Source organism: Cryobacterium breve, assembly GCF_027594785.1.
In the GTDB taxonomy this organism is placed as follows: domain Bacteria; phylum Actinomycetota; class Actinomycetes; order Actinomycetales; family Microbacteriaceae; genus Cryobacterium; species Cryobacterium breve_A.
In genome coordinates this window covers 2,012,635-2,068,230 of the sequence record NZ_CP075584.1, presented here as the reverse complement: position 1 = coordinate 2,068,230, position 55,596 = coordinate 2,012,635, and the positions used below count along the sequence as shown (strand labels likewise).

The window sequence follows — 55,596 nt, the reverse complement described above, 5'->3', positions numbered from 1 at the left end:
GCTCAGCCGCAGGCTTCTTCCGAATCTCAACAGGCCCGGCCGCAGGACGTGCGGCAATCCGGCAAACGCGGTCGTCGTAGTATCCCTTCGCGGGAATGACTAGCCTAAAGGTATGGCAGACATCTTCGGCGTGGTGGCGGACTCGACTCGACGCGAAATATTACGCATTCTCCTCGAGCGATACAACCAGTCCGGGGCGGCCGGCGGCGAGCTCAGCGTGTCTGACATCGTCGTGCAACTCGGCCTCAGCCAGCCGACCGTCTCCAAGCACCTCAAGGTGTTGCGCGAGGCAGGACTCGTCGGCGTGCGCGAGGCGGGGCAGCACCGTTATTACCATCTCGACTATGCCCCCTGGAGGAGATCGAGGACTGGCTGATCCCATTCCTGAGCGTCGATTTCGACGCCGCAACGGAGGAGGAAGCCGAAGAGGCCGAGGGTCTCAAGGAAGAACAGCGGGCATTCGCGACAGCGATCGGCAAGGTCTTCGCCGACACCTCATTCCAGGTCGCGCATGCCGTCAAAGACGTTAAACCGCGCAAATGGCGGAAGAACGAATAGAACAATCAGCAGTACTCGACCGGCAACCGCCGACCGAGCGTCGAGCGTCGCGCTTATCCGCTAGACTGGCACTTTCGTGTCTGTCGCGAATCTCGCGGCGAAATCAAATCTTGTGAGGTCCGTGTGGGTTCTGTAATTAAGAAGCGACGCAAGCGTATGGCGAAGAAGAAGCACCGCAAGCTGCTTCGTAAGACCCGCCATCAGCGTCGCAACAAGAAGTAGGACGGCTTAGTCCGTCCCCAAGCGTGAGCGTTAGGTCCTTCCGGGCCTAGCGCTTTTTGCTTGCCCGGACCCGGTTCGCGCGCGCCGCCCGGCGGATGCTCGCCCGCTTCATCCGCATCACGGGCCAGTCGCGTGCCGCCGCATACCGCGCGAGCGCGGCGTCAGGGTTGACCACGACCGGGTGGCCGACCAGGTCGAGCAGCGGAATGTCGTTGTGGGAGTCGGAGTACGCCCAGCAGTCTGCGAGGTCGACCCCGCTCGCCGTCGCCCGCGCCCGAGCAGCCTCGGACTTCAGCGCGCCGTGACAGACCCCGGCGGCCAGACGACCCGTGAAGATGCCGTCATCGGCCTCGAGCACGGTCCCGACCGCGCCCGTGAAGCCGAGGCGCACGGCGATCACGTCGGCGACCTCCTGCACGCTCGCGGTGAGCAGCCAGACCTCGTGGCTGTTCTCGAGGTGCCGCCTGGCCACCGCGACCGTCTCCGGCCAGAGCCGGCGGGTGAGCTTCGTGTCGAAGATCTCCTCGCTCAACCGGATGAGCTCGGCCTGTTCGAACCCGACGGCGACTTCGAGGGCACGCAGCAGCACCGTGGAGAGGTGATCGCGGTTCTCGCCGACGGCGAGGAACCGGGCCTGCTTCCAGCCGAAGGAGGTGATATCGCGCCGGGTGATCAGCCCGCACCGCCAGGCGGCGACGCCCAGATGATAGAGGCTCGCCCCTCGCATCAGGGTGTTGTCGACATCGAAGAACGCGATGGCGCGCGGGGGAGTGGCTTGGAACATCTCCCTTGGAGTCTAGTTGGGTCACCATGCCGTGCCCGGCTTAGGCTGAGTGCATGCCCACTGCACTCCTCACCCTGATCGGCAAGCCCGGCTGTCACCTCTGCGACGATGCTCGTGAACTCGTGACGGATGTCGTCCGCACCCTCGACGGAACGCCCGGAGCACCGGAGATGGCCATCGAGGAGCGTTCGATCCTGGACGACGCGGCCCTGAGCGAGCTGTATCTGGAGGACATTCCCGTGCTGATGATCAACGGCAAGGTGCACAACTACTGGCGGATCGATCCCGACCGGCTCCGCGCGGCCCTTCTGGCCGTCAAATGATCCGGCACGTGGTGTCGTGGCGGCTCGCCGCGGCAGATCCCGCCGCACGTGCGGCCGATGCCGCCGAAATCGTCGAGCGCCTCGAGGCCCTCGTCGGCGTCGTCCCCGAGATCCGCACCCTGCAGGTCGGCACGGATGTCGTCGGGAACCCCAACTGGGACGTCGTGCTGATCGCCGACTACGAGGACCTCGACGCGCTCGCGCGCTACCAGGCGCACCCTGCCCACGAGGCCGCGGGTGCCTTCATCCGCTCCGTCGTCGCCGAGAAGGCCACGGTCGACGTCCAGTTCTGAACCCGGCGGTCTTCAGAGGGCGATTCCGCGCCACGCAACGCCGAAACGCAGGACGTCCGGGCTGCTGAGGCTGTGTGAGCCTCAAGTCGCCGGAAATCCTGCGTTTCGTGGTGCCGTCGGGGCCTTGGCCCCCGCGATTTACGGCTCGAGGCGGGTCGGGCCGCGGAACAGGTAGGTGACCTCGCGGATGCTGGCCTGGTGCAGCATCAGCATGAGCACCCGGGCGAGGCCCATGCCGAAGCCGCCGTGCGCGGGGACGCCGTAGCGGAAGAAGTCGAGGTAGCCGCCGAGCTCTTCCGGGTCGAGGCCCTTCTCGATCGCCTGGGCGGTGAGCACGTCGATGCGATGCTCACGCTGCGCGCCGGTGGAGATCTCGGTGCCGTTGAAGATCAGGTCGTAGCTGTTGGTGATGGTCTGGTCGTTCTCCGGACGCATGTGGTAGAACGGGCGGATGCTCGCGGCGTAGTCGGTGAGGAACACGAACTCGTGGCCGTAGGTCTCGAGCACGTACGCGGCGATCTGGCGCTCGCCCTCCGGGTCCATGTCGTCGTCGTCGCGCGGAACCTCGTAGCCGCGGCTCTTGACGATCTCCTTGGCCTCGGCGAGGGGGATGCGCGGGAACGGCTGCGTCGGAACGGTCACCTCGACGCCGAACAGCGCCAGGACCTCCTCGCCGTGCTTGGCCTTGACGGCCGTGAAGCCGGCGACGAGGAGTTCCTCGTGCAACTGCATGACGTCTTCGTGACTGTCGATCCAGCTGATCTCGGCGTCGACGCTCGTGAACTCGGTCGCGTGGCGGCTCGTGAAGGACGGGTCGGCGCGGAATGCCGGTCCGACTTCGAAGACCTTGCCGAAGCCGGCGGACTGGGCCATCTGCTTGAAGAACTGCGGGCTCTGCGCGAGGTAGGCCTTGGTGTCGAAGTAGTCGACCTCGAAGAGCTCTGCACGGGACTCGCTCGCGCTCGCCATCAGCTTCGGGGTGTGCAGCTCGATGAAGTCGTGTTCGATCCAGTAGGTGCGCAGAGCGTGCTCGAAGGTGGTCTGGATGCGGAAGATCAGGTTCTGCTTCGGCTGGCGTAGGTCGAGGAAGCGCCAGTCGAGGCGCTTGTCGAGGCTCGAGTCCGCGGCGATCGGCGTCTCGGGGATGGCGGCGGTGACGACCGTAAGCGTCGCGAGCTTGATCTCGATCCCGCCGAGCTTGACGCGTTCGTCGTGCTTGAGCTCACCGGTCACGGTGATGAAGCTGCCCTGGGCGAGCGCGGAGATCGTGGAAGCCGGCTCGTCGGCGACGACGGCACCGTCGGCATCCGTCGTGCGGGGGTTCACGAGCCTGCACCGCACCCGACTCGTCGCGCAGCACGACGAACTGCACCTTCTTCTGGTCGCGCACCGTGTCGACCCACCCCGAGACCGTCACGGTTCCGTTGGAGAGGGCGGCCAGGTTCTTGATCAATACGCGCGAAGTCACCAGATAAGTTTAGCGGCACCGGCTCTCGGCTAATTCATGGGCACCTCCTCCGTAGAATGAGCGGGTGGTAGCCAGCCAGATCCATCTCGTCCGTCACGGTGAAGTGTTCAATCCCGAGCGCGTGCTGTACGGCAGGCTGCCCGAATTCCGGCTCTCCGATCTCGGCGCCGCCATGGCGACCACCGCCGCCGTCGATCTCGCCGAACGGGGCCGGCCGGTGCGCCGCGTCATCGCCTCCCCCTGCAGCGCACGCGCGAGTCCGCGGCGCCGATCGCCGCGGCGTTCGGCCTGCCCGTCGAGATCGACGAGCGCATCATCGAACCGACCAACAAATTCGAGGGCAAACGGATGTCTGGCGAGCACAGCGCCCTGCGCGACCCGCGCAACTGGCCGGCCATGCTCAACCCGCTGCGACCGAGCTGGGGCGAACCGTACCGGGCGATCTCCGCGCGGATGCTCGCCGCGATCGACGAGGCCTTCAACTCCGTGACCGACGGCGACGTCGTACTCGTCAGCCACCAGCTGCCGATCTGGATGGTGCACCGCTCCCTCGCCGGCGAGCGGCTCGCGCACGACCCCCGCGGCCGCCGCTGCGCCCTGTCGAGCATCACCACGCTGTCCTGGCGCGGCGAGGGACTCGTGGAGATCAGCTACGCGAACCCGGCAGCCGCGCTGCAGGCCGGGGCCACGGACGTAGGAGCGGTGTGAAGGCCGCTCCCGGGAACGGAATGCCCCCGCGTCGGCGCCGCGCCGCCGGCCTGGGCGGCCTGACGGGGCTGCTCGCCCTTGCCCTCGTGCTCACCGGCTGCTCGACCGACCCGCTCGCCGACCAGTACCGCGCCGGCAGTAACAAGGGCTTCATCGCCGGCGACGGCAGCGTCACGGAGATCGCCGCCGCCGACCGCGGAGCCGCCGTGACCTGGAGCGGTCTCGACGAGACCGGCGCCGCCGTGTCGAACACCGACTACGCCGGAAAAGTGCTCGTGGTCAACTTCTGGTACGCGAGCCTGCGCCCCGTGCCGCGCCGAGGCCCCGGCCCTGCAGAAGCTCAACGCCGAGTTCTCCGGCAAGGGCGCCGAGTGGCTCGGCGTGAACGTGCGCGACCAGGCCGCGAACGCGATCGCCTTCAACCAGAGCTACGGCATCACCTACCCCTCGATCATGGATGTCGACGGTGGGGCCATGCAGCTCGCCTTCAGCGGCAGCATCCCGCCCAACGCGGTGCCGACCACCCTCGTGCTCGACAAAAGCGGCCGGGTCGCCGCGCGCATCCTCGGCGCCCTGTCGACGCCGTCGATCCTGGAGACCATTGTGCGCGACGCCATCGCCGAGGTCCCCGCGGCGTGAACAATCCCTTCGGCGAAATCGTCTTCAGCGGCCAGGCTCCTGTTTGCGATTCCCATCGCTGTCCTGGCCGGGCTCGTCTCGTTCGCGTCCCCGTGCATCCTGCCGCTCGTGCCCGGCTACCTCGCATACATCGGCGGGTTCACCGACGGCCGGTCGACGGCCGGCCGCGGCGACCGGCGCGGCCGGAACCGGCTCCTGGCCGGCGTTGGCCTCTTCGTGCTCGGCTTCACCCTCGTCTTCGTGCTGACCGGGGTCGTCTTCGGCGCCGCCGGGTTCTGGCTCAACCAGTACCGCGACCTCGTCACCCGGATCGCCGGCGTCGTCGTGATCCTGCTCGGGCTCGTCTTCGTCGGCCAGTTCGCCGTCCTGCAGCGCACGGTCAAGACGACCTGGCGCCCGCGCGCAGGGCTCGCCGGCGCCCCGCTACTCGGCGCGGTCTTCGCGGTCGGCTGGACCCCGTGCACCGGTCCGACGCTCACCGCGATCAACTCGCTCAGCCTCACCACGGGCTCCCCGTGGCAGGGCGGCCTGCTCGCGCTGTTCTACGCGCTCGGCCTCGGCATCCCTTTCCTTCTCATCGCGCTCGGCCTCAACTGGGCGACCGGGGCGGTGTCGTTCCTGAAACGGCACGTCCGCGCGATCAATCTGTTCGGGGGCGTGCTCCTCGTCGTCATCGGCGTCCTCATGGTGACCGGCGTCTGGAATGCCTGGCTCCTCGACCTGCAAGGAGTGATCGGCAGTTATGTCCCGGCCATCTGACCACTACGATTCCCCAGCGCCGGCCCCGGCGTCCGACGACGTCACCCAGCCCAGGCTGGGCCTTATCGGCTGGCTGCGCTGGTTCTGGCGCCAGCTCACCAACATGCGCACCGCCCTGTTCCTGCTCCTCCTGCTGGCGATCGCCGCCGTGCCCGGCTCCCTCGTCCCGCAGCGCAGCTCGGACCCGAACGGTGTCACCCAGTACTTCGCGGACAACCCCGACCTGGCTCCCGTGCTCGACAAGATCCAGGCGTTCGACGTGTACTCGTCGGCGTGGTTCTCGGCGATCTACCTCCTCCTGTTCATCTCGCTGATCGGCTGCGTGATCCCGCGCACGAAGCACCACTTCCAGGCGCTCAGGGCTCAGCCGCCCCGCACGCCGGCACGGCTCATGCGGCTCGCCGGATTCACCGAGCGAACGGCCCCCGCGGGCACGGATGCCGCGGCCGCTGTCGACTCCGCCCGCTTGCTCCTGAAGAAGAGCGGCTACCGCGTCGCCCTCTTCGACAGCGCGCCGCGCGGAGGCGCCCGGGAATTCTCGGCGTCGGCCGAGCGCGGCTACCTGCGCGAGACCGGCAACCTCGTGTTCCACTTCGCGCTCGTCGGCATCCTGATCACGGTCGGCTTCGGCAGCGGCTTCGGGTTCAGTGGCCAACGGGTGCTCGTCGAGGGCCAGACCTTCGTGAACACCCTGCTCGCCTACGACTCGTTCAGCCCCGGCCGGTTCTTCAGCGACGCGAGCCTCGAACCGTACAAGCTCACCCTCGACGACTTCAGCGTCACCTACGAGACCCAGAACCTCAAGGCCTACGGCCAGGCGATCGACTACTCCGCCGCCGTGAGCGTCACCCGCCGCGGCGAAGCCCTCCAGAACGGCGTCGTCAAGGTCAACGCCCCGATGCGCACCGGCGGCACCGACGTCTACCTGCTCGGCAACGGCTACGCGCCCTCGATCACCGTCAAGGACCCCAACGGGGTCGTCGTCTTCACCGACGCGGTGCCGTTCCTGCCGCAGGACGCGAACCTCACCTCGCTCGGTGTGATCAAGGTGCCGGACGGCCTCAGCGAACAGCTCGGCATGATCGGCTTCTTCTACCCGACCCAGGCGGCGAGCTCCACGGGCGCCTTCTACTCGTCGTACCCGGACCTCGAGTACCCGATGCTCACCCTGAACATCTACTCGGGCGACCTCGGGCTGAACGCCGGAGTGCCGACATCCGTCTACTCCCTCAACACCGACAAGATGACGCGGCTCACCGGCGGCAAGACCGGCGTGAAGTCGCTCGAGCTCAAGCCAGGCGAGACCCAGCAGCTGCCGAACGGACTCGGCTCTGTCACCTTCAACGACGCGCACCCCGGCGCCGCCGCCGGCGACTTCTCCGGCTCGGTGCTGCGCTTCGCGTCCTTCGACATCCACCACGACCCGACCCAGGTCTGGGTGCTGTCCTTCGCTGTTCTCGCGCTGCTCGGACTGCTGACGAGCCTGTTCGTGCCGCGGCGCCGCGTCTGGGTCAAGGCGATCGAGCAGGACGACGGAACGCTGACCCTCGAGTACGCGGGGCTCGCCCGCGGCGAGGACCCGGCCCTCGAAGCGGCCGTGACCGACATCGCAGACCGTCATGGGCGACTGCTGATATCCTCCACATCAGCCGTCCCGGCGACCGAACAGAATTAGGCTGACCACGTGAATCTCAACGAGCTCTCGATCCTGAGCCTCTACTCGGCGATGGCCGTCTATGCGCTCGCCTTCATTTCCTTCGCCTTCGACCTCGCGAAGCGCCCGCGGCCGTGAAGACCGCGGACGAAGCGGCGGGCCTCGCGGCCCTGGCCGCCGTCCCGGTCGGCGTCGGCGCGGCGAACGGGACGCAACCGGTGGGCTCGACCGCGACCCTCGATGGGGCGGCCCCTGCGGGCACGGTCGGTGCCGCGGCATCCGCCGGCACGATCGTCAACCGGATCAGCGCCCGGATCGCGAACGACGCTGCCACCCCGTACGGTCGCTCGAAGAGCCTGCGGATCGGCGTCTCGCTGACCGTGCTGGCCTGGGCGATCCACCTGGTGGCCGACGTGCTGCGCGGCTTCGCGGCCGGCCGGGTGCCGTGGGCGAACATGTACGAATTCGCCATGACGGGCACCCTGCTCATCGTGACCGTGTTCCTGATCGTGCTCACCCGTGCCGACCTGCGCTTCCTCGGCACCTTCGTGACCGGCATGGTGCTCGTCCTGCTCGGCATCGCTGCGCTGCGCTTCTACGTCGAGGTCGCCCCGCTGCCTCCGGCACTCCAGTCGGCGTGGCTCGTCATCCACGTCTTCGTCGCCTCGCTCGGCACCGGGTTCTTCGCCCTCGGCTTCGCCCTCTCCGTGGTGCAACTGCTGCAGTTCCGGCGGGAGGCGCTCGTCGCGAGCGCCGGCCGCGTGCGACTGCGCTTCCTCGCGACGCTGCCCTCGGCCGCGACCCTGGAGAACCTGGCATACCGGGTGCACATCATCGGCTTCATCCTCTGGACGTTCACCCTGATGGCCGGCTCGATCTGGGCCGAGAAGGCCTGGGGCCGGTATTGGGGCTGGGACACCAAGGAGGTCTGGACCTTCATCATCTGGACCATCTACGCCGGCTACATCCACGCGCGCGCGACCCGCGGCTGGCGCGGCTCACGCTCCGCGTGGCTCGCGATCGTCGGTTTCAGCGCGGTGATGTTCAACTTCGGCGTCGTCAACGTCTTCTTCAAGGGACTGCACGCCTACTCGGGCCTGTAGGCCTCACCAATTCGACGGAGATTTTGCGTTTCTGACACGCAGGAGGCCGGGTAAACCGGTTCAGTCCTGAAAATCTCCGTCGAATTCGTTCGGGGCGGGTCAGCCTGCGAGCGGTGCCTCGGGAGTCGCGGCGGGTTCGGCGGCGAGCAGGGCGTAGCAGCGGGTGAGGCGGGCGAGCCACCAGTCGCTCCGCTCGGCGGATGCCGCGTAGCGGTCGAGCAGGTCGGCGTCCGGCACGACGCGGCGCACGGGGATGCGTCCGTCGACGGGGAGCAACGGCTCGCGGGTGACGTCGGCGGCGAGCAGCGAGGCCGTGCCGAGTCCGCAGTCGAATTCGAGGCCGGGGATTGCCGCGGCGAGGTACGCGCCCATCGCGATGCCGACCGAGGTGTCGAGGGCGCTCGAGACGACGACCGGCAGGCCGGCCTGCTCGACGAGGTCGAGCGCGACGTGGATGCCGCCGAGCGGCGCCGCCTTGATCACGAGGATGTCGGCAGAACCGGTCGTCGCGACGAGCAGCGGGTCGTCGGCGCGGCGCACGCTCTCGTCGGCGGCGACGGGGATGCCGAGGTAGTCGGCGGAGCGACGGCGGATCTCGGCGAGTTCCTCGATGCTGGCGCAGGGCTGTTCGACGTACTCGAGGTCGAACTCGCCGAGGGCGTTCAGCGCGTGTTCGGCTTCGTCGAGGTTCCAGAGGCCGTTCGCGTCCACCCGGATGCGTCCCTCCGGTCCGAGCACCCGGCGCACGGCGCGCACGCGTGCGACGTCCTCTGCGAGGGTCTGCCCGGGGGCGGCGACCTTCACCTTGGCCGTGCGGCACCCGGGAAAGCGCTCGAGGACATCCGCCACGAGCTCTGCGTCGATCGCCGGGACCGTACTCGCGTTGACCGGGATGCTCTCGCGCAGGAGGGCGGGCGTCGGGGTCCAGCCGAAGTCGATCGCGGCGCGCAGCCAGGCGACGGACTCTGCGTCGTCGTACTCGGCGAACGGTGCGAACTCCGTCCAGCCCTCGGGACCCTCGAGGAGGAGTGCCTCGCGGGTGTCGATTCCGCGGAATCGGGTGATGAGCGGCAACGCGACAATGCGGGCCGTTCCGAGCAACTCTGCGAGTGGGGGAAGCATGGTTCCAGTCTGCCAGCCGGGCGCGGGTGCTTCCGACCGGTCGCCACGCGGGTGTGAGGCCGCGGGTGTGGGGCCTCGCGTGTGAGGCCGCGCGCCAGAACCGCCGCTTCGCGCCGGGCATGCCGGGCGCGGACGGGCGTACGTGGCGCGCGCGGGAGTGAAGGAGGCGCGAAGCGGCGCACGTGGCGCGCGGCCGGTACGCCGAGTCCGTCGCGCGGGAGGCTAGAGGGAGTCGTGGTTGAAGACGCCGTCGACCTCGAGGTCAAGGTCGTCCCCGTTGGTGGGCTTGACGTCGATGACCGCGAACGCGATGCCGGGCACGATCAGCAGGTAGGCATCCTCGAAGCGACCGCCGCCGCTGTTGACCGGCAGCCAGTATGGCTGCCCGGAGGTGACGGCGGCGGTGATCTCGTTGCGGATCGACTCCGCAGACCGACCGCCGAGGGAGTATTGCTGACCGCCATAGACGATGTCGACACGAATCATGGTTCGTCCTTCGTCGCGAGCACGGATGTCGGCCGGTGCGGCTCCGGGACGAGCTGCAGACCACCCGAGGAATTGGCGGTCAGCATGAGCGCCTCCACCCAGTCGCGGTTGAGGCTCGGCGAGCGACCGCCGAAGTACTTGAAGGCGAGCGGTATGGCCGGATGCAGCCAGATCGTGCTGCGGCCATCGCCTCCGGACGGGTCGTCTCTCCACGTGAAGTAGAAGCACTCCCCTCGGCGCAGCTTGGCTCCGATGACCACCTGGATGTGTGCCAGGATGCGATCGTCAAAGTCGGCCGTCACCGTCGAGTTATAGGTGAGCTTTCCCATGATTCCCTCGTTGGCGCGTCATACAGAATTATTGCTACAAAAACGAGACGTTGCCAATGCTCATTTCGGGGGGTCTCCCGGAGCCGTGGAAAAGTTCGGAGCCGTGGAAAAGTCCGGTCACGCCCGAACCGGGTTGCGCGGGTGCCGAGACACCCGCACAACCGGTCAGGGACGCACCAGTCCTGCTGCGAGCTAGTCGCGCAGGTATCGTTCGAGCCGGGGCACGTGCAGGAGGGCGAGCGCGCGCTTTTCGATCTGGCGGACCCGCTCCCGGGTGACGCCCTGGATGACGGCGATCTGGTCGAGGGTGCGCGGCTCGTCGCCGTCGAGCCCGAACCGGGCCTTCAGGATCGACCGCTCCCGCGGCGGCAGAGCGTCGAGGTAGAAGCAGATGTCCGCGGCACGCAGCGTGACCGTCGCGTACTCGTCGGGCTGGGGCAGGTCGTCGTCGATGATGAGTTCCGAGATGTCCCCGACGCCGTCACCGACGGGGGAATGCAGGGAGATCGGTTCGTTGTCGTACTGCAGCAGCCGCGAGACGTCGCGGATGGGGATCTGCGCCGCCTCGGAGAGTTCCTTGAGCGAGGGGTCGCGGTCGAGGGTGCTCGTGAGGTCGCGGCGGATGCGCTTGATCTTGTTGAGCTTCTCCGCGGTGTGCACGGGGATGCGGATCATCCTGGACTTGTCGGCCATTCCGCGGTGGATCGCCTGGCGGATCCACCAGGTCGCGTAGGTGGAGAACTTGTAGCCGGTCATGAAGTCGTACTTCTCGACCGCTCGGACGAGGCCGATGTTGCCGTCCTGGACGAGGTCCATGATCGGCACCCCGCGGCCTGAGTAGTGCTTCGCGATGCTGACGACGAGGCGGAGGTTGGCTTCGATGAAATGGTTCTTCGCCCGGCCGCCGTCGTGGGCGAGCCAGGCCAGTTCCCGGAGAGAGCTCGGGGTCGTCGACCCCGTGCGCGAGCTTCTCCGCGGCGAACAGGCCGACCTCGATGCGCCGGGCGAGGTTGACCTCGTCCTCGGCGCTCAGGAGGGGGCCCTTGCCGATGCGACGCAGGTAGTCGCCGAAGGCATCCGTGGATGCCCGGCTGTACCGGGAGGCTGCGGTGCTGCCGGTCGAACGCGCGGACGAGCCGGCCGGGTTGATCGAGGGGAGTGGGGCGCGATAGGAGTCTGGCGAATCGAACTGCTCGCGGGACGGAGCGGACGTGTTCATGGTGACGGTCATGGTCGTACCGCCGTTCCGATGGCATTCCGGTGTTTTCTGGTCGTGTCTGCTGGGGTCGTGCGGAACTCTGTGGTGCTCTGTGTTCGGTTTGCCACGTCGTTGTGGAGTGGCAGGTCGATTCGGGCTTTTGACTGTGTGTCTAGGTCGTTCATGACTACCTCCGGGTCTCACTCAGATCACAAGTACACATGGTGAAAATGGGGCGCTCAAGGGGGTTGACTTTGCCTCCACAAAAGGGGTATTTCTCACTTTTGTCGGCGTGTCGCTTGGTTTTCCGGGCCCCGGTGTGTGAGAGCGCGGCCATCCGGTCCCGCGTCGGCCGAGCAGTCCCGGGCGCCCGCGCAGGGTGCGCCGCGTAGGCTTGCTGCATGATCGAACAGGTGTCTGAAATCTTCGACCCGAGCCAGTGGCAACTCGTCCCGGGCTTCGAGTCCCTGACCGACGTGACGTACCACCACGACCTCACCGGGCAGATCGCGCGCGTCGCGTTCAACCGACCGGAGGTGCGTAACGCGTTCCGGCCGCACACTGTCGACGAGCTGCAGTCCACCCTCGAAGACGCCCGGATGAACCCGCGGATCGGCGTCGTCCTCCTCACCGGAAACGGACCGAGCCCGAGGGACGGCGGCTGGGCGTTCTGTTCGGGCGGCGATCAGCGCATCCGTGGCCGTGACGGCTACAAGTATGCGGAGGGCGACACCGCCAGCGGCATCGACAAGGCCCGCAGCGGTCGACTGCACATCCTCGAGATCCAACGACTGATCCGCTTCATGCCCAAGGTCGTCATCGCCGTCATCCCCGGCTGGGCCGCCGGCGGCGGGCATTCCCTGCACGTGGTCTGCGACCTCAGCATCGCGAGCGCAGAACACGCCAAGTTCAAGCAGACGGATGCAAACGTCGGCTCCTTCGACGCCGGTTACGGCAGCGCATACTTCGCCCGCCAGGTCGGGCAGAAGGCCGCGCGCGAGGTCTTCTTCCTGGCCCGCGAGTACTCGGCCCAGCGCGCCCTCGAGATGGGCGCGATCAACGCGGTCGTCCCACACGCGGATCTTGAGAACGAAGCCATCGACTGGGCCCGCACGATCCTGACGAAGTCGCCCACCGCCATCCGCATGCTCAAGTTCGCCTTCAACGCCGTCGACGACGGTCTCGTCGGCCAGCAGGTCTTCGCGGGCGAGGCGACGCGGCTCGCCTACGGCACCGACGAGGCCGTCGAAGGCCGAGACGCATTCCTTGAGAAACGCGATCCCGACTGGGGTCCGTACGACTGGCAGTTCTAGTCCCGCCGTGACACGGATGCTCAGGGTCGTGCCCGCCGATCGGCCGCTCGTCCTGCTCGACCTGCTTCGCGACGCCCTCGACGGGCGCGGGGACGCCCTGCTGCCCGTGCCTTCCCCCGCGCCCGACCCTGCCGTCTCCCGCGCCAGTTCCGCCGTTACGCGCCCGGCACGCCTGGCGCGAAACGGCGCACCTGGCGCGCGCGTCCCTGTTGCGGCATCCGTCTCGCCTGTGCCCGCGACCGTTCCTGCGACAGTTCCGGACGGAACGGCGGTCGTCATCGAGACGAGCGGCTCGACCGGCGTGCCCAAGCGGGTGCTGCTCGGCGCGGCAGCCCTCCGGGCGAGCGCCGCGGCATCGAGTGCGGCGCTCGGCGGACCGGGCCAGTGGCTGCTCGCCCTGCCTGTCCACTACGTCGCGGGCGTCCAGGTGCTCGCCCGCTCGCTCGCGGCGGGCACGATACCGTGCGTGCTCGCTCCCGGCCACTTCGACCCCGCCGCCTTCTTCGCAGCGGCAACCCGGCTGACCGCGCCGCTGCGCTACACCTCCCTCGTTCCTGTGCAACTCGCCCGCCTGCTCGACGCGGTCGACGCCGCTGGTGCCGCAGATCAGGACGCGGCCGCCGGAATGCTCGCACTCCTGCGCCGCTTCACCGCGATCCTCGTCGGCGGCCAGGCCATGCCCCCGGCACTGCTCGCGCGCGCCGCCTCGCTCGGCATCACCGTCGTGCGCACCTACGGCTCCTCCGAAACGGCCGGCGGATGCTGCTACAACGGCCGCCCGATCGGCGACACGGTGGTGCGCGTCGTCGCCGGCGAACTCGAGATTTCCGGCTCCGTGCTCGCCGACGGGTACCTCGACGACCCGCTGCGAACCCACGACCGCTTCACCGAGGAGAACGGCGTGCGCTGGTACCGCACCGGTGACCTCGGCGAGGTCGACGCCGTGACCGGCCTCGTGCGTGTGCTCGGCCGCGCGGACAACGTGATCATCTCCGGAGGCGAGAAGGTCTCCCTCGACGCCGTCGAACGGGTCGTGCGCGGCCTTCCCGGCTTCTCGGCGGCCGTCGTGGTCGGGGCGACGGATGCCCGGTGGGGCCAGGTCCCGGTCGTTGCTATCCCAGGGGCGCACGACACGGTGCCGAGCTGGTCGGGCGGCGAGGCCTCGCCCAGGTCGCGGACCGCAGTGCCGTCCCCCTCCCCGCAGGCGGTTGCGGCGCAGCTCGCGGTCGTGAAGGAAGCCGTCGCATCCGCGCTCGGCAAGGCGGCCAGGCCGAACCGCCTGCTCCTGGTCGCCGAGATCCCCGTGCTCGCCTCAGGCAAGCCTGACCGGCGCGCCCTGCAGCGCCTCGCCGAGACCGGCAGCTGACCTGTGGTTCACCGGCCTGCGCCGGAAGCCCCGCCTGGATCCCTGAACCCTGTGACCGTGAGGCCGGGCTGCCCGGCCGAGCCCACGACACACCCCGCGAGCACGGTGACGCGCCAGCCTGGAATCGGTCGCGCACTCGCGGCATCCTCTTATCAAGCGCCCGGTAACATGAAAACGTGGCACAGGGAGCGCGGCCGGTCAGGCCCAAAATGCAGCGATTGAATCCTTCGAAGACCCTCGGGGCGCCCGCGTCCGCCGGGCAGCCGGCCGGAAAGCAGACGGGGAAGCCGGCCGGGAAGCCCGCGGCCAGGCCCGCCAAGCCCGCCAACTCCGGTCGATCCGGCAACCCGGCGAAGCGGAACGGCGCAGAAGCGCACGGCCGCTCCGGACCGGCGACGGCCGGCGACTGGATCTCCGGCGCGCGACTTCGCACCCTTCCCCTCGCGATCGCCCCGGTCGCCCTCGGCACCGGCGCGGCCATCGTCGCGAGCGATCCGGGCGTCTTCCACCCGGTGCGCGCCGTGCTCGCGCTCATCGTGGCACTCTGCCTGCAGATCGGCGTGAACTACGCGAACGACTACTCCGATGGCATCCGCGGCACGGACGCCTACCGCGTCGGCCCGGCCAGGCTCACCGGCGGCGGGGCGGCGAGGCCGCGGTCCGTGCTCACGGTCGCCCTCGCCTTCTTCGGACTCGCCGCGCTCGCCGGTCTCGTGCTGGTCGTCCTGAGCGGCCAGTGGTGGCTGCTCCTCGTCGGCGCCGCCGCGATCGTCGCCGCCTGGTTCTACACCGGCGGCAAGCGTCCGTACGGCTACTTCGGCCTCGGTGAGCTCTTCGTGTTCGTGTTCTTCGGGCTCGTCGCAACCGCGGGTACGACCTTCGTGCAGGTCGGCACGGTGAACCTCGAGAGCTGGCTCGGCGGGGTCGCGATCGGCCTCATCGCCTGCGCCGTGCTCATGGTCAACAATCTGCGCGACATCGTGCCGGACAAGGCCTCCGGAAAGCGCACCCTCGCGGTGCTGATCGGCAACCTGCCCGGCCGCATCGTCTTCTGCGTGCTGCTGCTCGTGCCGTTCCTGATCGCGGCCTTCTTCGCGCTGTTTTACCCGCTCGCCTGGTTCGTGCTCTTTGTGCTCCTGCTCGCCCTCCCGGCGTGCCTGATCACCGTGACCGCGAAGACCGCGGCCGAGCTCATCCTGGCGCTCAAGCTCACGAGCTTCAGCGCGCTCCTGTACGGCCTGCTACTGGGCGCTGCTTTCGCGTTCTGACGTCGGTGATGCCGCTGACGCAGCGGTACTGACGGGCGCAGCGGATGCCGCGGGCGGCGCCGTCGACTGGGCTGCGGCATCCGTGGCCTCGACTGATGAGGCGGCGGCAGACGCGGCGGCCGCGTCGGCGGCGCGGTCGAGGGCGGCGTCCTCGGACTCTGCGTCCGGGTGCACGACCTCAGCGGTGGGGTGCCTGGCCGTGTACAGGTCGAGGGCTACCTGCTCCCTGGGCTTCCGCAGGAAGATGTACGACAGGCAGAGCCCGATCAGAGCCGCGACGATGGCGGAGACCCACCAGACGATCGAGAGCATCAGCAGGACCGCGAGGGGTACTGCGAACATGAGGATGCGGAAGACCGAGTAGCTCAGCCAGGACGGGACAGCTTTCATGCTTTCAGCATAGATTGTGGTTCCGATCGTTAGATTTGCCGACCTCTGCGCACTCACCGATCTCTCGGGTGATCGCCGTAGAATGAGCGGATGGTAAAGGTGTGGCTTGTCGTAGGAATTGCGGTCATTCTCGTGACCGTCTATGCGCTCGTCGAGTGTGTCACCTTCGATCGCGGCCGGATCCGCGGGTTGCCGCGCTGGGTCTGGGTTTTTGTGATCGTCCTGGTCCCCGTCGTCGGAGCCCTGCTGTGGCTGTTCATCGGCCGCGGCAGCAACCAGAGTTCGGCACCCGGTCGCGGCGCATCACGGCAACTCGCCCCCGATGACGATCCCGACTTCCTGAAGAGCCTCGGCCGTGACCGGCTCCAGGAGGAGCGGATCCGCCAGATGGAGCAGGAGCTCGCCGACCTCGACAAGCCGGATCCGACCGACAAACCCGAGCGACCGGGCAAGAGCCAGAACTCCGGTTCCGGCAAGGGACAAGCCGCCGGAAACGCCGGCCCGTCGACGGGCCCGTCCACCGGTCCGGCGAAGGGGCCCGCCGCAGCGGAGCCGAAGAAGACGACCGACCCTGGCGAGGGCGAACTGCCTGGCCGCCGGGATGCCTGACCCGATCCTGACCGACACCGCGGCCGTGGGCGGCAGCGTGCCCTTCGATAGTCCCGCGCCCTCCGGCAGCCCGGCGACGGATTTCAGCGTCGCCCTCCTCGGCGCGTTCGTGGGCCTCGGCGTCCGCGACATCGTCGTGAGTCCCGGTTCCCGCTCGCAGGCGCTCGCGCTGGTCGCGGCGGAACTCGAACGCCTCGGCCTGGTCCGCCTGCATGTGCGCATCGACGAACGCGGCGCCGGCTTCCTCGCGCTCGGCCTCGCCGTCGAGACCGGCGTGCCCGCCCTTGTGATCTGCACGTCCGGCACGGCCGTCGCCAACCTGCACCCCGCGGTGCTCGAGGCACATCACTCCGGGGTGCCGCTCATCGTGCTGACGGCCGATCGCCCCGTCGAACTCCGCGGCATCCGCTCGAACCAGACGACCGTGCAGACCGGGCTCTTCGGGGTGGCGACCCGGCTCTGCCTCGACGTTCCTGCCCCCGGTGCTGCCGCCGACGCCGCCGGTTCCCACGCGGCCGACGCCGCCCGTTCTTCCGACGCTGTCCGCGCTGCCGAACTCGCCGCCCAGGCGATGGATGCCGCCACCGGCCGCAGCTCGCTCGACCCCGGTCCCGTGCAGGCTCAACCTCGCCTTCCGGGAGCCCCTCTCCGCCCCCTGACCCTCGAGCGCTCCGCCGACACTGCCGCGAAAGCGGGTGAGCCGTCGGTGAGCCGCGGGCAGACCGCCGACTCACCCGCTTTCGCGGTGACCGGTGACGTGGCGGCTCTCGTTCTCGACGCAGGGCCGCGCACCGTCGTGGTCGCCGGCACCGGCGCGGGGAGTGCGGCAGAGGAGTTCGCCCGGGCCGGCGGCTGGCCGCTGCTCGCCGAGGTGTCGAGCAACGCCCGTTTCGGGCCGAACCTCGTGGCCGCCTACCGTGAGCTGCTGCAGGCCGAGGACTTCGGCGGGCGGGTCGAACGCGTGATCGTGTTCGGGCATCCGTCGCTGAGCCGGGAGATCCCGGCCCTGATCCAGAGGGACGACGTCGAGACGATCGTCGTGGCCCCGACCGGCGCCGAGTGGTACAACCCGGGACACCGGGTGCGCACGTTCGCCCGCGCGGCGCGCGTCGGGGCATCCGCAACAGCTGCGGCGGAAACCCGCGACGGCCGGGCCTGGCTCGGCAGCTGGGTGATGACGAGCAGGCGGGTTCTCGACGCGGCGACCGACGAAGCGGATGTCCCCTTCGGCGCCCACGGGATGACGCGCGCCGAATTCGCCGCCCTCCGCGCTCCCGTCACCCGCAGCATGCTCGTCGACGCCGTCTGGAGGGCCTCCTGGCCACACGACAGGCTGGTGCTCGGCGCGTCCCGGCTGATCCGCGAGGCGGACCGGCGGGTGCCGGGCAAGAAGATCTCCGTGCACTCGAACCGCGGTCTCGCGGGCATCGACGGCACCATCGCGACCGCGACGGGCATCGCGCTCGCCAGCCAGGCGTTCCAGGACGGCAGCGAGCCCCGCTCGACCGGCACGACCCGGCTGCTCCTCGGCGACCTCGCCCTGCTGCACGACGCCGGATCGATGCTGCTGGTCCCGGGTGAAGCGCGGGCCCGGCTGCAGGTCATCGTCGGCAACGACGGCGGCGGAACCATTTTCGACGGGCTCGAGGTCGCGGCATCCGCCCCACAGGACCAGATCAGCCGGGTGCTCTACACGCCGCACGGCGTCGACCTCTCCGCGCTCGCCGCAGCGTACGGCTGGGAGTACGTCCGGGCGGCGACCCGCAGCGATCTCGAGCGGGCGCTCACCGCGCCGCCGCTCGGACCGAGCCTGCTCGAGGTGCCGCTCACGCGCTAGGTTTTCTGCATGGCCTCGCGTGGGCCCGGCTGCACAGTGTCAGTCTTCCTGCAGTTTTCGACGAAGGGTGCATCATCATGAGCGGGCTCGACCACAAGTTCTGGGACTCAGACCCGATCGAGACGCTCCGCGTCGGCCCCGGATTCCGGCTCGCCGCCGTCGACCCCGACGCGACCCCCGGTTTCGACGGCGTCGCGAAGAAGAACGCCGACAAGGCGCTCGCCTCGGGTGTCGGCCTGCTCGATTCTCTGCAGGAGAAGCTCTACGCCAACAGCCGGGCCGCGGCTGATGACGGCGGTGGCCGCAAGGTGCTCCTCGTGCTGCAGGCCATGGACACCGCGGGCAAGGGCGGCATCGTGCGGCACGTCGTCGGGTCCGTCGACCCCCAGGGTGTGCGCCTCACCGCGTTCAAGGCGCCGACCGCGGAGGAACGCGCGCACGACTTCCTCTGGCGGGTACGGAGCCGTGTGCCGGGTCCCGGCCTGATCGGGGTCTTCGACCGCTCGCACTACGAGGACGTGCTGATCGCCCGCGTGCACGAGCTCGCTCCCGCCGAAGAGATCGAGGCCAGGTACGGGCAGATCCGCCAATTCGAGCAGGACCTCGTCGACGACGGCACCACGATCATCAAGGTCATGCTGCAGATCAGTTCGGCCGACCAGAAGGAGCGGCTGCTCGAGCGCCTCGAGCGCCCCGACAAATACTGGAAGTACAACCCGGCCGACGTCGACGAGCGGATGCGCTGGGCCGACTACCAGGCGGCCTACCAGCTCGCCCTCGAACGCACCTCGACCCCTGACGCACCGTGGTTCGTCGTTCCCGCCGGCAAGAAATGGTACGCACGCCTCGCCGTCCAGCACCTGCTGATCGATGCCCTCGAGCGTCTGAACCTCGACTGGCCGCCCGCCGCCTTCGACGTCGACGCCGAAAAGGCGCGCCTCGCCGCCACCTGACCCGCCCCATCCGCCCCGCCGTTGCCCGGCGACTCCTTCCGTTCCTCCCGTTTCTCCCGCGAGAGTACGAAATCGGCCCTTCTGGAGCCTTTTTAAAGGGCCATAAGTGCGCTCTCGCGGTTCACGGCGCTGAGCGCTGAGCGCTCAGCGCTCAGCTCTCAGCTCAGAGCGCAGGGGCGGGGGTTAGCCGAAGGCTTCTACGATGGGGCGGAACTTCATACGGGTCTCGGCGAGCTCGCGGTCGGGCTCTGAGCCGAGCACGATACCGCAGCCGGCGTATGCCGTGACGTCCCCGGTCGGCGTGACCTGGGCGCAGCGCAGCGCGATCGCCCATTCCCCGTCGCCGTCCGCGCCGACCCAGCCGACCGGCCCGGCGTACCGGCCGCGGTCGAAGGGCTCGAGTTCGCGGATGAGCGCAAGGGCGGCCTGCGTCGGCGTTCCCGCGACCGCCGCCGTCGGGTGCATGGCGGCGATGAGGTCGAGGGACGTCGATCCGTCGGAGAGGGTGCCCTCGACATCCGTCGCGAGGTGCCACAGGTTCGGGAGCTTGACCGTGAACGGCAGCTCGCTCGTGAGCAGGTGCGAGGTGTGCGGACGCAGCGAGGCGAGCACGCTCTGCACCGCGAAGGCGTGTTCGTCGCCGTCCTTCGCGCTCGTCGCGAGCGCGGCGGCGGCCTCGAGGTCCGCCGCGGCGTCTGCGCCGCGTGAGACGGTCCCGGCGAGTACCCGGGCGTTGACCTCGCCGTGGTCTGCGCGGATCAGGGTTTCGGGGCTCGACCCGACGAGGCCGTCGACGGCGTAGGTCCAGCAGTCCGGGTAGCCCAGTGCGAGTTCGCTGATCGTGCGGCGCAGGTCCGACTTGGCCGGAAGGTGCCCGCGGAGGTCCCTGGCGAGCACGACCTTGTTGACCTCGCCGGCGGAGAGACGCACGACCGCCTCATCGACGGCGGCCTTGTACGCCTCGGGCCGCAGCGTGCCCGAGAGCAGCGAGATGCGGTATTCGGTGCCGAGCGGATGCAGCGCCACCGGAATCTCCGGAGGGGTGCCCCCGGTCGGCCAGATCCGGGTGACCCAGCACAGGCCGTCCTCACGCCCGACGATGACCTCCGGAACGAGGAGCACGCTCGTCTCGGCGGATTCGTCGTCGAAGGCGAAGGTGCCGAACGCCAGCAGGCCGGTGCCCGTTCTCGCGAGCGGATCGGTCACCGTGGATGCGGCGACGACGTCCCGCCACGCGCTCGCGGCATCCGTCATGCGGGTCGGGCCCGAGAATTCGAGCCGCAGGGCCGAGCCGAGGCCGGCGAGGCCCTGGTTGCGACGCATCCAGAGCAGCGGCTTCCGGGCGTCGAGAAGAAGGACCAGTTGTCGAATGTCGGCAATGGGAGTGGTTTCAACCGTCAAGGCCTGCACATTCACCTGCCCAGCCTATGCCAGCCGCCGCGGACACCGGCTTCCGGGGGCGATAACCGCCCTATCACCGGCTTCGCAGGATCAGTGGGGAGCGGCAACCTAGACTGTTGGAGTGAACAGAGCAGACCTCAGCAAGCAGCCGGAGCAGGTCGCTGCCATGTTCGATCAGGTGTCGACGCATTACGACCGCACAAACGCGGTTCTGTCGGTCGGAAATGCCGCCCTCTGGCGGCTCGCGGCCACTCGCGCCGTCAACCCGCAGGCGGGCGAGCGCATCCTCGACATCGCAGCGGGCACAGGCACCTCGAGCGTCGCGCTGACCCACAGCGGCGCCCACGTCGTCGCCGCGGACTTCTCCGCCGGGATGATCCAGGTCGGCCGGGAACGCCATGCCGGCAACCCGCTCGTCGAGTTCGTGCAGGCGGACGCCACGGCACTGCCCTTCGCCGACGACGAATTCGACGTCGTCACCATCTCCTTCGGCCTGCGCAACGTCGTCGAACCCCGCAAGGCGCTCGCCGAGTTCTTCCGCGTCACCAAGCCCGGCGGTCGCGTGGTCATCTGCGAGTTCTCCACCCCGCCGAACCCCGTCGTCCGCACCGGCTACTTCGCCTACCTCAACCACGTGATGCCCCGGGTCGTCAAGCTCGCCTCCTCGAACGCGGAGGCGTACGACTACCTCGGCGAATCGATCGCCGCCTGGCCGACCCAGCCCGTGCTCAGCGGATGGCTCCGCGAGGCCGGCTACGAGTCCGTCGCCTACCGCAACCTCACCCTCGGTATCGTGGCACTGCACCGCGGTATCAAAGCCGCCTCCGCGCCCGCGGCCGCGGCTGTCCCGGCCGACTGAAACTCCCAGACCCCAATGGATAGGCTGTCAGAGTGAAACCGAGCGTTCCCCTGTTCCGGCGCGGCTCCTCCGTGACGAGCCAGATCGGCCTCAGCGATCGAATCTTCTCGACAGCGAATGACCGTGGCCTGGCCGCCGGCATCGATGCCGGCCTCGAGCAGGTCGAGGCGAGTCTCTTCGCCGAGGTCGTGTTCGCCGACGAGGTCGCGAGCGTCACCACCCGGTACCTTCTCGAAGCCGGCGGCAAGCGCGTGCGCCCCATGCTGGCCCTGCTCACCGCTCACCTCGGCAGCGGCAACCTGACCGACGTCGTCACCGCGGCCACCGCGATCGAGATCACCCACCTCGCCTCGCTCTACCACGATGACGTCATGGACGACTCCGGTCAGCGCCGCGGCGTCCCGAGCGCGCAAAAGGTCTGGGGCAACTCGATCGCGATCCTCACCGGCGACCTCCTGTTCGCCAGGGCGAGCCAGCTGATGGCCAAGCTCGGCGAGCGGGCCATCCGCCTGCAGGCCGACACGTTCGAACGCCTCGTGATGGGGCAGCTCCACGAGACCGTCGGCCCGCACGACGGCGACGACCCGGTCGAGCACTACATCTCCGTGCTCGCCGACAAGACGGGCTCGCTCATCGCGGCAGCGGCCCAGGCCGGGATCATCTTCTCGGACGCGCCCGACGAGTTCGAACAGCCGCTCGTGAGCTTCGGCGAGAAGATCGGCGTCGCGTTCCAGCTCATCGACGACGTACTCGACCTCTCCCCGCAGCCCGAGGCGACGGGGAAGGTGCCCGGCACCGACCTGCGCGCCGGCGTTGCGACCCTGCCCGTGCTCAGGCTCCGCGAGCGCGCCGGCGACGACCCGGCATCCGCTGCCCTGCTCGAACGCCTCGAACGGGACGTCATGAGCAGCCAGGGCACCCGGAGTGAGGCCGCGGACTCCGCGATCGCCGCGCTCCGTGACCACGATGTGACCGCGCAGACCCTCTCAGAGGCGCACGGCTGGGCACACGACGCCGTGGCCTCCCTCGATCCCCTCCCAGACGGGTCCGTCAAGAAGGCGCTGACCCGATTCGCCGACACGATCGTCGAGCGATCAAGTTAGAAAGGTCGTCATGACCGAGAAGCGCCCCACCGACCAGCGACCCGCGAAGCTACGCCTGGCGATCGTCGGGGCAGGCCCCGCCGGAATCTACGCCGCGGACATCCTGCTCAAGGCGGAACGCAACTTCGACGTCTCGATCGACCTGTTCGACCACCTCCCCGCGCCGTACGGACTCGTACGGTACGGCGTCGCACCGGACCACCCCCGGATCAAGGGCATCATCTCGGCCCTGCGCGACGTGCTCGACCGCGGCGACATCCGCATCTTCGGCAACGTGCGCTTCGGCGAGGACATCACCCTCGACGACCTCCGGAAGCACTACAACGCCGTCATCTTCGCGACCGGCGCCGTGCGCGACGCCGACCTGCGGATTCCCGGCATCGACCTCGTCGGCTCCTACGGCGCCGCCCGCTTCGTGAGCTGGTTCGACGGGCACCCCGACTACCCGCGCACCTGGCCGCTCGAAGCCAAGCAGGTCGCCGTGATCGGCAACGGCAACGTCGCCCTCGACGTGGCGCGGATCCTCGCGAAGCACGCGGACGACCTGCTGCCCACCGAGATCCCGGCGAACGTCTACGACGGGCTCAAGGCCTCACCGGTGACCGACGTGCACATCTTCGGGCGCCGCGGACCGACATCCGTGAAATTCACCCCGCTCGAACTGCGCGAGCTCGGCGAACTGCCCGACGTCGACATCGTCGTCTACGACGAGGACTTCGACTACGACGACGCGGCGCGCGCCGCCGTTGCGAGCAACAAGCAGGTCTTCGTGATCGACAAGGTGCTCGGCAAGTGGCGTGAACGCGCCCACAAGCTCGCCGAGGACCCGCAGGCGGGCGCGAGCCGCCGGCTGCACCTGCACTTCTTCGCCAAGCCCCTCGAACTCATCGACGACGGCACCGGCCGGGTCGGCGGCATCCGCTACGAACGCACCGCGCCCGACGGCCAGGGCGGCGTCGTGGGCACCGGGGAGATCCGCGAGTTGCCGGTGCAGGCCGTGTACCGTGCGGTCGGCTACTTCGGCTCGCCGCTGCCCGGGGTGCCGTTCGACAAGAAGCACGGTGTGATCCCGAACCGCGAGGGGCAGGTGCTCTCCAAGGGCGACCCGTCGTCCGGTGCGGGCAGCGCCAACCAGCAGCTCTACGGCGTGTACGCGACCGGGTGGATCAAGCGCGGGCCGGTCGGACTGATCGGGCACACCAAGTCAGACGCGATGGAAACCGTGCGGCACCTGATCAACGATCTCGGCAACTGGTGGCGCCCGGAATCCCCGTCGGAGGAGAGCATCGTCGCGCTCCTCGACGAACGCGGAGTCCAGTACACGAACCTCGACGGCTGGCACCGCCTCGACCAGCACGAGCAGGCGCTCGGCGCGGCAGAGGGCCGGGTGCGGATCAAGGTCGTGCCCCGCGACGAGATGGTCGCCATCTCCCGCGCCTCAGCGCCAGCAGAAGTGACCGCCTCGGCCTAGGACCCGAGCAGTTCGCTGCCCGCCTCGCCGAACACGGCGAGGTGGGCGTCGACGTCCGCGGCGGTGGTGTCCGGGCTCACCGGCGCCATGTTGTCGAACGGCGTCAAGAGGATGCCCGGATGTCTAGCGGAAGTTGACGAACTGCAGGGCGACGTCGAGGTCCTTGCCCTTGAGCAGTGCCATCGTGGCCTGCAGGTCGTCGCGGCTCTTCGAGCTCACCCGGAGCTCGTCGCCCTGGATCTGGCTCTTGACGCCCTTGGGGCCTTCGTCGCGGATGATCTTGCCGATCTTCTTCGCGTTCTCCTGGTCGATGCCGGCCTTCATCGAGGCCTCGATCCGGAATTCCTTGCCCGAGGCGTACGGGTCGCCCGCGTCGAGGCTGCGCAGTGAGATGCCGCGCTTGATGAGCTTGGACTCGAAGACCTCGAGGATCGCCTTGACGCGCTCCTCCGAGTTCGCCTTCATGAGCACCTTTTCGCCGCTCATCTCGATCGAGGCGCCGACGTTCTTGAAGTCGTAGCGCTGCGCGACTTCCTTGTGGGCCTGGTTGAGGGCGTTGTCGACCTCCATCGGGTCGACCTTGCTGACGATGTCGAACGTTGAGTCTGCCATGACAGCAATGTTATCGGCGGATGCTTCGCCCGGCATCCGCGCCCCATCCCCCGTCGTGTGCGACTCGGCCACCCCGGGGGCTCATCGGCAACTGATAACCGCTGGAGGCCGCGGCCATAGCCCTGCTGCGTACCGTTGCCGACGCGGCAGTCAGAAGCCGCGCACGAGCTATCGAGGAGACCATGAAACGGCCACAGTTTCTCACGCACATCCGCCCACGAACCTGGGTGGTTGCCGGCGTCGTCGTGCTCGCCCTCGCGGGCGGCAGCATCTACTGGTTCGGTTTCGCCGTCCCGGCGAACACCAAGTCCACGGTCGCCGCTCCCATCACCACCGCAGCGAGCCTCACGACCATGCAGAAGACCGTCGACAGCGACGGCACCGCGACCCCGACCGTGAACGACTCGGTGAGCTTCGCCGTGTCCGGCACCGTCACGGCCGTCCCGGTCGCGGCGGGGAGCACCGTGACCGCTGGCCAGGTGCTCGCAACGGTCGACACGCTCAGCCTCGACGCCGCCGTGCTTCAAGCACAGGCGACGCTCGCGACCGCGAAGGCGAAACTCGCCACGAGCGTGAGCGACAGCGACGGCACCACCGCTGCCGTCGCTCAGATCGCGGCCCAGACGGCGTCCGTCGCCGTCGACGAGGCCGCCGTCGTGACCGCGCAGTCCGCGGTCGCCGGTGCGACTCTCACCGCCCCCTCCGCCGGCCTCGTCACCGCGGTCAACGTCGCCGTCGGCGACGTGATCTCCTCGGGCAGCTCGGGAAGTTCAGGTAGCTCGGGCAGTTCAGGAGCGGGCGGCGCCACGACCGCGTCGACCGCCTCGACCTCGACGAGCACGGCCGACTTCAGCATCGTCGGCACCGACTCGTGGTCGCTCTCCCTCGCCATTGGCGAGTCGGACATCGCCAACGTCGCGGTCAACGACCAGGTCGAACTGGCGCTCGACGACGGCACCGCGTTCTTCGGCACCGTGCAGTCCGTCGGCATCCTGCCGTCGACGACCTCCGGCGCGGTCACCTACCCCGTCGTCGTCGCCGTCACCGGAGACCCGGACGGCCTCTACGACGGCGTCGCCGTGACGGCCAAGATCGTCTACGAGCGCCGCACCAACGTGCTCACCGTTCCGAGCGCCGCGGTCACGACCGCAGACGGCGTCTCCACCGTGAAGACCCTGGACGCCTCCGGCACCGCGGTTGCGACGACCGTCACCGTCGGCGAGACCGTCGGCAACGTCACCGAGATCCTCACCGGCATCGCCGAGGGCGACGAAGTCGTGGTCGTGACGTTCACCCCGGGCTCCGGAAACAGCGGCTCAACGACCGAGCGCGGCACCCGACCGACCGGAATGCCTGACGGCGCAACGTTCCCGGGAGCCGGAACGGGGACCAACGGTGGTTGATCCGCTCATGAACCCCGTCTCCGCCAACCCCGTTTCCGCCAACCCCGTCTCCACACACTCGGTCGCGGCCCTGCCCTCCCACCCGTGGACACTCGAGGCGGATGCCGCAGGCCCCGTCATCGAGCTCATCGACGCCGGCAAGACCTACACCTCCGGCACCATCGAATTCGAAGCACTGAAAGGGATCAACCTCGCGATCCACGAGGGCGAATACGTCGCCATCATGGGGCCGTCCGGCTCCGGGAAATCCACCATCATGAACATCCTCGGCTGCCTCGACACCCTCACCCGCGGCCAGTACCGCCTCGGAGGCACCGACGTCGAGGAGCTCGACGAGATCGAACTCGCGAGCGTGCGCAACCAGCAGATCGGCTTCGTCTTCCAGGGCTTCAACCTGCTGTCCTCGATGCCGGCCTGGCGCAACGTCGAACTGCCCCTCGTCTACGGGCACGTTCCCCGCGAGGAACGCAGGAAACGCGCCAGCCGCGCCCTCGAACGCGTCGGCCTCGGCGACCGCCTCGACAACAAACCGGGCGAGATGAGCGGCGGCCAGCAGCAGCGGGTCGCCGTGGCCAGGGCCCTCGTCGGGGAACCGACCATGATCCTCGCCGACGAACCGACCGGAAACCTCGACTCGGTGTCGACCCGCGACGTGCTCACCCTGTTCGACGAACTCAACGCCCTCGGCCGCACGATCGTCCTGATCACCCACGAACTCGAGGTCGCCCAGCGCGCCCGCCGGATCGTCTGGGTCAAGGACGGCGCCATCGTCCGCGACGAGGTGAACGCAGCATGACCTGGATGGAGAGTTTCCGCACCAGCTGGGCCGCCGTCTACTCCCACGCCCTGCGTTCGATGCTCACGATCCTCGGCATCCTGATCGGCATCGCCGCGGTCATCCTGACCGTCGGCCTCGGCCTCGGCACCCAGCTCGACGTGAGCGCCCAGATCAGTTCCCTCGGCAGCAACCTGCTCATCGTCGCCCCCGGCAGCAGCACGAGCACCACGGGAGCCCGCGGCGGCTTCGGCACGAGCGCGACACTCACGATCACCGACGCCGAGGCGCTCAGCTCGACCGTGAACGCCCCCGACATCTCCGGGGTCGCCCCGGAGAGCGCGACCTCGCTGTCGCTCACCGCCAACGACACCAACTGGACCACGACCGTCACCGGAACCACGACGGCGTGGACCTCCGTGCGACAGCGCACCCTCGCGCACGGCTCCTTCTTCACGCAGGCCCAGGCGGATGCCTCCGCCGCGGTCGTCGTGCTCGGCTCGGAGACCGCAGACGAACTCTTCGGCACCCAGAACGTGGTCGGCCAGTCCGTCGTGATCAGCGACAAGACCTTCCAGGTGGTCGGCGTGCTCGCCACGGCCGGTTCGGATTCGTCGAGCAACCTCGACGACGTGGCCATCGTGCCCTTCAACACCGCGGCCACCGACCTCGTCGGCGGCACCTCGAGCAACGCGGTGTCGACGATCTACCTGCAGGCCGCCTCGGACACCCAACTGTCCGCCGCCTACCAGGAGGCCGACGCGCTCCTGCTCAACCTGCACTCGATCTCCTCGACGGACGACGCCGACTTCACCATCAGCAGCCAGGACGCCCTGGTCAGCACCGCGACGGCGGTCTACCAGACCCTGACGATCCTGCTCACCGGAGTCGCCGGACTCTCGCTCCTCGTCGGCGGCATCGGCGTGATGAACATCATGCTCGTTTCGGTGTCCGAACGCACCAGGGAGATCGGCCTCCGCAAGGCGCTCGGCGCCCCGCCCTGGGCGATCCGGCGGCAGTTCCTGATCGAGGCGGCCATCCTCGGGCTGTCCGGCGGAATCCTCGGCGCGGTGATCGGGGTCGTAGCCGCCCTGACCCTGCCCGCGGTGATCGGCAGCTCGATCGTCGTGTCTCCGCTCGCAGTCGGACTGTCCATCGGGGTGGCGATCATCATCGGCCTCGTCTTCGGGGTCTATCCCGCCACTCGGGCGGCCAAGCTCGCGCCGATTGACGCGCTCAGGAGCGAGTAGCCATGCGCGTCAACCGAACCCACGCCCTGCACGCCTCGCCCGTCAGGCAGACCCCGCTGCAGGCATCCGCTTCAGCCGCAGTTTCACGTCCTGTTTCACGTCCATTGGAGACCTCATGACCCGCACTCGACCGACCACCCGTTTCGCCACCAACTTCGGAGTCCTGCTGGCCCTCGGCGGGGTGCTGCTCCTGACCGGCTGCGCAGCGGGGGCGAGCACAGCCGCGGTCCCTGCCTCCTCAGCGGCGCCGGCGTCGACGGGGGCGCCTGCCGATGCGGGCATCAACGGCACCATCGCCGCCGTGGCCGCCGGAATCCTCCAGGTACAGGATTCCAGCACCCAGACGGCCGTGTCGTACACGGCCGCAACGACGATCACCGCGACCGTGACCGGCGTGCTGACGGATGTCTCCGTCGGGCGCTGCGTCACCGTCTTCGGCTTCGCCGCGGCGAGCGGAACGACAGCGGCCACGGCCGCGACGAGCGTGTCCGTGACCGATGCGGTGGACGGAGCCTGCATGACGGGCATCCGCGGCGGCGGGGCCGACGGCACCATGCCGACCGGAGGCTCCGGGCAACGGCACCATGCCGAGTGGGGCCCCGAACGGAACCATGCCGACCGACCTGCCGTCTGGCGCCGCGGGGGCTCCGGGCGGCGGGACCTTCGGCTTCCCGGTCAGCGGACTCGTGACCGCGGTCACCGCCGACTCGATCACCGTCGACGCCGTTGGCATGGGCAGCACGGACACGACCTCGACCGAGGTCACCGTCGCGTCCACGACCACCTTCCTGAACACGGTCGCCTCCGACTCGAGCGCCCTCGTCGTCGGCGCGTGCGCCGTGGCGACCGGCGCCTCGGACACGAGCGGCGGCTTCGCCGCGACCGCCTTGGCGATCTCGACCGCCACCGCGGACGGCTGCGTCGCGCGGTCGGGCTTCGGCGGCGGAGCCCGCCCGAGCGGGAGCACCTCTAATGAGTAGGAGTCCCTTCGGTGCCTCCCGCAGGGCGGCCCGCGCCGAGGCTGCTGCGGCAGCCGAGGCCGCAGCAGCGCTGTCGAACTCTTCGGCGCTCGCCGCCCTCGAGGCCCGGAAGGACCTCGAGGCGCGGAAGGAGGCGACAGAGCCGACCGCCACGTCTCCGGCGACGCTGGGTGGAGCCGGGTCCTCGCCCACGACTGCGAAGTCTGTCACGAAGGCCCGGTCGGCCAAGGCCGTCGCTCAGCGCCGCCGGCGACTGATCGCCCTCGGCGCGGTCACCGCGGTGCTGTGCGTTTCGGGCGGCGGTGTCGTCTACGCCATGAACCGCACCGACAGCGGTCACTTCCGCACGGTTGTGGCCGCGACCGGGACGGTGAGCCAGTCGCTCGCCGTGACCGGCACCGTCGCTCCGACGACCCGGAAGGATGCCTCCTTCTCCGTCGGCGGAACCGTCGCGACGGTCGACGTCGCCATCGGGGCCACGGTCACCGCCGGGCAGACCCTCGCAACGCTCGATGCCACCGATCTGGCCGCAGCGGTCACGAACGCGGAGGCGACAGTCACCGCTGCTGAACAGACCCTCACCGACGATCTTGACTCTCAGACCGCGACCGCGACGACCTCGACGTCTGCGACCGGGTCTGCGTCAACGGGTTCGCCGTCCGGAACGACGTCCGGCAGCATCGCGGGCACAGGTTCGGGAACGGCGGGATCGCCCTCCGGTTCTACCTCGACCGTTCCCGATGCGGCCGTTACGGCGGCCGTCACCGTGGTCACAGCCGCCCAGGCCGCGCTCCTCGCGAAATACACCGAGGCTCAGACCGCGCTCGCCGCGAGCGACGCGACCATGGCCTCTACCGACGAGACCTGTAAGCCGTTCATCGACGCTGCCCTTGACGACGCCGCGACGACCGCGGCCGGCACGAGCTCGACTGACACGGGCACTGGGAGCACGGATGCGGCGGCCACGCCGACCGACACGGCCTCGCCCACCCCGACCGACACCGCGACGCCGGCGCCGACGGCGACCCCTCTCGACGACGGCCGCCGAACGACTCGCCGCAGCGAAGGCCAACCTCGCCGCATGCCAGACCGCGATCACCGCGGTCCTCGCCGGCCAGAAGACCGTCGACGCGGCCCAGCAGGACGTCCTGGCCCTCGTGACCGCCCTCAACACGGCCGTCAGCGGCCTCACGGCCGCGAACGCCGCAACGGCCGCAACCGGATCGATCGGTGCCGGCGCCACGACCGGCAGCACGAACGGCGCCACGACCGGCACCACGACCACCGGTACCGACACCACGGCCGGCCCAACGGCCTCGACGACGGCGGTCACGGCGTCCGGTACGGCCGCGAACACGTCCGCAGTCACCGGTGCGACAGCAACCTCTTTGGGAGGCCTGAACACGAGCTCGACGACCACGGTCGCATCCGCTGAGACGATCGTCGCCGATCGGGCTGACATCGCCGCGGCCGAGGCGCAGCTCGCCATCGCCCGGAAGCAGACCACCCTCACCACCCTCACGGCCCCGTTCGCGGGAACCGTGGCCGCGGTCGCGATCGTCGCGGGTGACGCGGTCTCGGCCGCCTCGAACACCGCCGTGATCACGATCCTCGGCAACGACGGCTACGTCGTCAACTCGACCGTGTCCCTCTCAAGAATCGCGAGCCTCACGGTCGGCCAGACCGCGAAGATCGAACTCGCGACGACGGGAACGGCACTGACCGGGGTCGTCAGCTCCATCGGCATCCTGAACGTCTCGACGTCGTCGACGCCGAAGTACGCGGTCACCCTCGCCGTCGACACGACGGACGCGACGATCCTGACCGGGGCGTCGGCACACGTCACGGTCGCGATCGAGAGCACGGATGCCGTGCTCACCGTGCCGACCTCGGCCGTGCATCGCGACGGGTCGGCGTACACCGTCGACGTGCTCGCCGCCGGGGCATCCACCTCGACGACGGTCACGGTCGGCGCCGTCGGCACCGAGCTGACCGAGATCGACTCCGGCCTCGCGGCCGGTGACGTCGTGATCCTCGCTGACCTGGACGATGCGATCCCGGGTACCGCCGCCGACACGAGCTCGAGCCTGACCGACCTCGGCGGTTCGAGTGGCGGAAGCAGCGCAGACTTCCAGGGCGGACCGCCATCCGGCGACTTCAGCGGCTTCAGTGGCGGTACCCCGCCGCAGGGGTGATCTTCGCGAGTGCCGCCCGTCCGGCTCAGCCCTGGGGCGGGCGGGCGGTGCTCGACCGCACGATCAGGTCGAACGGGATGGCGGTGTCGAGTTCCACGGGATCGTGCTTTCCCGGCTGCAGCTCGTCGAGCAGGATCTCGACGGCCTTTTCGCCCTGCCACTGCGGGAACTGGGCGATCGTGGTGAGCCCGAAGAAGTCGGCGAGCTCGTGGTCGTCCGTGCCGACGACGGACACGTCCCGCGGCACGACCAGCCCGAGGTCGCGCGCGGCGAGAATGCTGCCGATCGCCATCTCGTCCGATGCGGCGAAGATCGCACTCGGGCGCTCGTGCGGGTTGCCGAGCAACTGCTTGGCGGCCTGGTACCCGCCGCGGACCGTGAAGTCCGCGGCCTGGAACAGGGCGGGGGGGGGCGTGATCCCCGCTCCGGTCAGGGCGAGCTCGTAGCCGAGGCGCCGGTTCGTCGGCAGGTGGAAGTCGAGGTCGAGTTCGAGGTTGCCGCCGATGTGCGCGATCCGGGTGTGCCCGAGCGCGAGCAGGTGCTCCGTCGCGAGCCGGGCGACGGCGACATCGTCGATCGTGAGGGTTCGCACGCCCGCGATCGGGCCGCCGATGCCGACGAGCGGCTTCTCGAGCGCGTGCAACCGGGCCACCTCGTCCGGGTTCAGTTCGAGGGAGACCGCGATGACGGCATCCACTCTCTGGCGCAGCAGGAAGTGCTCGAACACGCTGCGGCGTTCGTCGTAGTCCCCGGCGAGGCTGTAGAGGGTGAGGTCGAAACCGCCGCGGAGCAGGGCCTTCTGGGCACCCTCGACGACGTTGGAGAAGAACCAGCGGTCGAGGAACGGCACGACGACGCCGATGTTCTTCATCCGACCGGATGCGAGGCTCGAGGCGTTCGAGGACACGACATAGCCGAGTTCCCCCGCAACGGTCTCGACCCGGAGCCGGGTGGCCGGGGAGACGTGGCCATTGCCGCTCAGGGCGCGGGACACCGTCGCTGTGGACACGCCCGCCTGGCGGGCGACGTCGTCGATGCCGACCATGCGGCTCCTCACAAGTCAGGGGGAAATGGCCCTTCAGCGATCATATCGAGCGGGCGCATCCGCCAGCCGACACCAATGGTTCCGGACGCAATTTCGCACGGGGGCAATTCCCTTGTATTCTGTCTGAGCGTCTCCGGTCAGGTGGTTTCACATGGTCGGGTGCGCAATGGCAAGTTACCCAAGTGGCCAAAGGGATCTGACTGTAAATCAGCCGTCGTAGACTTCGGGGGTTCGAATCCCTCACTTGCCACAACCAATACCCCCGGAAGCCCTGGTTTCCGGGGGTTTTTGCGTCTCCCGTCCTGCCTTCCCCTGCGTCGTCTAGCGTGGAAGCATGACGATTCCCGCCCCGACCGAACTGCTCCGCCTCGCCCAGGACACCGCGCTCGTCGCGGGAGAGCTGGCCGCCAGGCGACGCGCGGAGGGTGTGGAGGTCGCCGCGTCCAAGTCCTCGCCGGAGGACATCGTCACCTTCGCCGACCGGGAGACCGAAAACCTGATCCGGGCGCTGCTCGCCGAGGCTCGGCCGAATGACGGCTTCTTCGGCGAGGAGTCCGCGGCGACCCCCGGCACCTCCGGCCTGACCTGGGTCGTCGACCCGATCGACGGCACCGTCAACTTCCTCTACGGCATTCCCGCATGGGGCGTCAGTATCGCCGTCGTCGAGGGCGACGACCCGGCGACCTGGACAACCCTGGCCGGCGCCGTCTTCAACCCGGCGCTCGGCGAACTCTTCACCGCCTCCGTCGGCGGCGGGTCCCACCTCAATGGCAGCAGGCTCCAGGTGCCGACGGGCGTTCCGCTCAACCTCGCGCTGGTTGGAACCGGCTTCTCCTACCGCGCGGCCATGCGGCTGCGGCAGGCGAACGTCGTGCACGGCCTGATCGACCGGGTTCGGGACATCCGCCGGATCGGTTCGGCCGCGCTCGATCTCTGTTCTGTCGCCGCCGGTCGCCTCGACCTCTATTACGAGCGCGGGCTCAACCCGTGGGACCAGGCCGCGGGCGCGCTCGTCGCCCGCGAGGCCGGCGCACGGGTCGGAGCCTTCGGTGAGGAGCGCGAGGGAATCGACCTCCTGATCGCCGGGGCGCCCGACCTGTACGCCGATTTCGAGCCGATCCTGGCCCCGCTCTTCACTCAATTTATGAGTTCTCAGGAACGGTAGCGCCGCCGCCGCCGAGTGCCCTGCGATTCCGGGGTGACAGCGGAAATCGGGTCCTAACCGTGCCCCCAGGACTGACGGCAAAAAACCCCGCATTGGGGTGTCATTACGTGCAAAGGAATGGAATATTCGAGCCTCGCGAGCTAGCCTGTAGTGATTCGTTACTTTGGCCTGGCCAAGACGACCACGCTCGCCACTGTCCGCCGCGCCGAAAGAATCCACCCGACTTTGTCTTCTCACTCCTCCACATCGCGCGATTCTGCGCGTGCCGCGAGTGACTCCGAAAGCCCGGTAGTGAGCGATTCTTCAGCTCTGGTCCAGCCCGCCCGCACTGCTGTGCCCGTACATCCGGCCGCCCTGACCCGCCGGGAACTGCGCGAGCAGGAACGCCTCGCCGCGGCACCCCTGGCCGCAGCGCACCGCGCAGCAGCAGCCGACGCACCCGCCGATTCCGCCGTGCCGAGCGCCGCCCGACCGGTCGCACTCAACACCGACGCCGTGCAGGTTCTCGCCGATGAACTCGCCGAACCCGTACTCGCCACCGTGACGGTCAACGATTCCGATCGCCTGATCGCGGCCCCCGCCGCCGCAGACGCACCCGTGACCGACCTCGACCAGCTCCAGACGGATGCCGCGGCGGCGACCTCGCTCCCGCAGCCGACCAGGTCCCACGCTCGCGCCGCGAAGGCCGGTTCCCACGGCTCCGCTCGTGCCGCCCGGGCGATCCGGGCCCTCGACGACGCCGGCCAGCCCGTTCGCCCGTCGCGGACCGCGTCACGCGCCCTCCGCAGCGGCACGATGAAGCAGCCGACCCACCGCCCCGCCGCCCCGGCGTCGTCCCAGCGGCCGGCCCCGAAGCTGCGCCGCCTGGCCACGACCGGATTCACCGTCGTCGCCATGGCCTTCGTCGCCCTGATGGCCGTGTCCACCTCGCTTCCCGCAGAAGCCCTGCTCTCCTCGGCCGACGTGCAGGCCGCAGCCCGGCTCTCCACGCAGACCTCGCCGGTCGAACCGGCGCAGACGCTCAGCATGGACGGCGGCACAGACACGATTTCCGTCACGCGTGATGGTTTCGAATCGAAGTCGATCGCCGAGGTCGCCGCTGCGAGCGGCATCCGCATGGAAGCGACCTTCACCAACAACCCGAACGGCACGATCCAGTGGCCCTTCGCGGTCGGCGTGCACATCGGTGACCGGTTCGGCTATCGCAACTGTGCCGGCTGTTCCGCGGACCACCAGGGTCAGGACTTCAACCCCGGCATCGGCGCCCCGATCCAGTCCATTGCCGACGGCGTCGTGAGCTTCACCGAAGACGGCGAAGGCAGCCTCGGCGTGCACATGATCATCGACCACGTCATCGACGGCAAAGTCGTCTCGAGTGTCTACGCGCACATGATCCACGGCTCGATGCTCTTCAAGACCGGCGACGTCGTCAAGGTCGGCCAGGTCATCGGCAAGGTCGGCAACACCGGAATGTCCACCGGCCCGCACCTGCACTTCGAGATCCGCCTCGGCGGCAAGGACGGCGTCCACGTCGACCCGCTCGTCTGGCTCCGCGCCAACACCAACTAGCGCTGGTCGCTGGTCGCTGGTCGCTGGTCGCTGGTCGCTAGTCGGTGACGTCGCTCGTCGCTAGTCGGTGACGTCGCTCGTCCGGCCGCGATCGATGGCCTCGAGCAGGCTCGTCGGCAAGGCGAACGGGGTCAGCCCCGCGATGCTCAGCAGGTCGTCCCCTGTCCGTACGGCGGGTTCGAGAGCGACGACCTGATTGTGCAGGCGCTCCATCTGGATGTCCAGCCGATTGGCGACATCCGCCGCCTCTTTGAGCTCGGCGACGAGGTTCGCCGGAACGACCCCACGGTACTTGTAGAAGATCTTGTGCTCGAGGCTCGCCCAGAAGTCCATCGCCACGGTGCGGATCTGGATCTCGACGGTGACCGGCTCGACCCGGTCGGACATGAACACCGGGATCGCGACGATCAGGTGCAGGCTCTTGTAGCCGTTCGACTTCGGGGTGGTCACGTAGTCCTTGACCTCGAGGACGGTGACGTCCTCCTGGCTCGTGAGCATGTCGAGCACCCGGTAGGTGTCCGAGATGAAGCTGCAGGTGACCCGGATACCCGCAATGTCCTGGATCTGCCGGCGGATGTCCTCGAGGTCGAGCGGGCAGCCCTTGCGCAGGGCCTTGTTGAGGATCCCCTCCGGCGACTTGATCCGGGAGCCTGACGTGCTCGATCGGGCTGTAGTCGTGGATCGACGCGAACTCTTCCTTGAGGATGTTGATCTTCGTCATCATCTCGTCGGTCGCGAACTTGTAGGACATCATGAAGCGCGTGAGCTCGGTCTTGATCTCGTGGTGGCGCGCCTTTTCGGCGTCGCTCTCGGCCTGGAGTTCGGTCAGTGTCGCGTCGTGGGCACCGGTGCGGGCCTCGCCTCGGTTCCCTGAACCGGGCTCGACGACGACGAGGTCGGTATCGGTGCTCTCCTGCTGGACCAGGTCGGTATCCGTGCTCTGCTGGGTGCCGGCGACGCTGTCGGTCTGTGGGGCGGTCACGGTGTGCTCCTTCTGCGGGCGCCGAATCTGCGCCGCTCCCTCAATCCTCCCACTTCGGGGCTGCGGGTCGGCTGGGATGACGCTGGGGGCTCCCGATGACCGACGCCGGCCGGCGCCAACGCGAAATGCAGGACCAGGCGCAGGTTGAGGCTGGGGGAGCCTCAGTGGCGGTCTGATCCTGCATTTCGTGAGCTCGGGCATCCGCCCAGGCGCGCGCACCGTCAGGTGCAGGTGCAGGTGAGGGCGGGAGCTAGGCGCGCAGCCAGGCGGTGGTGTCGCCGGGCAGGGTTCGCCCGGTGAGCGGTTCGCTCGTGAGCAGTACCTCGCCGACGGGGAGGGTGACGGATGCCGCCCCCGTGTTCGCGACAACGGTCACGCTGCCGTTCGTGAACGCGACGACCGCATCGCCGAGCCCGTTGAGCCAGGACACGGAGCCGAGTCCCAGGTCGTGCTCCCGCCGGAGCCGGAGGGCGAGCTTGTAGAGCTCGAGGGTCGACGTCGGCACGCCTTCCTGTACGTCACGGGCGAGTTCGCCCCAGATGGCCGGCTGCGGAAGCCAGCTGGCCGCGGTCGGGCCGAAACCGTAGGACGGGGCCGAGGCGACCCAGGGCAGCGGCACGCGGCATCCGTCCCGGCCGTAGCGCTCGCCGTTGGTGCGGAACCAGGTCGGGTCCTCGCGTGAGGCGTCAGGCAGGTCGACGACCTCCGGCAGGCCGAGTTCCTCACCCTGGTACAGGTAGCTCGAACCGGGCAGGGCGAGCATGAGAGCGGATGCCGCCCGCGCGCGGCGCAGGCCGACGACGGTATCGGGAAGGCCGACCGTCTTCGGGCCGATGCCGTGGCCCTGCAGGTTGTCGCCCGTGAGCGCGAGGCGTGAGGCGTGCCGGACGACATCGTGGTTGGAGAGCACCCAGGTGCTCGGTGCCCCGACCGCGCTGAAGGCGGCGAGGGAGTCGTCGATGACGCGCCGGAGGCCGGGGCCGCCCCAGAGAGTCTCGAGGTAGGCGAAGTTGAAGGCCTGGTGCATCTCGTCGGGGCGCACCCACTCGGCGACGTGGCTGAGCGGGTCGACCCAGGCCTCTGCGGCCAGGATCCGGTCGCCGGGGTACTCGTCGAGCACGAGCCGCCAGTCGCGGTAGATCTCGTGTACTCCGGGCTGCGCCCAGTACGGCGCGGTCGCGGCCGGTTCTGCGACGACGCCGGGCTCGAGGGCGGTTGCCCGCCCGCCCATGCTTCCGCCATCGGCGGGCGGGGTGTAGTCGGGAAGGCCTGCGGCCTTGATCATGCCGTGTGCGACGTCGACCCGGAAGCCGTCAGCGCCGCGGTCGAGCCAGAAGCGCAGCACGTCGCGGAACTGTGCGCGGACCCAGGGGTTCTGCCAGTCGAGGTCCGGCTGGCTCGAGTCGAAGAGGTGCAGGTACCACTGGCCCGGAGTGCCGTCGGCCTCCATGACGCGGGTCCATGCGAGACCGCCGAAGACGGATTCCCAGTTGTTCGGCGGCAGCTGGCCGTTGACGCCCTTGCCGTCGCGGAAGATATAGTGCCCGCGCTCCTCGCTGCCGGGGCCGGCCGCGAGGGCGGCCTGGAACCAGGGGTGGTCACTGGACGAGTGGTTGGGCACGATGTCGACGATGACCCGGATGCCGAGGTCGTGCGCCGTGGCCTGCAGGGTGGCGAAATCGTCGAGGGTGCCGAAGAGCGGATCGACGTTGCAATAGTCGGCGACGTCGTACCCGGCGTCACGCTGGGGCGACGTATAGAACGGTGAGAGCCAGATGGCGTCGATGCCGAGATCCTGCAGGGCGGGAAGCCGGCTGGTAATGCCGGCGAGGTCGCCCATACCGTCGCCGTTCGAGTCGGCAAACGAGCGCGGGTAGATCTGGTAGATAACGGCGGTACGCCACCATTCGGAGCCTGTCATGACCAAAACTTTACTGCATGGAATCCCTCATGAAAGCGTTTGCAGAAATCCATACTTAAACGATTCCGACAAACTTTCAGATACCATCGCGCTTTGAATTGCCAATCAACAGTCCATCGACTAGAAATGTAAACGCTTGCACTTTTGATTTGTTCGTTCTACGAGAGGCACACCAATGATGGTGAAGAAGAAAGCCCTGCTTGCCGCCGGCGCCGTACTGGCGGCCGCGACACTGGCCCTGACCGGCTGTTCGGGTGGAGGGGCCACCTCCACAGCGAGCGCCACCGCCGCCGCCGGAACCGGTAGCCTGACCGTCTGGGTCGACGCCGACCGCGCCCCCGTGCTCAAGGATGCCGCCGCGGCGTTCACCCAGGAGACCGGCGTCGAGGTGAAGCTGGTCCAGAAGGACTTCACGAAGATTCAGGACGAGTTCGTCGCCCAGGTCCCCACCGACAAGGGCCCGGACATCACGATCGCCGCCCACGACTGGCTCGGCAACTTCGTCGCCAACGGCGTCGTGCAGCCGGTCGAACTCGGCGACACCGCCGCCAACTACCAGAAGGTCGCTGTCACGGCGATGAGCGTCGAGGGCAAGACCTACGGCGTGCCGTATTCCATCGAGAACATCGCGCTCCTCCGTAACACCGCGCTCGCGCCGACCGCTCCCGCCAGCTACGACGACATGGTCGCAGCGGGCAAGGCCGCCGGCACCGAGTTCCCGTACCTCGTGCAGCTCGGCCCGGACGCCGACCCGTACCACCTGTACCCGTTCCAGACCTCCTTCAGCGCCCCGGTCTTCGGCACCAACGCCGACGGAAGCTACAACGCCAACGACCTGTCCATCGGCAACGCCGGCGGAGAGGGCTTCGCGACCTGGCTCGGCGCCCAGGGCGCAGCGGGCAACCTGAGCCTCAACGTCACGAGCGACATCGCCAAGGAGAAGTTCCTCGCCGGCGCCTCGCCCTTCCTGATCACCGGCCCGTGGAACGTCCCGGACGCCCAGAAGGCCGGCATCACTGTCGCGGTCGACCCGATCCCCTCGGCCGGCGGCCAGACCGCACAGCCGTTCGTCGGCGTGCAGGGCTTCGTCGTGAGCGCCAAGAGCAAGAACGCCCTCGCCGCGAACGAGTTCCTGGTCAACTACATCGGCAGCGAAAAGGTGCAGACCGCCCTCTACAAGGTCGGCGGGCGGGCCCCGGCCAACACCGCGGCCTTCGAGGCAGCCAGCTCCGACCCGATCACCGCCGGCTTCGGCAAGGTCGCGGCCACGGCCGTCCCGATGCCGAGCATCCCGCAGATGGGCAAGGTCTGGCAGTTCTGGGGCGTCACCGAAGCCGCGATCATCTCCCAGAAGGGTGACCCGGTCGCCCTGTGGCAGAAGATGACCGCCGACATCCAGGCCGCCATCAAGTAACGAAGCACCACAGCACCACAGCATCACAGCATCACAGCACCACAGCACCACAGCACCACAGCACCACAGCACCACAGCACCACAGCACGACGGATGCCCGTCCCCGGCCCCCGCGGACGGGCATCCCCTCACCAGCACCACCTGCACCCGAGAAAGCGGACAACGATGACCACACCACGCACCGAACAGGACGCGGCGCAGCTCCGGCAGACGAAACGCTCCCGGCGGGCCGCCCGGGTCGCCGAGGCCGCCTCCGCCGGGGTCAAGGTGCTCCTCGTCAAGATCGTGCTTCTCGGCATCGTCGACGCGATCAGCGTCTACGCCCTCTTCGTGCTCGTGATGAAGCAGGACTGGGTCGTCGTCGGCCTCGTGGCCTTCGTTACCCTGGTCGTCAACTGGATCTACTTCAGTCACCAGAAACTCCCGGCCAAGTACCTCGCGCCCGGGCTGATCTTCCTCCTCATCTTCCAGATCTTCGTGATCGGCTACTCCGGCTACATCGCCTTCACCAACTACGGCACGGGCCACAACAGCACCAAGGCCGACGCGGTCAACGCACTCATCGTCTCCTCGCAGGAACGCGTTCCCGACTCCCCGAGCTACGGCCTCACCGTGCTCGAACAGTCCGGCGAGTTCAGCTTCCTCGTCACCGATCCCGACGGCGCCGTGAGCGTCGGCTCGGCGACGAGCCCCCTCCGGGTCGTCACAGACGCGACGACGGATGCCGCGGGCAAGGCCACCGGCCTCGCCGGCTACACCTCGCTCCGCTTCGCCGACATCGTCGCCCAGCAGCAGGCCATCGCCGCGCTCTCCGTCCCCGTCTCGGACGACCCGAACGATGGGTCCCTCCGCACCCCGGACGGGTCGAGCGCCTACCTCTACGTCTCCGACCTGGTCTACTCGGCCGCCGACGGCACGATGACGAACAGCAGCACGGGCGTCGTCTACGCCGACAACGGCAAGACCGGCTCCTTCGTGGCGCCGAGCGGTGAGGAACTGCTCCCCGGCTGGAAGGTCGAGGTGGGCTTCGCGAACTTCGTGCACGCCTTCGGCTCCGAGTCGATCCGCGGTCCGCTGATCAGCGTCACCCTGTGGACCTTCGCCTTCGCCTTGCTCTCGGTGCTGACCACCTTCGGGCTCGGCCTGTTCCTCGCGATCGTCTTCAACGACCTGCGGATGCGTGGACGCAACGTCTATCGGGTGGTAATGATCCTGCCGTACGCCTTCCCGGCCTTCCTCTCCGCCCTGGTCTGGGCGGGCATGCTCAACCCGCAGTTCGGCTTCGTGAACCAGGTGCTCTTCGGCGGGGCGGACATCCCCTGGCTGACCAACGAATGGCTCGCGAAGTTCAGCATCATCTTCGTCAACCTCTGGCTCGGCTTCCCCTACATGTTCCTGGTCTGCACCGGGGCGCTGCAGTCGATTCCGACCGAGATCCAGGAGGCCGCGACCGTGGACGGGGCAAGGCCCTGGCAGGTGTTCCGGCTGATCAAGCTCCCGCTGCTGCTCGTCTCGGTCGCGCCGCTCCTGATCTCCTCGTTCGCGTTCAACTTCAACAACTTCAACCTGATCTACATGCTCACCGGCGGCGGTCCCCGCGACGTCACGGCCGGCGTCAACGTCGGAGCCACCGACATCCTCATTTCGATGGTCTACAAGGTCGCCTTCGTCGGCGCGAGCCGCGACTACGGGCTCGCGAGCGCGTTCTCGATCATCATCTTCCTGCTGGTCGCGCTCGTGTCGATCATCAGCTTCAAACAGACCAAGGCGCTAGAGGAGTTGAACTGAGATGCGAATCGCAGCCCCCGAAACCAGTGACCTGTACATCCCGACCAAACGACCGTTCAACTTCGGCCGGTGGTTCTCCCGCACCGGCTGGCGGCACCTCGTCGGCGCCGTCATGGTGGTCTTCTCCGCCTTCCCGCTCCTCTATGTGCTCTCCGCGTCGCTGCATCCGGGCGGCACCCTGATCACCGCGAACGGCCTTTTCAACGAGATCGACCTCGGCAGCTACACGACCCTGTTCAACCTGCCGCAGCAGCCCTACGCCGCCTGGTACGGCAACACGCTCCTGATCGGCACGATCACCTCGGTCTGCACCGTGTTCCTCGGAGCGCTCGCGGCGTATTCCTTCTCCCGCATGCGCTTCCGCGGGCGTCGGGCCGGCCTGCTGATGCTCGTCCTCGTGCAGATGTTCCCGCAGGCTCCTCGCGGTCGTCGCGATCTTCCTGCTGCTCAGCGGCATCTCGGACATCTTCCCCGCGATCGGCCTCGACACCCAGATCGGGCTGATCATGGTCTACCTCGGTGGCGCCCTCGGCGTGAACACCTACCTGATGTACGGCTTCTTCAATACGATCCCCGCCTCGATCGACGAGGCGGCCAAGATCGACGGCGCCGGCCACGCCCGGATCTTCTTCACGATCATCCTGAGGCTCGTCGCCCCGATCCTCGCCGTCGTCGGCCTGCTTTCCTTCGTCGGTACGACCAACGAGTTCGTGATCGCGAGCATCGTGCTCATCACGCCCGAGAAGCAGACCCTCGCCGTCGGCCTCTACCAGTTCGTGTCCCAGGAATTCTCGAGCAACTACTCGGTGTTCGCCGCCGGGGCCGTGCTCGCGGCGCTCCCGGTGATGGCCCTGTTCCTGTTCCTGCAGAAGTACATCGTCGGCGGGCTGACCGCCGGCTCGGTCAAGTAAGAGCACTCGGCACGATGCGCCTGCCGCCCCATGCCGAGCCCCACCACGACGGGTCGCCGCTTTACGTCTCCACCCAGACGCCCGCGCTCGGGGAGACCGTGCGGGTGCGGGTGCGCATTCCCCGGCAGTTCGGCGCGGTCGGCGCCGTGTACGCACGGTCCAACCCCGACCGGGAGCCGCGATTCAGTGCCGCGCACGTGCTCGGCACGCTCGACGGCACTCAGTGGGTCGACGGAGCCCAGTGGTGGGAAGCCGAGGTGCTCGTGGAGAACCCGGTGCATGGCTACCGGTTCCTCCTCACGCTGGCCGACGGCGGCCACGCCTGGCTGAACGCGAGCGGTGTGCACTCCATCGAGACACTCGACTCGGAGGACTTCAAGCTCGTCACGTTTACTCCGCCGCCCGAGTGGGCGCAGTCGACCGTGATGTACCAGGTCTTCCCTGACCGGTTCGGCCGGTCCGCGGAGGCCGACGAGCGGGACACGCCCGCATGGGCCATCCCGGCGGACTGGAGCGACGATGTCGACCAGAAACAGCCCGGTCGGTCGCACCAGTTCTACGGCGGTGACCTCGACGGCGTGATCGACCACCTCGACCACCTCGCCCGGCTCGGCGTCACCCTCGTCTACCTGACCCCGGTGTTCCCCGGCGCGTCCAACCACCGCTACGACGCGGCGAGCTTCACCGAGGTCGATCCCCTCCTCGGCGGCGACGAGGCCCTGGTCAGGCTCGTCGGTGCCGCGCACGCGCGCGGCCTCCGGGTGATCGGAGACCTCACCACCAACCACTCCGGCGACCGGCACGACTGGTTCCGGGCCGCGCACCACGCCCCGGCGGCCCCCGAAAGCGCCTTCTACTACTGGCTCGACGACGAGCACGACGACTATGCCTCCTGGCTCGGCGCGCGCAGCCTGCCCAAGTTCAACTGGGCCTCGGCCGAGCTCCGCCGGCGCTTCATCGAGGGCCCCGACTCCGTTGTCACGCACTGGCTCGAACCGCCGTACAGCCTCGACGGCTGGCGCATCGACGTGGCCAACATGACCGGGCGGATGCTCGGCGACGACCTCAACGCCGAAGTGCGCCAGACCATCCGCCGAACCATGATCGACGTCAACCCCGACACGATCCTGCTCGGGGAGAGCACCAACGACGCCGCGAGCGACTTCCAGGGCGACGCCTGGCACGGCGCGATGACCTACGCGAACTTCACGCGCCCGGTCTGGGGCTGGCTTTCGAAGCCGAACAGCCCGTCGTCGTTCTTCGGGCTGCCCTACGGCACGATTCCGCAGTACACCGGGGTGCAGTTCGTCGAAGCGCATCGTCGCTTCACCGCCGGGTTCCCCTGGCGCACGCGGCTCGCCACGATGAACGCCCTCGACACCCACGACACGCCGCGTTTCCGCACCCACGCCCTGGCCGGAACCGTGCCGGTGGCCTTCGGTCTCTCGGTGACGTTGCCCGGCATCCCGGTGATCTTCGCCGGGGACGAGTTCGGCCTCACCGGAGACGACGGCGAGCATTCGCGCACGCCGATGCCCTGGGCGAGCACGGGGGAGCCGGCCGTCGCGGAGACGATCGACCTCTACGCCGCCCTGATCCACCTGCGAACCGGTCACCCGGCCCTCAACGGAGGCTCGATGCGCTGGCTGCACGTCGACGACGACGTGCTCGTCTTCGTGCGCGAAACGGCCGACGAGTCCGTGCTCGTGCTGGCGGCGCGGGCGCCTGGCGCGGTGTCTCTGCCTGCCGGGGCGCTGACGGGGGCGGATGCCGCGACGCGGCTTCTCGGCGGCGCCGAGCTCGTGGGCGCGACCGGCGGCATCCGCCTCACAGCGCCCGGCCCGTCGTTCACGGCGTGGGCGCTTCCCGGGGTGCTCGTGCCCGTTGGGTGAAACGGTCACGGGGAGGCCGGCGGAGATGATAATGTTTACCGGTTGCCGAAATTCAGGGCGCAACTTCTGAAAAGAAGTTCTGCCCCCTTAGCTCATTGGTAGAGCACTTCCTTGGTAAGGAAGAGGTAGTGGGTCCGATTCCCACAGGGGGCTCAGGCTTGGGCGGTCGTGAGGCCGGCAGGTCGTGGCGGGGTAGCTCAGTTGGTTAGAGCACACGGCTCATAATCGTGGTGTCGCGGGTTCAATTCCCGCTCCCGCTACAAAAACCCCGGATTTCTGCGGAAGTCCGGGGTATTTTTTCGCCCTCCAGAGGCCAACCCCGCATAAACCCCGCACTTTGAAAGCCACTAACCCCGCACTTTGGATTTAGGGACAATCATCACGTCGAGTGCCTTGGCGGCTTTTGTGCCTCCTGTGCTCTTGGCCATGTAGACGTCCTGCGTCAGCGACGGGTTCTCATGACCGAGGTAATCAGCGATCTCGCGGGCGCTCAGGCCGGAGTGATCCAGTGCCGTCGCGACCGTCTTCCGGAAGCTGTGCGTCGTCACCTTCGGGTAGCCGAGGCGGTCGCGCGCGTCGCGCCAGTCCCGTGACGTGTTCCGCGGATCGCGGATGTTTCCGCGCACCGTCGGGAACACGAGGTCATACTCGCTGCGTACCCGGATCCGCCCCTGCCGCTCCATCAGGAGGACCCGGAGCGAGTTCGGGATCGAGATCGTGCGCGCGCCGGCCTTTGTCTTGGGATGGTCCTGGAGCAGGAGGCCCCGACCGTGCGCACGAACGACGTTCGCCTCGATGCTGATCGTGCCCGCTTCGGGGTCAAAGGCCGACCATCTCAGGGCCAGCGCCTCGCCCAGGCGGCATCCCGTGCCGGCGAGGAACACTACCACGTCGGCCTGGTCCAACTCGTTGAGGCGCTCGTCGCGCCGGACGGCCTCGAGCAGGTCGGGTAGATCTTGAACGGGGACGGCCGTTGCGCCCTGGCGACGCCGGGTGATATTGCCGATCTCCCGGACGGGATTCACGATGACCGCGTCGGACCGTGCGGCGACGCCCATCATGCCCGAGAGTACGGCGCGGCAGGCCTTCGCGGCGCCCGGCCCGCACGATGCGGTGATCTCGCTGATGAACCGTCCGAGCCGCTCCGTTGTCGCCTCAGCCACGGTGAGAGCACCGATCTTCGGCTTGATGTGGTGGGCGATGGTCTGGCGGTAGGTATCGATCGTGCGGGGCGCACAGTCCTCCTTCGTTGCCAGGAACCGATCGGCCAGGTGTGCCAGTGACGTCTGTCGATTCACCTCGAGGGACCTGCTCGCCGTCGCGTTGTCGAGCGCCGTCTGCAGCGCGATCCTGGCCCGCGCTCGAGTGGTTGCGAACCGTTCGATCTGACGGAGAGTCCCATCGTCGAATCGGTAGCGCGTGCGCGCCCGCCACCTGCCGGGGGACACCTCCTTCACGCTCAGTGTCCCGTAGTTACTGATTGGTGTTCGCGGTCGCACCATCCTCGGCCTCCCTACAAGTTCCGCGCTCTGCGCCCGTCAGCGATGCTGCGGAGACGCTGGCAGCGTCTCCGCGTTCCACCGACGATCTTGCCCCACATGGGTGACACGGCGTTTCTCGTCGTGGGACGCCCCTGCTCTTGTCCATGGCTCCCGTCGCACATCAATGAGCCCAGCCGTCGAGCTTCCACCCGGCCGAGGCCAGGTACGAGGACAGTTGGTTGATGCGTCGGTTGGCTTCGTTCAGGCGTTCCGGGGTGGTGTTCCACGGCTGGCCGGTGTCGTTGTCGCCGGCGGCCGTGTTCAGTGTGGCTTCGACCTGGAGGTTGCTGACGAGCCGGTTGCGTTCTCTGATGAGCGCGTCGAGCTCGCGCATGGCTTGTAGTTGGGTGCGTTCGGAGCGTTCGTCGGTTGTGGTCCACCGGTAGGCGCCGTCGGTCTCGCCGGAGATCCAGGCGTCGAATTCGACGACGGTCATGCCGTCGAACGCCAAGCTGAGGTTGGGCAGGTCGAGGGTGTCAGCCGGGCGGCCGACGGGGGCGAGGAGGAACAGGGGGAGACGCCGAGGGCGTGGGCGATGTTCAGCAGCTGGCTGACGGCGAGGTCGCTCTTCCGGCCGGCTTCGATGTTCTGCAGGATCGCCTCGGTCACGTTGTCGCCGGGGATCGTGTCCGCGAGCTCTTTTCGTGGTGCGGATGCCGCGGTGTTTCCGGATGGCCTGGATGCGGTCGCCGATGCTCGTCTCAGTCCGAAAATCTGTCATATGGACAAGATACTACGCAAACTCTTGTCAAATGTGAGAAGTCGCCATATTGTGACCTCAACATTGGAACAACCGAAAGGTTGTCATCGAGACAGGATGATCATGGACGACGACTATATCCTCCCCGCCACCGTGGGTGAAATCACCGGCCTGAAGACCGGAGCCCTGGCCCAGCCTGCGCTACACAGGGTGGGGTCCCCGGTTCTACAAGCCCACACCCCGGACCGTGCTCTACAAGAAATCCGAAGTCCTCGCCTGGATCGAAGCCAGCGCCACCACCCGCACCTCCGAGCCCCCAACTCGGCACTGAACCATCGTCACGGGCGCGGCACTCGGGTGCACCGGCGGAAGGCCCGGGTCCACCCCCAGGGCCAGGGAGCGTCACCAGCAGAGGAGCCGATCAATGCGCAGACCAGCGAGCACGGCCGACACGACACCTCCCGCCCGCACGGGTGGGTGAGGTGCCGTGGGCTTGTACGCGGCGAAGAACGCCGTCCTGGTCGCCGCCCAGCTGGGCCTGGGTCACGCGTCGAGAGTGTTGCTGATCCACATGGCCCTGGAGTGCTGGGACGACGAGCACAATCCCGGTGGGCAACCGCCCCGACGCTACTTCGGCGGCCGGGAAACGTCCGCTCTCGCCCTCGGGTTCCTCGCCCCGTCCAACGGGAGCGCCGCGGCCCACCAGGCCGTCAAACGCGCCGTCACGGAACTCACCAACACCGGCGCCATCACGCGGGTTCGGTCGGGCCGGAACGGGCGTGCAGCGGAGTTCGAACTGAACCTCAATAGTGCGAAACCGCCGACGCCGGGCCGCCAGCTTCCGGAGTTCCGGGACCGGGCCACGGATGTCTAGGGGGTCACTGAGCGTCCCCCTCAGGGGTACGGTCACCGTCCCCTTCAGGGGTACGAAAACTGACCCAGCAAGGGGACGCTCACCGTCCCCTTTAACAGTAAGGAACAGGAAGAACAAAACTGGAGCAGTACGCGCGCGCGAGACGAGCCTGTGGATAACTCCGCCGAGAGCACCGGATGTCCACGCCAGTGCGGGGAGGCTCGAACGACGAAGAAGCGCTGAAGATCGCTATCGCGAGGTCCTCTCCGGAGGGACCTCGAGGCGAGTGCGCACACACCTGCCCGGTCGTTTACCCCGTCATCGAGAACGAATAGGTAAACGACTACCCGAGGGCACTCTTTCCCTGTCCCACCACCGCCCCCTCGCTGCGCTCGCTTCCCAACCCCCCACACTCAACGGCATTGTGTGGGGGGTTGGGAAGTAAAGGGGAGGTGGTGGGACAGGGAAAGAGTCAGAGGCAAATGAAAGAAATATGAATGAAAGAAAAAGAAAAAGAAAAAAACAAGAAGAAAGAACAAGAAGAAAAAAAAAAGAAGAAGAACGATGAGGTGCAGAGGTGCTGAGGTGCTGAGGTGCTGAGGTTCTGAAGGGCGGGATGAGTTGATGGTGCAGGTTACAGGGCGTGATGAGGCGATGGTTGACTGGCTGAGCACGGTGCGTCTGGCTGAGGTTGATGCGATCCGGTGGGCCCTGGGCGCGATGTCGGGTTCGGCAGATCCGATTAGTACTAGGAAGGCGCAGCACTGGGTGACGCGGATGGTCGAGGCCGGTCTCGTCGACCGGGCGCGGCCGACCTTCCAGGGCGCGTCGATCGTCTGGGCGACGCACGACGCGGTCGGGCGGCAGCCGCCGAACCTGTTCCGGCAGACCACGAGGCATGAGGTCGCCGTCGCGACGGTCTCGGCCCGGTATCTCGCTCTCGGCTACACCTGGCAGCGCGATCGAAGGCCCGTCGGAGTCTTCGACCACCAGGCAGACGGCGTCGCGACGCGCGGCGATCAGGTGGAACTTGTCGAAGTGGAGCCTGACGGCAAAGTCCACGTCGCGCTACAAACTGATCTATGGGAACCACTCGAGGCGGCTCGGCAGCGAGGGGGTGTCGAGAGTTTCGTACTTTTGCACTGCCGACGCCGACCGAATCGTGACTCGCGAGGCGGACCGGCTCATCTTCCGTACGGAACGAACTCGACTCGTGTCAGCGGTGGCCTTTGACAAGCGCGGGCACTGGATCGCCGGTCAGGACGATCTCAACTGGTCAGGTCAAATAGCCCTGGCTCAGGCTGAGCTGCCTTGAAGGTGGTTCGGAAGGCAACTGCGCCTCTGTCTTCCAAATTCCATATGCTCACCAGGCCAATCGTGGGGCGAAGCCACGATGCCCTAAGCCTTGAGCGTCGCGCGTGGCCTTCCTATGAGTTTCGGGGAAGTCATTGCGTGCTCAGAAGGAGGGTCAGCGAAGCAACCGCGAGCAGGAGAAACACCACGACACCCTGGATGTTTCGGTCTTGCGCTCTCAGGTGAGCGACGAGCGCGCCGAGGAAATAGGCAATTACGCCGGCGGATGCCACGACAGCGAGAGAAGGGAGAAAGATCCCGACGATCAGGCCAACGGTCGCGGCGCTCTCGATCACACCGAGCACTGTCATCTGCTGTCGAGTGACCTTGACTGCTTCCATCTGGGCGACCACTTGCGGACGTGGATGAGCTTCATCACCCCGGAGCCGAGCATCACGAGAGCGAGAAGGACAGATAGAAGGAGGGCGGCGATGTGCATGAGTGATCCTGTTTCTTGGGTGACGCGTTAGCTGAATGGTTGGTCGGTCGGGGGGCGGCGTCAAAGCGCGTTCTGAGGGGTAGTGGCTGGATTTGCGGCGCAGCATGGGGGCGACGTCCACTGCGAACCGTTCGATCGACGCGAAGACCGCATCACGGGGGAGTCCGCCGATGTCGATTTGTCCCAGGAAGCGGTCGAGTTCGAAGATCTCGTTCCAGCGGAGAAGTTTGTCCGCGACTTCCTGGGGGCTACCGACCACGAGGGGGCCATCCGGTGCCGCCATTCGATCGAATGTCGCCCGGTCGAGGTTAATGCCGCGTCCGTCGGCGAAATAAGACCGATAGTGCGGATAGAAGGTGTCGCGCGCGTCTTGCGATGAGTTTCCGACGTAGACGTGGCTGACGACGCCAACACCGAGTTGGCCTCGGAGGTGGCCGTGCTCGTCTCCCGTCTGTCGATACAGATTCACAACCGGGGTGAGCCCGTCCGGGCCGCCGGCGAGAAGCGCGAGGGTCACCGGGAGCCCGAGACGCTCGGCACGGGCGGCGCTGGCCGGTGTGCCGCCCACTCCGAGACGCACGGGGAGCTCGTGAGTGAGACGGGGAATGATCTGAGCATGATCGAGTGGCGTACGGAACCGGCCCGTCCAGGTGACTTCGGCATTCCGGCGCAGAGCGAGCAGGAGGCCGAGCTTCTCCTCGAAGACGGCGTCGTAATCATCAAGCGGCACACCGAAGACCGCGAACGGTTCGGAGTACGCGCTCCGTCCGGCGGTGATCTCCGCGCGACCGCCGGAGACAAGGTCAAGCTGGGCGAAGTCTTGGTACAGCCGGTCCGGGTCGAGAACGCTCAGCACCGAGACGGCACTGGTGAGGGTGATCGTCGAGGTTCGGGCGGCGATGGCGGCGAGCACGACGGCCGGCGACGAGACCGCGAATCGGGGAGTGTGATGCTCACCGATCCCGAAGATGTCGAGGCCCGCCTCGTCCGCAAAGACCCCGTAGTCGATGATGTCCAGCACGCGGCCGGGGGAGAGCGTACCGGCCGAGAGATCTGTGAGGGAGAAGGCGCCGAGTTCCATGTCATCGACGTTAGAGATTCGATAGGTACCATTTGGTACCCTTCGGAACATGGTTTTTCCAGCGGGTACCGTTTTCCTCGCCGACTGCCCTGCGCGCCTCGCGATCGAGATCATCGCGGACAAGTGGGCGGTCGTCACCCTGTTCGCGCTCAGCGACGGCCCGAAGCGCCACGGCGAGCTGGTCACCCTTATCGGCGGCATTTCGCGGAAGGTTCTGACCCAGACACTCCGCCGGCTTCAGGGCAACGGCCTCGTCGACCGGCGTGCATACGCGGAAGCGCCGCCGCGGGTCGAATACAGTCTCACCGCCCCGGGGCAAACCCTCCAGGAACCCATCCTGATGCTGACCGACTGGGCACGATCCAACGGTGAAGCGATAGTCGACTTCAAGGAATCGGCGTCCGATAATCTCAGTCAGTAGACGCTCAGGGTCGGCGCGAGAGTACGCGAAGCGCCCGCGCCGGAGGACCCCTGCGAAGTAGTCTGGATACTTGTCCCTGCGCGGAAACGGTACCGAATTCTCATTCGGGCCGGGACGCCGAGCGCAGACGGTGCGGTCACCGAAGTGTGACGTTTTGCTGCGATTCATGACCGTCAGCAGCCGCATTCAGCGTCGGATCCAGTGCCGTAGGGCCGGTTGTTACGCGGTGCTACCGACTATGACAATTCAGCTGTGATCAGGGCTGGAAAGCCCGTAGCGTCATCGGTGCACCCGGACCCCGACCTGACGAAACTAGGAAATCACCATGAAGAGCTTCATCCGACACGCAGCTGTTGCCTCCGTTGCCGCCCTCGCGGTGGTGAGCCTGGCGGCCTGCTCCAGCGGCGCCAGCGCCTCCTCCACCTCGAGCGCGTCCACGGTGTACTTCGGAGTATCCGCGGCCGTGACAGGCCAGTATGCACAATATGGCGAACAGTTTAAAGAAAGCGTTCGACCTGGCCGTCGAGCAGGTCAATGACGGCGGCGGCATCGACGGTCACCCGGTCGCCATCAAGTATGAAGATTCGCAATCAGACCCCAAGCAGTCGGTCGCGGTCGCACAGAAGTTCGTCGGCGATGACAGCATTAGCCTCGTCTTCGGAGACTACTCGTCGGCGGCATCCATTCCCGCCTCCCCGATTTATACCGCCGGAAAGCTACTCCAGTACGGTTTCAACAACTCGAACCCGAATTTCACGGCCAAGGGCTCGGACTACCAATGGTCCACGTCAATCACAACAAGCGCCAGCTACGAGTGGACTGCCGACTACATCAAGGACCAGGGCATCACCTCCGTCGGCGTGACCTACCTGAACACCGCCGACTGGGGCGTCCCCGCCTACAACGCATTCAAAGCAGAGGCCGAGAAGATCGGCCTCACGATCACGGACGCCGAGGGAGTCCTCGACACCTCGGATGACTACCGTCCCTCGCTGTCCAACGCAGTAGCGGGGAAGCCTGAGGCATTCGTCCACATCGGCTACGGACCGGACGCGGCGAAGATCGTCACCCAGTTGCGCGCGATCGGCTACGACGGCACCTTCTACGGCGGGCAGGATGAGCAGTCGTTCGACGCGACTCCTGACGCTGTTGGTTCTATCGTCGGCGCGCAGTTCCTCGAGACCAGCCCCGACGCAGCCGTGCAGGCCTTCGTCACCGCGTTCAAGAAGAAGTACCCGAGTGAAACCGACGTAACCGGCTTCGAAGCCGGCGCCTACGACGCACTGAACGTGGCTGTCGCCGCAGCGAAGATCGGCGGCACGACCCGCGAAGGCCTCCTCGAGGGCTTCAAGAAGATCAAGGATGTCCCGAGCATCGTGTACGGCACGATCACCTTCGACACGGCGACCCGTCGCATCGCATCGCCCAAGCTGACGCCGACCATTCTCAAGGAGGGCAAGTGGATCGCCTACACCGGTTGATCCCCGCCACGGTCTCCGCTCACCATGCTTGATACCCTGATCGCCGGCCTGCTCCGGGGCAACGTGTACGCCCTCGGAGCGGTCGGGATCTCCCTCGTCTTCGGCGTGATGAACGTCGTCAATTTCGCCCAATTCTCGTTCTTCGGCCTCGGCGCCATGCTGGCCTGGTTCTTCATCGCGACACTCGGTCTGCCGTTCTGGTTGGCCCTGCCCCTCGTCCTCGTCATCTGCGGCGGACTGGGCCTGGTCATCAACATCACGGTGGTCCGGCCCTTAGCGAAGTTCCTTCCCCTCGCTGCCATGCTGTCGACCTACGCTGTCTCGCAGATCCTCGACAACGCCTCGCAGGTTGCCTTCAGCGCACAATTCCGCGTCTTCCCCGCGGTGCTGCCCACCTCGAATCTCCAAATCGGGAACATGCGCTTCGGCACCTCGGATGTCGTGATGCTGGGTACGACCGCAGTCCTGATGGTTGCAATGTCGCTCTTCCTCAAGTACGGCAGGATCGGCCGGGCCATCCGTGCCACCTCCCAGGACCAGGAGGCCGCACTCCAGATGGGGATCCCGGTGGCGTTGGTCCAGCATGTGTCCTTCGTCATCGCCTCCGCCCTGGGCGGCCTCGCCGGGGTCTTCATCGCCCTGTACGTCGGAGTCGCGAACCCGAGTTCGGGACTGAACATCGGCCTGACCGCCTTCGTGGCGGCGACGCTGGGCGGGCTGGGATCACTCGTCGGAGCCGTCATCGGCGGCTTCGTCCTCGGCATCCTCGAATCGTTCGGCATCCACTTCTTCGGTGACACCTCCCGCCAGATCATCATCTTCGTGATCCTGATCGTCGTGCTCATCGTGCGTCCCGGTGGCCTGCTCGGCAAGATCCCGTTGATCTCCACCGAGCCCCTGACCGGGACGTTCCTCGGGAAGGGTCGCCCGTTCCGGATCCCGCGCTGGGTCTGGCCGGTCGCGTTCCTCGCCATCGGGGTGCTGATCCCGCTGACCGGCAACAACTACATCCTCACCACGGGCACCCAGGTGCTCATCTACGCCATCATCGCCGCCGGGTTCACCGTCACGGCGGGGCAGGCCGGCGTGCTCGCTCTCGGCCAGGCCGGACCGATCGCGATCGGCGCGTACATCTCCGCTGCGCTGACCCTCTACCTGGACTTCTCGTTCTGGGTCGCGCTGCCGATCGCCGGGCTCGTCGCTGCGATCGTCGCCTCGATCCTTGCCTCACCCATCTGGGGCGTGAAAGGACACTACATCTCCATCGCGACCCTCGGGCTCGGCATCGCCATCGTCGCCGTCATCCAGCTGGTGGTCCCCCAAGGCCTCTACAACATTCCGGTGCCGCAATGGTTCGGAACGCCCCTATCGACACCGACGGCGTACTACCTGATCGACTTCGGGGTGCTCGTGGTCACTCTCTTAGTAATGTTCCGCATTCGCAGCTCACACCTCGGGAAGGTGATCTCCTCTGTCGGCTCTGACGAGGTGGCTGCCCTCGCCTCCGGCGTTCGGGGGCGTGACTACAAGGCCCTCGCGTTCGCAATTTCCGCGTTCTTCGCCGGGATCGGCGGCTCGCTCCTCGCGCACCAGTACACCTACATCGACCCGACCATCTTCACAATGCTGATGTCTCTGCTGGTGGTCACGATCGTCATCATGGGTGGCGTTGGACTGCCCTACGGGGCGGTCGTCGGATCGATCATCCTGATCGGTGCCATGGAACTGCTGAGGTTCACCCCGGAACTGCGCATCATGGTCTATGGACTCGTGCTGATCCTCGTCGTGAGGTTCCGTCCGGGCGGCATCCTGGTGAGGAACTCATGAGCGGCGTGCTGCTCGACGTCAAAAACCTTGAACGTCATTTCGATGGGCTCAAGGCCGTTGACGGCATCTCCTTCACGGTGGCACCCGGTGAAGTGGTGTCGATCATCGGACCGAACGGGTCGGGCAAGACCACGACCCTCAACCTCGTGGCCGGAACCATCCGCGCCCACGGGGGCACCATCTCCCTGGGCGACACGCGCATCGACCGGGCGGACAGCGCCCGGATCGCCGAGTACGGCATCGCGCGTACGTTCCAGAACGGGCGAGTGTTCGCGACCCTGTCGGTCGCAGACAACATCGAGGTCGGACTGCACTCCACCCTGCACGCGACCCGTCCCTTCCGAGGCCTCTCGCACCTGTTCCTGCTGCGTTGGATTCCCCTGCTCGGGGAACTGTTCATCGCGATCGTCGGAACTCCGGCCTCGCGTCGTGAACGCATCGAGATCGATGCAAACGTAGACGCCCAACTCCATCGGTTCGAGGCTCGCCTCGGGTCCCGTCGTGACGACCCGGCATACTCGCTCAGCTACGCCAACCGGCGCCGCGCCGAGATCGCCCGCGCCATGGCGCTGAAGCCCACGCTGCTCGTCCTCGACGAGCCCACCGCGGGAATGAACCAGTCCGAGACCGCGGAAGTCCTTGAGCAGTTGCTCGAGCTCAAGGCCGAAGGACAGGCGATCCTCCTGGTGGAGCACAAGCTGGACCTCGTGATGAAACTGTCCGACCGGGTCATCGTCATGGACGGTGGCCGGATAATCGCCGAGGGACGGCCAGAGGACGTGCGCCACGATCCGGCCGTGATCGAGGCCTACATCGGCCGTCGCCGGGCACTCGCAACAGGAGACCGCTCATGACCGACCTGCTCGCCCTCGACGACGTGAACGTCTACTACGGTCCCTTCCACGCGCTCAGGGGCAACACCCTCACCGTCGGCGAGGGCGAGATCGTCTCCCTGCTCGGCGGCAACGCCAGCGGCAAGTCGACGACGATGAAGACGATCCTCGGACTCGTCAAGGTCAAGTCGGGAACCGTCCGCTTCGCCGGGAAGGACGTCACGCACGCCTCCACGAGGCAGCGGGTCACGGCGGGCATCGCCTCCGTCCCCGAGGCCCGGCGGGTCTTCCCGCAGATGACCGTGGACGAGAATCTCCTGACCGGCGCCTATACCCGCAAGGACCGGGCGGGGATCGCCGAGGACCTTGAGCGGATGCGCGAGCACTTCCCGCGCCTCGCCGAACGCAGGCGTCAGGAGGCGGGCACGCTCTCGGGCGGCGAGCAGCAGATGCTCGCCTTCGCCAGGGCCCTGATGAGCCGGCCGAAGCTCATCTGCATGGACGAGCCCACCATGGGGCTCTCCCCGAAACTCGTCGACCAGGTGCTCGATGAGATCGTGCGCATCAACATCGAACTCGGCGTGGCCGTGCTGTTCGTCGAGCAGCAGGCGGAACTGGCGCTCTCGATCGCGTCGCGGGGATACGTGCTTGCAACGGGCGAAATCGTGCTGCAGGGCACGGCCCGTGAGCCTGCTCGACAACCCCGAGATTCAAGAGGCATATCTAGGAAAGGCAATACAGGCATGACCACCCCCAGACTCGGATTCTTCACGAGACTGCTCGACGATGCGGCCCCGGTCGTGCGCTACCGCAACGCTCTCGCTCAGTTCGTCCGTGCGGAGGAGCTCCGGCTTCGACACCGTCTGGGTGGCGCAACACCACTTCCACAGCGAGGAGGGCGGACTCCCTTCGCCGTTCGTGCTTCTGGCACAGGCAGCGGCGCAGACCT

The 55,596-nt window shown here is 67.7% G+C and carries 51 protein-coding genes, 3 tRNA genes and 6 pseudogenes (1 of these 60 only partly in view); 42 read left to right on the top strand and 18 right to left on the bottom strand.

The window, feature by feature from the left end:
* Nucleotides 1–112: 112 nt before the first annotated feature.
* Both KIV56_RS20375 and KIV56_RS10100 read left to right on the top strand, forming a co-directional pair.
* Nucleotides 113–376, top strand: a complete 264-nt coding sequence (locus KIV56_RS20375; RefSeq protein ID WP_432432544.1) for an ArsR/SmtB family transcription factor — start codon at nt 113–115, stop codon at nt 374–376.
* 305 nt (nt 377–681) lie between these two features.
* Complete coding sequence (locus tag KIV56_RS10100) at nt 682–780, top strand: 30S ribosomal protein bS22 (protein ID WP_003792170.1); 99 nt, start codon at nt 682–684, stop codon at nt 778–780.
* A 46-nt stretch (nt 781–826) separates the two neighbouring features.
* On the opposite strand, the gene KIV56_RS10095 is transcribed toward KIV56_RS10100, so the two are convergent.
* Complete coding sequence (locus tag KIV56_RS10095; RefSeq protein ID WP_281533345.1) at nt 827–1,564, bottom strand: HAD family hydrolase; 738 nt, start codon at nt 1,562–1,564, stop codon at nt 827–829.
* 53 nt (nt 1,565–1,617) lie between these two features.
* On the opposite strand from KIV56_RS10095, the gene KIV56_RS10090 reads away from it, so the two are divergent.
* Together KIV56_RS10090 and KIV56_RS10085 are read left to right on the top strand one after the other, a co-directional pair.
* Nucleotides 1,618–1,887: a glutaredoxin family protein gene (locus tag KIV56_RS10090; RefSeq protein ID WP_281533344.1), complete on the top strand. Its 270-nt coding sequence runs from the start codon at nt 1,618–1,620 to the stop codon at nt 1,885–1,887.
* On the top strand, nt 1,884–2,180 hold the full coding sequence (locus KIV56_RS10085) for a Dabb family protein (RefSeq protein ID WP_281533343.1): 297 nt from the start codon (nt 1,884–1,886) through the stop codon (nt 2,178–2,180). Before KIV56_RS10090 ends, KIV56_RS10085 begins: the two co-directional genes overlap by 4 nt.
* 138 nt (nt 2,181–2,318) lie before the next feature.
* On the opposite strand, the pseudogene aspS reads toward KIV56_RS10085, so the two are convergent.
* Nucleotides 2,319–3,633, bottom strand: a pseudogene (gene aspS / locus KIV56_RS10080) (aspartate--tRNA(Asn) ligase).
* Between the two features lie 79 nt (nt 3,634–3,712).
* Between aspS and KIV56_RS10075 the strand changes: the two are divergent.
* The 5 genes and pseudogenes from KIV56_RS10075 (at nt 3,713) to ccsB (ending at nt 8,511) form a co-directional block, all read left to right on the top strand.
* Nucleotides 3,713–4,356, top strand: a pseudogene (locus KIV56_RS10075) (histidine phosphatase family protein).
* Nucleotides 4,357–4,686: 330 nt separating this feature from the next.
* Nucleotides 4,687–4,995 carry a TlpA family protein disulfide reductase gene (locus tag KIV56_RS19755; protein ID WP_348648562.1) on the top strand — a complete coding sequence of 103 codons (309 nt, stop codon included), beginning with the start codon at nt 4,687–4,689 and terminating at the stop codon, nt 4,993–4,995.
* 108 nt (nt 4,996–5,103) lie between these two features.
* Nucleotides 5,104–5,754: a cytochrome c biogenesis CcdA family protein gene (locus tag KIV56_RS10065; protein WP_281533342.1), complete on the top strand. Its 651-nt coding sequence runs from the start codon at nt 5,104–5,106 to the stop codon at nt 5,752–5,754.
* Nucleotides 5,738–7,429, top strand: coding sequence for a cytochrome c biogenesis protein ResB (resB, locus tag KIV56_RS10060; RefSeq protein ID WP_281533341.1), 1,692 nt, complete (start codon nt 5,738–5,740; stop codon nt 7,427–7,429). Before KIV56_RS10065 ends, resB begins: the two co-directional genes overlap by 17 nt.
* 51 nt (nt 7,430–7,480) lie before the next feature.
* Nucleotides 7,481–8,511: pseudogene (ccsB, locus tag KIV56_RS10055) on the top strand (c-type cytochrome biogenesis protein CcsB).
* A gap of 99 nt (nt 8,512–8,610) precedes the next feature.
* Here ccsB and KIV56_RS10050 read toward each other — a convergent pair.
* The 5 genes and pseudogenes from KIV56_RS10050 to KIV56_RS10030 all read right to left on the bottom strand — a co-directional run.
* Nucleotides 8,611–9,633, bottom strand: coding sequence for an o-succinylbenzoate synthase (locus KIV56_RS10050; protein WP_281533339.1), 1,023 nt, complete (start codon nt 9,631–9,633; stop codon nt 8,611–8,613).
* A gap of 222 nt (nt 9,634–9,855) precedes the next feature.
* Nucleotides 9,856–10,119: a hypothetical protein gene (locus KIV56_RS10045; protein WP_281533338.1), complete on the bottom strand. Its 264-nt coding sequence runs from the start codon at nt 10,117–10,119 to the stop codon at nt 9,856–9,858.
* Nucleotides 10,116–10,448: an ATP-dependent DNA ligase gene (locus KIV56_RS10040; RefSeq protein ID WP_243010500.1), complete on the bottom strand. Its 333-nt coding sequence runs from the start codon at nt 10,446–10,448 to the stop codon at nt 10,116–10,118. The genes KIV56_RS10045 and KIV56_RS10040 overlap by 4 nt, the downstream gene beginning before the upstream one ends.
* A gap of 192 nt (nt 10,449–10,640) precedes the next feature.
* A complete protein-coding gene (locus KIV56_RS10035) occupies nt 10,641–11,300 on the bottom strand; it encodes a sigma-70 family RNA polymerase sigma factor (protein ID WP_281536120.1) in 660 nt (219 codons plus the stop codon).
* 172 nt (nt 11,301–11,472) lie between these two features.
* Nucleotides 11,473–11,667 (bottom strand): annotated as a pseudogene (locus KIV56_RS10030) (hypothetical protein); the annotation flags it as partial.
* Between the two features lie 380 nt (nt 11,668–12,047).
* Here KIV56_RS10030 and KIV56_RS10025 point away from each other — a divergent pair.
* The 3 genes from KIV56_RS10025 (at nt 12,048) to KIV56_RS10015 (ending at nt 15,593) form a co-directional block, all read left to right on the top strand.
* On the top strand, nt 12,048–12,959 hold the full coding sequence (locus KIV56_RS10025; protein WP_281533337.1) for a 1,4-dihydroxy-2-naphthoyl-CoA synthase: 912 nt from the start codon (nt 12,048–12,050) through the stop codon (nt 12,957–12,959).
* A gap of 7 nt (nt 12,960–12,966) precedes the next feature.
* Nucleotides 12,967–14,325 carry an AMP-binding protein gene (locus KIV56_RS10020; protein WP_281533336.1) on the top strand — a complete coding sequence of 453 codons (1,359 nt, stop codon included), beginning with the start codon at nt 12,967–12,969 and terminating at the stop codon, nt 14,323–14,325.
* A gap of 209 nt (nt 14,326–14,534) precedes the next feature.
* Complete coding sequence (locus KIV56_RS10015; RefSeq protein ID WP_281533335.1) at nt 14,535–15,593, top strand: 1,4-dihydroxy-2-naphthoate polyprenyltransferase; 1,059 nt, start codon at nt 14,535–14,537, stop codon at nt 15,591–15,593.
* Here KIV56_RS10015 and KIV56_RS10010 read toward each other — a convergent pair.
* Nucleotides 15,567–15,983 carry a DUF4229 domain-containing protein gene (locus KIV56_RS10010; RefSeq protein WP_281533334.1) on the bottom strand — a complete coding sequence of 139 codons (417 nt, stop codon included), beginning with the start codon at nt 15,981–15,983 and terminating at the stop codon, nt 15,567–15,569. The genes KIV56_RS10015 and KIV56_RS10010 overlap by 27 nt on opposite strands.
* Before the next feature lie 90 nt (nt 15,984–16,073).
* On the opposite strand from KIV56_RS10010, the gene KIV56_RS10005 reads away from it, so the two are divergent.
* From KIV56_RS10005 to KIV56_RS09995, 3 genes are all read left to right on the top strand, one after another.
* A complete protein-coding gene (locus KIV56_RS10005) occupies nt 16,074–16,592 on the top strand; it encodes a PLDc N-terminal domain-containing protein (protein WP_281533333.1) in 519 nt (172 codons plus the stop codon).
* Entirely contained in the window at nt 16,585–18,429 is a 1,845-nt protein-coding gene (gene menD, locus KIV56_RS10000; protein WP_281533332.1) for a 2-succinyl-5-enolpyruvyl-6-hydroxy-3-cyclohexene-1-carboxylic-acid synthase, read from the top strand. Before KIV56_RS10005 ends, menD begins: the two co-directional genes overlap by 8 nt.
* A 77-nt stretch (nt 18,430–18,506) precedes the next feature.
* Nucleotides 18,507–19,382, top strand: coding sequence for a polyphosphate kinase 2 family protein (locus KIV56_RS09995; RefSeq protein WP_281533331.1), 876 nt, complete (start codon nt 18,507–18,509; stop codon nt 19,380–19,382).
* A 183-nt stretch (nt 19,383–19,565) separates the two neighbouring features.
* Here the strand turns inward: KIV56_RS09995 and KIV56_RS09990 are convergent, their stop codons facing one another.
* Complete coding sequence (locus KIV56_RS09990) at nt 19,566–20,792, bottom strand: isochorismate synthase (RefSeq protein WP_281536119.1); 1,227 nt, start codon at nt 20,790–20,792, stop codon at nt 19,566–19,568.
* A gap of 112 nt (nt 20,793–20,904) precedes the next feature.
* Between KIV56_RS09990 and ubiE the strand changes: the two genes are divergently transcribed.
* From ubiE to KIV56_RS09975, 3 genes are read left to right on the top strand one after another with little or no spacing between them, the layout of a single operon-like run.
* The gene (gene ubiE, locus KIV56_RS09985; protein ID WP_281533330.1) at nt 20,905–21,642 is read left to right on the top strand and encodes a bifunctional demethylmenaquinone methyltransferase/2-methoxy-6-polyprenyl-1,4-benzoquinol methylase UbiE; all 738 of its coding nucleotides are present in this window, start codon (nt 20,905–20,907) and stop codon (nt 21,640–21,642) included.
* Between the two features lie 32 nt (nt 21,643–21,674).
* Nucleotides 21,675–22,745 (top strand): polyprenyl synthetase family protein, encoded by a 1,071-nt coding sequence (locus KIV56_RS09980; protein ID WP_281533329.1) that lies wholly within the window; start codon nt 21,675–21,677, stop codon nt 22,743–22,745.
* 10 nt (nt 22,746–22,755) lie between these two features.
* Nucleotides 22,756–24,216, top strand: coding sequence for an FAD-dependent oxidoreductase (locus KIV56_RS09975; protein WP_281533328.1), 1,461 nt, complete (start codon nt 22,756–22,758; stop codon nt 24,214–24,216).
* Nucleotides 24,217–24,339: 123 nt separating this feature from the next.
* Here KIV56_RS09975 and KIV56_RS09970 read toward each other — a convergent pair whose 3' ends face one another.
* Nucleotides 24,340–24,828 carry a YajQ family cyclic di-GMP-binding protein gene (locus KIV56_RS09970; protein WP_134448794.1) on the bottom strand — a complete coding sequence of 163 codons (489 nt, stop codon included), beginning with the start codon at nt 24,826–24,828 and terminating at the stop codon, nt 24,340–24,342.
* 182 nt (nt 24,829–25,010) lie between these two features.
* Between KIV56_RS09970 and KIV56_RS09965 the strand changes: the two genes are divergently transcribed.
* From KIV56_RS09965 to KIV56_RS09955, 3 genes are read left to right on the top strand one after another with little or no spacing between them, the layout of a single operon-like run.
* Nucleotides 25,011–26,231, top strand: a complete 1,221-nt coding sequence (locus KIV56_RS09965; protein WP_281533327.1) for an efflux RND transporter periplasmic adaptor subunit — start codon at nt 25,011–25,013, stop codon at nt 26,229–26,231.
* On the top strand, nt 26,224–27,027 hold the full coding sequence (locus KIV56_RS09960) for an ABC transporter ATP-binding protein (RefSeq protein ID WP_281533326.1): 804 nt from the start codon (nt 26,224–26,226) through the stop codon (nt 27,025–27,027). The genes KIV56_RS09965 and KIV56_RS09960 overlap by 8 nt, the downstream gene beginning before the upstream one ends.
* Entirely contained in the window at nt 27,024–28,256 is a 1,233-nt protein-coding gene (locus KIV56_RS09955) for an ABC transporter permease (RefSeq protein WP_281533325.1), read from the top strand. Before KIV56_RS09960 ends, KIV56_RS09955 begins: the two co-directional genes overlap by 4 nt.
* Nucleotides 28,257–28,298: 42 nt before the next feature.
* Here the strand turns inward: KIV56_RS09955 and KIV56_RS09950 are convergent, their stop codons facing one another.
* Nucleotides 28,299–28,811 (bottom strand): hypothetical protein, encoded by a 513-nt coding sequence (locus KIV56_RS09950; RefSeq protein WP_281533324.1) that lies wholly within the window; start codon nt 28,809–28,811, stop codon nt 28,299–28,301.
* A 56-nt stretch (nt 28,812–28,867) separates the two neighbouring features.
* On the opposite strand from KIV56_RS09950, the gene KIV56_RS09945 reads away from it, so the two are divergent.
* From KIV56_RS09945 to KIV56_RS09935, 3 genes are read left to right on the top strand one after another with little or no spacing between them, the layout of a single operon-like run.
* Nucleotides 28,868–29,236, top strand: coding sequence for a hypothetical protein (locus KIV56_RS09945; protein WP_281533323.1), 369 nt, complete (start codon nt 28,868–28,870; stop codon nt 29,234–29,236).
* Nucleotides 29,229–30,671: a biotin/lipoyl-binding protein gene (locus KIV56_RS09940; protein WP_281533322.1), complete on the top strand. Its 1,443-nt coding sequence runs from the start codon at nt 29,229–29,231 to the stop codon at nt 30,669–30,671. The genes KIV56_RS09945 and KIV56_RS09940 overlap by 8 nt, the downstream gene beginning before the upstream one ends.
* Nucleotides 30,625–31,431 carry an efflux RND transporter periplasmic adaptor subunit gene (locus tag KIV56_RS09935; protein WP_281533321.1) on the top strand — a complete coding sequence of 269 codons (807 nt, stop codon included), beginning with the start codon at nt 30,625–30,627 and terminating at the stop codon, nt 31,429–31,431. Before KIV56_RS09940 ends, KIV56_RS09935 begins: the two co-directional genes overlap by 47 nt.
* Before the next feature lie 25 nt (nt 31,432–31,456).
* Here KIV56_RS09935 and KIV56_RS09930 read toward each other — a convergent pair whose 3' ends face one another.
* A complete protein-coding gene (locus KIV56_RS09930; RefSeq protein ID WP_281533320.1) occupies nt 31,457–32,476 on the bottom strand; it encodes a LacI family DNA-binding transcriptional regulator in 1,020 nt (339 codons plus the stop codon).
* Between the two features lie 168 nt (nt 32,477–32,644).
* Here KIV56_RS09930 and KIV56_RS09925 point away from each other — a divergent pair.
* The 3 genes from KIV56_RS09925 (at nt 32,645) to KIV56_RS09915 (ending at nt 35,210) form a co-directional block, all read left to right on the top strand.
* Nucleotides 32,645–32,726: transfer RNA gene (locus KIV56_RS09925), tRNA-Tyr, on the top strand.
* Nucleotides 32,727–32,810: 84 nt separating this feature from the next.
* A complete protein-coding gene (locus tag KIV56_RS09920; RefSeq protein WP_281533319.1) occupies nt 32,811–33,641 on the top strand; it encodes an inositol monophosphatase family protein in 831 nt (276 codons plus the stop codon).
* 291 nt (nt 33,642–33,932) lie between these two features.
* Complete coding sequence (locus tag KIV56_RS09915) at nt 33,933–35,210, top strand: M23 family metallopeptidase (RefSeq protein ID WP_281533318.1); 1,278 nt, start codon at nt 33,933–33,935, stop codon at nt 35,208–35,210.
* A 60-nt stretch (nt 35,211–35,270) separates the two neighbouring features.
* Here the strand turns inward: KIV56_RS09915 and KIV56_RS09910 are convergent, their stop codons facing one another.
* Nucleotides 35,271–35,819, bottom strand: a complete 549-nt coding sequence (locus KIV56_RS09910; protein WP_348648560.1) for a GTP pyrophosphokinase — start codon at nt 35,817–35,819, stop codon at nt 35,271–35,273.
* On the opposite strand from KIV56_RS09910, the gene KIV56_RS19750 reads away from it, so the two are divergent.
* The gene (locus KIV56_RS19750) at nt 35,734–36,084 is read left to right on the top strand and encodes a hypothetical protein (RefSeq protein WP_348648375.1); all 351 of its coding nucleotides are present in this window, start codon (nt 35,734–35,736) and stop codon (nt 36,082–36,084) included. The two genes, KIV56_RS09910 and KIV56_RS19750, sit on opposite strands and share 86 nt — an antisense overlap.
* A 358-nt stretch (nt 36,085–36,442) precedes the next feature.
* On the opposite strand, the gene KIV56_RS09905 is transcribed toward KIV56_RS19750, so the two are convergent.
* Complete coding sequence (locus KIV56_RS09905; RefSeq protein WP_281533317.1) at nt 36,443–38,113, bottom strand: glycoside hydrolase family 13 protein; 1,671 nt, start codon at nt 38,111–38,113, stop codon at nt 36,443–36,445.
* A gap of 175 nt (nt 38,114–38,288) precedes the next feature.
* Here KIV56_RS09905 and KIV56_RS09900 point away from each other — a divergent pair, with 175 nt between their 5' ends.
* The 6 genes and pseudogenes from KIV56_RS09900 (at nt 38,289) to KIV56_RS09875 (ending at nt 44,378) form a co-directional block, all read left to right on the top strand.
* Nucleotides 38,289–39,527 (top strand): sugar ABC transporter substrate-binding protein, encoded by a 1,239-nt coding sequence (locus tag KIV56_RS09900; protein ID WP_281533316.1) that lies wholly within the window; start codon nt 38,289–38,291, stop codon nt 39,525–39,527.
* A gap of 165 nt (nt 39,528–39,692) precedes the next feature.
* On the top strand, nt 39,693–41,315 hold the full coding sequence (locus KIV56_RS09895; protein WP_281533315.1) for an ABC transporter permease subunit: 1,623 nt from the start codon (nt 39,693–39,695) through the stop codon (nt 41,313–41,315).
* A 1-nt stretch (nt 41,316) separates the two neighbouring features.
* A pseudogene (locus KIV56_RS09890) lies at nt 41,317–42,226 on the top strand (sugar ABC transporter permease).
* A gap of 14 nt (nt 42,227–42,240) precedes the next feature.
* A complete protein-coding gene (locus KIV56_RS09885; protein ID WP_281533314.1) occupies nt 42,241–44,118 on the top strand; it encodes a glycoside hydrolase family 13 protein in 1,878 nt (625 codons plus the stop codon).
* An 81-nt stretch (nt 44,119–44,199) separates the two neighbouring features.
* A tRNA-Thr gene (locus KIV56_RS09880) sits at nt 44,200–44,271 on the top strand.
* Nucleotides 44,272–44,304: 33 nt separating this feature from the next.
* Nucleotides 44,305–44,378, top strand: a tRNA-Met gene (locus tag KIV56_RS09875).
* A gap of 87 nt (nt 44,379–44,465) precedes the next feature.
* Here KIV56_RS09875 and KIV56_RS09870 read toward each other — a convergent pair.
* Together KIV56_RS09870 and KIV56_RS09865 are read right to left on the bottom strand one after the other, a co-directional pair.
* Nucleotides 44,466–45,566 (bottom strand): site-specific integrase, encoded by a 1,101-nt coding sequence (locus KIV56_RS09870; protein WP_281533313.1) that lies wholly within the window; start codon nt 45,564–45,566, stop codon nt 44,466–44,468.
* A gap of 214 nt (nt 45,567–45,780) precedes the next feature.
* Nucleotides 45,781–46,380 (bottom strand): hypothetical protein, encoded by a 600-nt coding sequence (locus tag KIV56_RS09865; protein ID WP_281533312.1) that lies wholly within the window; start codon nt 46,378–46,380, stop codon nt 45,781–45,783.
* 466 nt (nt 46,381–46,846) lie between these two features.
* On the opposite strand from KIV56_RS09865, the gene KIV56_RS09860 reads away from it, so the two are divergent.
* Both KIV56_RS09860 and KIV56_RS09855 read left to right on the top strand, forming a co-directional pair.
* Nucleotides 46,847–47,233 (top strand): hypothetical protein, encoded by a 387-nt coding sequence (locus tag KIV56_RS09860; protein WP_281533311.1) that lies wholly within the window; start codon nt 46,847–46,849, stop codon nt 47,231–47,233.
* 633 nt (nt 47,234–47,866) lie between these two features.
* A complete protein-coding gene (locus tag KIV56_RS09855; protein ID WP_281533310.1) occupies nt 47,867–48,445 on the top strand; it encodes a hypothetical protein in 579 nt (192 codons plus the stop codon).
* A gap of 212 nt (nt 48,446–48,657) precedes the next feature.
* Here KIV56_RS09855 and KIV56_RS09850 read toward each other — a convergent pair whose 3' ends face one another.
* On the bottom strand, nt 48,658–50,085 hold the full coding sequence (locus tag KIV56_RS09850; RefSeq protein WP_281533309.1) for an LLM class flavin-dependent oxidoreductase: 1,428 nt from the start codon (nt 50,083–50,085) through the stop codon (nt 48,658–48,660).
* 49 nt (nt 50,086–50,134) lie between these two features.
* Between KIV56_RS09850 and KIV56_RS09845 the strand changes: the two genes are divergently transcribed.
* Nucleotides 50,135–50,506, top strand: coding sequence for a winged helix-turn-helix transcriptional regulator (locus tag KIV56_RS09845; RefSeq protein ID WP_281533308.1), 372 nt, complete (start codon nt 50,135–50,137; stop codon nt 50,504–50,506).
* Between the two features lie 312 nt (nt 50,507–50,818).
* On the opposite strand, the gene KIV56_RS09840 is transcribed toward KIV56_RS09845, so the two are convergent.
* Nucleotides 50,819–50,944, bottom strand: coding sequence for a hypothetical protein (locus tag KIV56_RS09840; protein WP_281533307.1), 126 nt, complete (start codon nt 50,942–50,944; stop codon nt 50,819–50,821).
* Nucleotides 50,945–50,991: 47 nt separating this feature from the next.
* On the opposite strand from KIV56_RS09840, the gene KIV56_RS09835 reads away from it, so the two are divergent.
* From KIV56_RS09835 to KIV56_RS09815, 5 genes and pseudogenes are all read left to right on the top strand, one after another.
* Nucleotides 50,992–51,987: an ABC transporter substrate-binding protein gene (locus tag KIV56_RS09835; RefSeq protein ID WP_281533306.1), complete on the top strand. Its 996-nt coding sequence runs from the start codon at nt 50,992–50,994 to the stop codon at nt 51,985–51,987.
* Between the two features lie 24 nt (nt 51,988–52,011).
* Nucleotides 52,012–53,814, top strand: a complete 1,803-nt coding sequence (locus KIV56_RS09830; protein ID WP_281533305.1) for an ABC transporter permease — start codon at nt 52,012–52,014, stop codon at nt 53,812–53,814.
* Nucleotides 53,811–54,668 carry an ABC transporter ATP-binding protein gene (locus KIV56_RS09825; protein ID WP_281533304.1) on the top strand — a complete coding sequence of 286 codons (858 nt, stop codon included), beginning with the start codon at nt 53,811–53,813 and terminating at the stop codon, nt 54,666–54,668. Before KIV56_RS09830 ends, KIV56_RS09825 begins: the two co-directional genes overlap by 4 nt.
* Nucleotides 54,665–55,099: pseudogene (locus KIV56_RS20370) on the top strand (ABC transporter ATP-binding protein); the annotation flags it as partial. The gene KIV56_RS09825 and the pseudogene KIV56_RS20370, both read left to right, overlap by 4 nt.
* A 382-nt stretch (nt 55,100–55,481) precedes the next feature.
* Nucleotides 55,482–55,596, top strand: partial view of an LLM class flavin-dependent oxidoreductase gene (locus KIV56_RS09815; RefSeq protein WP_281533303.1) — the beginning only. It continues 800 nt past the right edge of the window; 115 of the gene's 915 nt are visible here — the first part of the coding sequence; it begins with the start codon at nt 55,482–55,484; its stop codon lies off the right edge, out of view.

Bases quoted from the DNA above. Each gene is read 5' to 3' on its own strand.
- KIV56_RS20375 (WP_432432544.1), top strand. From the start codon at position 113: ATGGCAGACATCTTCGGCGTGGTGGCGGACTCGACTCGACGCGAAATA.
- KIV56_RS10095 (WP_281533345.1), bottom strand. From the start codon at position 1,564: ATGTTCCAAGCCACTCCCCCGCGCGCCATCGCGTTCTTCGATGTCGAC.
- KIV56_RS10090 (WP_281533344.1), top strand. From the start codon at position 1,618: ATGCCCACTGCACTCCTCACCCTGATCGGCAAGCCCGGCTGTCACCTC.
- KIV56_RS10085 (WP_281533343.1), top strand. From the start codon at position 1,884: ATGATCCGGCACGTGGTGTCGTGGCGGCTCGCCGCGGCAGATCCCGCC.
- resB (WP_281533341.1), top strand. From the start codon at position 5,738: ATGTCCCGGCCATCTGACCACTACGATTCCCCAGCGCCGGCCCCGGCG.
- KIV56_RS10050 (WP_281533339.1), bottom strand. From the start codon at position 9,633: ATGCTTCCCCCACTCGCAGAGTTGCTCGGAACGGCCCGCATTGTCGCG.
- KIV56_RS10045 (WP_281533338.1), bottom strand. From the start codon at position 10,119: ATGATTCGTGTCGACATCGTCTATGGCGGTCAGCAATACTCCCTCGGC.
- KIV56_RS10040 (WP_243010500.1), bottom strand. From the start codon at position 10,448: ATGGGAAAGCTCACCTATAACTCGACGGTGACGGCCGACTTTGACGAT.
- KIV56_RS10025 (WP_281533337.1), top strand. From the start codon at position 12,048: ATGATCGAACAGGTGTCTGAAATCTTCGACCCGAGCCAGTGGCAACTC.
- KIV56_RS10015 (WP_281533335.1), top strand. From the start codon at position 14,535: ATGCAGCGATTGAATCCTTCGAAGACCCTCGGGGCGCCCGCGTCCGCC.
- KIV56_RS10010 (WP_281533334.1), bottom strand. From the start codon at position 15,983: ATGAAAGCTGTCCCGTCCTGGCTGAGCTACTCGGTCTTCCGCATCCTC.
- KIV56_RS10005 (WP_281533333.1), top strand. From the start codon at position 16,074: ATGGTAAAGGTGTGGCTTGTCGTAGGAATTGCGGTCATTCTCGTGACC.
- menD (WP_281533332.1), top strand. From the start codon at position 16,585: ATGCCTGACCCGATCCTGACCGACACCGCGGCCGTGGGCGGCAGCGTG.
- KIV56_RS09995 (WP_281533331.1), top strand. From the start codon at position 18,507: ATGAGCGGGCTCGACCACAAGTTCTGGGACTCAGACCCGATCGAGACG.
- KIV56_RS09975 (WP_281533328.1), top strand. From the start codon at position 22,756: ATGACCGAGAAGCGCCCCACCGACCAGCGACCCGCGAAGCTACGCCTG.
- KIV56_RS09970 (WP_134448794.1), bottom strand. From the start codon at position 24,828: ATGGCAGACTCAACGTTCGACATCGTCAGCAAGGTCGACCCGATGGAG.
- KIV56_RS09965 (WP_281533327.1), top strand. From the start codon at position 25,011: ATGAAACGGCCACAGTTTCTCACGCACATCCGCCCACGAACCTGGGTG.
- KIV56_RS09955 (WP_281533325.1), top strand. From the start codon at position 27,024: ATGACCTGGATGGAGAGTTTCCGCACCAGCTGGGCCGCCGTCTACTCC.
- KIV56_RS09950 (WP_281533324.1), bottom strand. From the start codon at position 28,811: ATGGTGCCGTCGGCCCCGCCGCCGCGGATGCCCGTCATGCAGGCTCCG.
- KIV56_RS09945 (WP_281533323.1), top strand. From the start codon at position 28,868: ATGCCGACCGACCTGCCGTCTGGCGCCGCGGGGGCTCCGGGCGGCGGG.
- KIV56_RS09940 (WP_281533322.1), top strand. From the start codon at position 29,229: ATGAGTAGGAGTCCCTTCGGTGCCTCCCGCAGGGCGGCCCGCGCCGAG.
- KIV56_RS09930 (WP_281533320.1), bottom strand. From the start codon at position 32,476: ATGGTCGGCATCGACGACGTCGCCCGCCAGGCGGGCGTGTCCACAGCG.
- KIV56_RS09920 (WP_281533319.1), top strand. From the start codon at position 32,811: ATGACGATTCCCGCCCCGACCGAACTGCTCCGCCTCGCCCAGGACACC.
- KIV56_RS19750 (WP_348648375.1), top strand. From the start codon at position 35,734: ATGAAGCTGCAGGTGACCCGGATACCCGCAATGTCCTGGATCTGCCGG.
- KIV56_RS09905 (WP_281533317.1), bottom strand. From the start codon at position 38,113: ATGACAGGCTCCGAATGGTGGCGTACCGCCGTTATCTACCAGATCTAC.
- KIV56_RS09900 (WP_281533316.1), top strand. From the start codon at position 38,289: ATGATGGTGAAGAAGAAAGCCCTGCTTGCCGCCGGCGCCGTACTGGCG.
- KIV56_RS09895 (WP_281533315.1), top strand. From the start codon at position 39,693: ATGACCACACCACGCACCGAACAGGACGCGGCGCAGCTCCGGCAGACG.
- KIV56_RS09885 (WP_281533314.1), top strand. From the start codon at position 42,241: ATGCGCCTGCCGCCCCATGCCGAGCCCCACCACGACGGGTCGCCGCTT.
- KIV56_RS09865 (WP_281533312.1), bottom strand. From the start codon at position 46,380: ATGACAGATTTTCGGACTGAGACGAGCATCGGCGACCGCATCCAGGCC.
- KIV56_RS09855 (WP_281533310.1), top strand. From the start codon at position 47,867: ATGGTTGACTGGCTGAGCACGGTGCGTCTGGCTGAGGTTGATGCGATC.
- KIV56_RS09850 (WP_281533309.1), bottom strand. From the start codon at position 50,085: ATGGAACTCGGCGCCTTCTCCCTCACAGATCTCTCGGCCGGTACGCTC.
- KIV56_RS09845 (WP_281533308.1), top strand. From the start codon at position 50,135: ATGGTTTTTCCAGCGGGTACCGTTTTCCTCGCCGACTGCCCTGCGCGC.
- KIV56_RS09835 (WP_281533306.1), top strand. From the start codon at position 50,992: ATGGCGAACAGTTTAAAGAAAGCGTTCGACCTGGCCGTCGAGCAGGTC.
- KIV56_RS09830 (WP_281533305.1), top strand. From the start codon at position 52,012: ATGCTTGATACCCTGATCGCCGGCCTGCTCCGGGGCAACGTGTACGCC.
- KIV56_RS09825 (WP_281533304.1), top strand. From the start codon at position 53,811: ATGAGCGGCGTGCTGCTCGACGTCAAAAACCTTGAACGTCATTTCGAT.